Here is a 43,275-nt window from a genome sequence, read left to right as displayed (position 1 = left end):
CTGACGATCGTTTCAATGCCAATTATTGGTTGTCTACGATTCTGATTGATCCTGAGAAGACCGGTACTAATTATGACGAAGTTCGTGTACAACTTGATGCCAAAGGTATTGAGACTCGTCCTTTGTGGAAACCTATGCACCTTCAGCCTGTCTATGCGAATAATCCTCGCTATGTGAATGGTGTTTCAGAACGTTTATTCAATATGGGTTTGTGTATTCCTGCCGGTCCTTGGGTGACGGATGAAGACGTTGCCTGCATTGTAGAACAAATAAAAGCGTGTTGTGCGAAATCTAGTTTCATAACAGTTCTCAAATAAAATATTTAATTTCTTGACGATTCCGTAATTTGTGGTATCTTTGTAACAGAAAGGAGAATTTATATATGACGCAGTTAATAGTGACAATAGAAGATGCAAGCTTGTTGCCAGATTTGAAGAAAGCAATAAAAATGTTGCGGGGAGTGGGGAATATTTCTGTTAAGAAAGCGGAGACTTCTCTCAATGAGACTACTTTACGCGCAATGCGGGATGTGAAAGAAGGACGTACCATAAAGTGCAAAAGTTTTGAGGAGTATTTGGAGAAAGTGAAATGAAATATGAATTAGAATTTACCCGCCAATATCTGAAAGATTTAAAGTTGGCTAGGAAAAGAGGGCTTGATGAAAGTAAACTTAATGAGGTTATATTAAAATTAATAACAGGTAAAGAATTGCCTGCAAAAAATCGAGATCATGTATTAAGTGGTAATTATAATGGCTTTCGCGAATGTCATGTAACCCCTGATTGGTTGTTGATTTACAGCTTGAATTCTTCATTAAAAATAGTGACTTTAGTGCGTACCGGGTCACATTCTGATTTATTTTGATTATCTATCTTTGCTGATTTTTAGCTACTTATAACTTTTCTCAGAAAAACTGCTCTCATCACTCTTTTTCCTTCTTTTATTAGAGATTTAATCCTCACCTTTGCATCATTGTTGATCAACAAAGTGAATTAAAAAACAGAATTTAAATCTCTAAATGAAAAAGTATGAGTGCAATTTTTAGGACGGTAGAGAGACCGTCGGACCCTCGGGTTGAGAATTCTCCCAAAAAGTTTTTTCCGCAGTTAATAACGTTAGGACAGAGTGTAGACCTGAACTTCATAGCTCAGAAGATGCAGGATCGTTCTTCACTTTCTATCGGTGATATCCGAAGCACGATGCAGAACTTCGTGGAAAAACTGAAGGAGCAGTTGCTGGAAGGCAAAACAGTGAATATTACAGGATTGGGAGTGTTTATGTTGGCTGCCAAGTCGAAAGGAGAAGAGAAAGCCGAAGACGTGACTGCCAAGAGTGTGGATAGTGTCCGTATTTGCTTTCAGGCTAATAAAGAGCTGAAAATCAACAAGACAGCTACCCGTGCCGGTGAAAAACTGGATTTGGTAAGTCTGGATGATTATCTGAAAGGTTTATCGAATGTTCCTTCGGGAGGTGGTTCAGGCAGCGGCTCGGGTGGTGACTCGGGCGACGATGGACTGGAGGATAATCCTCTTGGATAATTGGATGAATTGAATATTTAGGAATTAAAAAAAATCGCTATGAAGAAAACGAGTTGGAATGTAATATTAAAAGTGATAATTGCCATAGCCAGTGCCGTTGCAGGTGTGATTGGCGGACAGGCAATGACGATCTAAAATATAGGTTGATGTGATGTAAAGAGCTATTCCCGTTTTTTCGGGAATAGCTCTTTTTTTGTTTGGCAGAATTGGGGAAGTTTTGATTTATAAGCATTATCTTTGCCATCCCCTTTTCTGAAAAATATCAGTAGAAAAGGCTGCAGATAATTTATAATTCATAGTATTCTAAAAAATGGCAGAACAGAAAAGAACTCCCCGGAGCAATTCCAAAAACAAAGTGCAGCCCGTGACCGATTATGGGCGTATTCAACCGCAAGCACCGGAATTGGAAGAAGCTGTATTGGGAGCATTGATGATAGAGAAAGACGCTTATTCACTGGTAAGCGAAATTCTACGTCCGGAGTCTTTTTACGAACACCGGCACCAGTTGATTTATTCCGCTATCACCGACCTGGCTGTGAATCAGAAGCCGGTGGATATTCTTACCGTGAAAGAACAGCTTGCCAAACGCGGCGATCTGGAAGAGGTGGGTGGTCCTTTCTACATCACCCAGTTAAGCAGTAAAGTAGCATCTTCGGCGCATATTGAATATCATGCCCGTATCATTGCCCAGAAAGCGTTGGCTCGTGAACTGATTACCTTTACCAGTAATGTACAGAGTAAAGCCTTTGACGAAACTCTGGACGTAGACGACTTGATGCAGGAGGCTGAGGGAAGACTGTTTGAGATTTCCCAGCAGAATATGAAAAAGGATTATACACAGATTAATCCTGTAATTGCTGAGGCTTATCAATTGATTCAGACTGCGGCTGCCCGTACTGACGGTTTAAGTGGTTTGGAAAGCGGTTTTACCAAGCTCGATAAAATGACTTCCGGTTGGCAAAGATCTGACCTTATCATTATAGCTGCCCGTCCGGCCATGGGTAAAACGGCGTTCGTGCTCTCTATGGCAAAGAATATTGCAGTAAACTATCGTAATCCGGTAGCCGTGTTTTCACTTGAAATGAGCAACGTGCAGTTGGTGAACCGTTTGATTTCCAATGCATGTGAAATTCCGAGTGAGAAAATAAAGAGTGGGCAGTTGGCAGATTATGAGTGGCAACAATTGGATTATAAACTGCGTGACCTTCTGGATGCTCCGTTGTATGTAGATGATACGCCTTCTTTGTCTGTGTTTGAACTTCGTACAAAGGCACGTCGTCTGGTGCGCGAGCATGGGGTGAGAATTATTATTATTGACTACCTTCAGTTGATGAATGCGAGCGGTATGTCATTTGGTAGTCGTCAGGAAGAGGTAAGTACCATTTCGCGTTCGTTGAAGGGGTTGGCAAAGGAGTTGAACATTCCTATTATAGCCTTGTCGCAGTTGAACCGTGGTGTAGAAAATCGTGAAGGTGAAGAGGGAAAACGTCCGCAGTTGAGCGACTTGCGTGAATCGGGAGCCATTGAGCAGGATGCCGATATGGTATGTTTCATTCACCGTCCGGAATATTATAAGATTTATACTTCGCAGGATGGTACTGATTTGCGTGGTATGGCGGAGATTATTATTGCCAAACATCGTAATGGTGCGGTAGGCGATGTGCGTCTGCGCTTTATTGGACAGTTCACTCGTTTCCAAAATCCGGAAGATGATATGGTGATTCCGCAACCGGTGGATGGTAGTGGAGGTTTGTTAGTCTCAAAAATGAATATGGAAAGTGATGGCACTGTGCCGCCACCGGCTGATTTTGTGCCTCAAACAGATAATCCGTTTGGTGGAGTGGGGACGGATGGACCGTTACCGTTCTAAATATTTAAATAAGCTCTTAAACTTTCAATAAGTTGTTTTGTTGATATGATGACTATTAATTGAGTAAAAATTATATCTTTGCAAAAAAAACTAAGGCTGATGGTATCTGCAAATCAATATATAAATATGTTTTCTGCTCATCTTTTCTGGGATGTGCGTAGGGAGGATATGGATCTTGATAAACATTTTGAGTATATAATCAAAAGAGTGTTGGAGTATGGTTTGCTGAAGGATTGGAGGTTGATTCGAGAATATTACGGATTGGCTAAGATTGTTGAAGTAACCAAGGAAATGAGAGACTTGGAACCTCGTGCTTTAGCTTATATTTCTGCTATATCTAAAACGCCTAAAGAACAGTTCAGATGTTACACTTATCGACAATTGAACCCTCAACACTGGAACTTTTAAAAAAGTTACAGCAACTTCCAGAACTTCGTGAAACACGATTAGTAGGTGGCACAGCACTTGCTTTACAATTGGGGCACCGGAAATCTATCGACTTAGATTTTTTTGGTACAGTAAGCTGTAGTACTCAAGAATTAGTTGATGCTATAAAGGATGTGGCAACTCTTACTATCTTGAAAGAATCTTCTCATATACATATTTATTTAATAGACGGCATAAAAGTGGATGTTGTGAACTATAAATATCTGTGGCTTGATAAGGTGGTCCTAAAACAGGGAATCCGCATGGCGAGTTTTAGGGATATTGCTGCAATGAAGATAACAGCTGTTGTAGGGCGGGGAACTAAGAAAGATTTTATTGATATTGCATTCTTATTGCGTCGTTTTTCTCTGGATGAAATCTTAAGTTTTTATTCAGAGAAATACAATGATGGCTCGATATTCATGGCGATGAAAAGCCTTGTTTACTTTGATGATGCAGAAAACGATCCAATGCCTGATATGTTTGTGAATCAGTCTTGGGAGCAAGTAAAAGAATATATCCTATCAAAGATTTCTTGATATATTATTCCCCCCAACCCAAAAAATCTTATTACCTTTGCGGGTCACTTTTGGAAACAATAAAAAATTAATGATATGAATATCTCTTATAATTGGTTGAAAGAGTATGTCGATTTCGATTTGACACCCGAAGAAGTTGCGGCTGCATTAACTTCTATTGGCTTGGAAACAGGTGGTGTAGAAGAAGTGCAAACAATTAAAGGCGGACTGGAAGGTCTCGTAATCGGTGAAGTGCTGACATGCGTTCCTCATCCGAATTCAGACCACATGCACGTGACTACTGTAAACCTGGGACAGGGTGAGCCTGTACAGATTGTATGCGGTGCGCCGAATGTGGCTGCCGGTCAGAAAGTGGTAGTTGCCACATTGGGTGCGAAACTCTATGACGGGGATGAATGTTTTACGATTAAGAAGTCTAAGCTCCGAGGTGTGGAGTCTATCGGCATGATTTGTGCTGAAGATGAAATTGGTATCGGTACGGACCATGCAGGCATCATCGTATTGCCGGCTGATGCTGTTCCAGGTACTCTTGCCAAGGATTACTATAACATCAAGAGCGACTACGTACTGGAAGTGGATATCACTCCGAATCGTGCCGACGCTTGTTCGCACTATGGCGTGGCCCGTGATTTGTATGCTTATCTGGTGCAGAATAACAAACCGACTTCTTTGAAGAAACCGTTGGTAGATGCTTTTGCAGTTGAAAACCATGATTTGGATATCAAGGTTACAGTAGAAAACAGCGAAGCATGTCCTCGCTATGCCGGCGTAACGGTGAAAGGCGTAACGGTGAAAGAAAGTCCGGAATGGTTGCAGAATAAGCTTCGTATCATCGGATTGCGTCCTATTAATAATGTGGTAGACATCACGAACTATATCGTTCATGCATTCGGCCAACCGCTGCACTGCTTTGATGCAGATAAAATAAAAGGTGGTGAAGTCATCGTGAAGACAATGCCCGAGGGAACTCCGTTCGTCACACTGGATGGTGTGGAACGTAAATTGTCCGACCGCGACCTGATGATTTGTGATAAGGAAAAACCGATGTGTATTGCCGGTGTATTCGGTGGTTTGGATTCCGGTTCTACGGAAATGACTAAAGATGTCTTCCTGGAAAGCGCTTATTTCCACCCGACATGGGTACGTAAGACTGCCCGTCGTCATGGATTGAATACAGATGCTTCTTTCCGATTCGAAAGAGGTATTGATCCCAATATCACTATTTACTGCCTGAAACTGGCTGCCATGATGGTGAAAGAGTTGGCTGGCGGCACTATATCTTCTGATATTAAGGATGTATGTGTAGCTCCTGCTCAGGACTTCATTGTAGAACTGGCTTATGAAAAAGTAAATTCATTGGTAGGTAAAGTGATTCCGGTAGAAACAATCAAGAGCATTGTTTCCAGTCTGGAAATGAAAATAACCAATGAGACGGTGGAAGGATTGACACTGGCAGTGCCGCCTTATCGTGTAGACGTACAGCGCGATTGCGATGTCATTGAAGATATTCTTCGCATTTACGGATATAATAATGTGGAAATTCCGTCCACATTGAAGTCCAGTTTGACAACGAAGGGAGAACATGATAAGTCGAACAAGTTGCAGAACCTTGTAGCTGAACAGTTGGTGGGTTGTGGATTCAATGAAATTCTGAACAATTCATTGACTCGTGCCGCTTATTATGACGGAATGGAAACTTATCCTTCCCGGAATTTGGTGATGTTGCTGAACCCGTTGAGTACGGACCTGAATGCTATGCGCCAGACTTTACTGTTCGGTGGTTTGGAAAGCATCTCTCACAATGCCAACCGCAAGAATGCCGACCTGAAGTTCTTCGAATTCGGAAATTGCTACTATTTCAATGAGGAAAAGAAGAATCCGGAAAAGTCATTGGCTGCTTATACCGAGAATTATCATCTCGGCTTGTGGGTAACAGGAAAGAAAGTATCCAATTCGTGGGCGCACTCTGATGAAGAAAGTTCTGTGTATGAACTGAAAGCTTACGTAGAGAATATTTTCCTCCGTTTAGGATTGAATATGAGGAATCTGGTGGTAGGCAATCTGACGGATGATATTTATGCCACCGCTTTGTCTGTACAAACTAAAGGTGGAAAGCGCCTTGCAACATTCGGTGTTGTAACGAAGAAGATTCTAAAAGCTTTCGATATTGACAATGAAGTATATTATGCTGACCTGAATTGGAAGGAGCTGATGAAAGCTATTCGCTCTGTGAAGATCAGCTATACGGAAATTTCTAAGTTCCCGGCTGTGAAGCGTGATCTTGCCTTGCTGATTGACAAGAAGGTACAATTCGCCGAAATCGAAAAGATTGCTTACGAGACGGAGAAGAAGTTGCTGAAAGAAGTTTCCCTCTTCGACGTTTATGAAGGCAAGAATCTGGAAGCAGGTAAGAAATCGTATGCTGTGAGCTTCTTGTTGCAGGATGAAACACAGACGTTGAACGACAAAATGATTGATAAAATCATGTCGAAACTCGTGAAGAACCTGGAAGATAAGCTGGATGCAAAGCTACGCTAATTAATAATTAAATAATTAAAATATAAAACCAATGGGAAGAGCATTTGAATATAGAAAAGCTGCCAAATTGAAAAGATGGGGTCATATGGCAAAGACCTTTACAAGACTGGGTAAACAAATTGCTATTGCTGTGAAGGCCGGTGGCCCGGAGCCGGAAAATAATCCGACTTTACGTTCGGTGATTGCTACCTGCAAGCGTGAGAACATGCCAAAGGATAACATTGACCGCGCTATCAAGAACGCGATGGGTAAGGATCAGAGCGACTATAAAGGAATGACTTATGAAGGATACGGCCCCCATGGTATTGCTGTATTTGTAGATACATTGACCGATAACACCACTCGTACAGTTGCCGATGTTCGTTCCGTATTCAATAAGTTTGGCGGCAACCTGGGCACTATGGGCTCATTAGCTTTCCTGTTCGACCATAAATGCATGTTTACTTTCAAGAAGAAGGATGGCATAGATATGGAAGAACTTATCCTCGATTTGATTGATTATGATGTAGATGATGAGTTTGAAGAGGATGAAGAAGAAGGTACAATCACTATTTATGGTGATCCGAAGAGTTATGCAGCTATCCAGAAGCATTTGGAAGAGTTTGGCTTTGAGGATGTCGGCGGTGAGTTCACCTATATTCCGAACGATACGAAGGAGGTGACTCCCGAGCAACGTGAAACTCTCGATAAGATGATAGAACGCCTCGAAGAATTTGATGACGTGCAAACGGTTTATACCAACATGAAGCCGGAGGAGAGTGAAGAGTAATGAAGTATACTTATAAGACTCAAGGTACGTGTAGCTCTCATATCGAATTGGAAATAGAAGATAATATAATAACGGATATTGCATTTTGGGGAGGTTGTAACGGTAATTTGCAAGGTGTTTCCCGGTTGGTGAAGGGAATGCCGGTGAGTGATGTTATCTCTCGCCTGGAAGGTATCCGTTGCGGAAGACGCTCTACTTCTTGTCCGGATCAGTTATGTCGGGCACTGCATGAAATGGGATTCTAACTAAATCCCTGTACTTTCAGAAAACATAGGTTCGCCCTCGGTATTTCAAAATACCGGGGGCTTCTTTTTTGAACTGAAAGTATGTATCGCTTGTTATTATTTCGTAATTTTACGCCATTAAAAGAACGAACAATGAAAAATATTCTGAAAGACTTGAAACGTAAAGACCACAAGAGGTATCTGGGTGGTCTGGACGTATTTAAATATATCGGACCGGGACTTCTGGTGACGGTTGGTTTTATTGATCCGGGAAACTGGGCTTCTAATTTTGCAGCAGGTTCGGAATTTGGTTATTCCCTGTTATGGGTGGTGACTTTGTCAACGATTATGCTGATTGTATTGCAACACAATGTGGCTCACTTGGGTATTGTGACCGGTTTGTGTTTATCGGAAGCAGCCACAAAGTATACTCCTAAGTGGGTGTCCCGTCCAATTCTGGGTACTGCGGTGCTGGCGTCCATTTCGACTTCGCTTGCTGAGATTCTGGGAGGGGCCATTGCATTGGAAATGCTTTTTGACATTCCGATAATCTGGGGAGCCATATTGACAACGGTTTTTGTGGTGATTATGCTTTTCACAAACTCGTATAAGAAGATTGAACGCTCCATTATTGCGTTTGTTTCTGTTATTGGGCTTTCCTTTATTTATGAGCTGTTTCTGGTGAAGATTGACTGGCCATTGGCTGTGGAAGGATGGGTGACACCTGCATTTCCGAGAGGAAGTATGCTGATAATTATGAGTGTGCTGGGAGCGGTTGTGATGCCTCATAACCTGTTTTTGCATTCGGAGGTGATTCAGAGTCACGAATATAATAAACAGGATGATTCTTCTATACGGAAAGTTTTGAAATATGAATTATTTGATACGCTCTTTTCTATGATTGTGGGCTGGGCTATCAATAGTGCCATGATATTGCTGGCTGCTGCCACTTTTTTTAAGAGTGGCATCCAGGTTGAAGAACTGCAACAGGCGAAATCGTTGTTGGAACCCTTACTTGGAAGCAGTGCGGCTGTAGTGTTTGCCTTGGCATTGCTGATGGCTGGTATATCTTCTACTATAACCAGCGGTATGGCAGCAGGTTCTATCTTCGCCGGTATTTTCGGAGAGTCTTATCATATTAAGGATAGTCACTCGCAGGTGGGTGTGCTGCTTTCATTGGGCATCGCATTGTTACTGATATTTTTTATCGGAGATCCTTTTAAAGGGTTGCTGATTTCGCAGATGGTGCTGAGTATACAGTTGCCGTTTACCGTCTTTCTGCAAGTGGGACTGACATCTTCCCGTAAAGTGATGGGACAATACGTCAACAGTAAGTGGAGCAGTTTTGTGCTTTATGCTATTGCCGGTATTGTAACGGTGTTGAATATAATGTTATTGATATCTGAATTGTCGTAGAGTATAATACAAAAAAATAAATAATATGAAGATTATTACATACAACGTAAACGGACTACGTGCCGCTGTTAGTAAAGGTTTACCGGAATGGTTGGAACAGGAACAAGCTGACGTAGTGTGCATTCAGGAAACGAAATTGCAACCGGACCAGTATCCGGGAGAAGCCTTGAAAGGGTATAAGCATTATCTGTACTCCGCGCAGAAAAAAGGCTATAGCGGGGTTGCCATTCTTAGCAAGCAGGAACCGGATCATGTAGAATACGGCATGGGTATGGAGGAATATGATAATGAGGGTCGTTTCATCCGCGCCGATTATGGTGATATATCTGTTGTTAGCGTTTATCATCCGTCAGGAACCAGTGGAGACGAACGTCAGGCATTTAAGATGGTATGGCTGGAAAAGTTTCAGGAATATGTGACGGAACTGCGAAAGTCGCGCCCGAAATTGATTCTTTGTGGTGATTATAATATCTGTCATGAAGCAATAGATATTCATGACCCTATCCGTAACGCTACCAATAGTGGCTTTTTGCCGGAAGAGCGGGAATGGATGACGCGCTTTCTGAATGCGGGCTTTATAGACACTTTCCGTGTGTTGCATCCCGAACAGCAGGAATATACTTGGTGGAGCTACCGCTTCAACTCACGTGCTAAGAATAAAGGATGGCGTATTGATTATTGTATGGTGACCGAGCCGGTGCGTCCGATGCTGAAAGAGGCGCGTATACTGAATGATGCCGTACATTCCGATCATTGTCCCATGTTGTTGGAAATAGAAGGATAAAGAGGGGAGAGGAGCAATGTTTGAAGAAAGAATTGAGAAAGCAGTAGAAAACTTTAAGAGTGGCTTTAATTGTTCCCAGTCCGTTGTGCTCGCTTTTGCCGATATGTATGGGTTTACAGAGGAACAAGCAGCTCGTATGGCAGCCTCTTTCGGCGGTGGCATAGGCAGGATGAGACAGACGTGTGGCGCTGCATGCGGCATGTTTTTGCTTGCCGGGTTAGAGACTGGTGCCACAGACCCTAAAGACCGGGAAGGAAAAGGCGCCAATTATGCTTTGGTGCAGGAGCTGGCTGATGAATTCAGGAAGCGGAACGGTTCTACCATCTGTGCCGAATTATTAGGCTTGAAGAAACCCGAAGGAGTTTCAACCCCCGAAGAACGTACAGAACAATATTATGCTAAACGCCCCTGTGCCAGGATGGTAGAGGAAGCTGCACGTATATGGGCTGAGTATCTTGAAAACAGACGGTCTATTTGACCCGAACAGACCATCTGTTGAGGGCAAACGGACCATCTGTTTGGGCTAAACAGACCGTCTGTTTCAATAGAATGGATTATAACTTTTGGTCTTACTCGCTGAAAAAATGCTCTTTTTATGACATATAATGCAAAAAAACGGATAATAACGTGTTATATAACATAAAAATAACTATCTTTGCCCCTGAAATAAAATCTGAACCTCCTCAATGAGAGAATTTAGATGAAGCATGTATAACTAAAAACAAAAGAAAATGTTGAAAGAAAAAGCTGGTGAAACTGCAGGAAAAATTTGGAATGCACTGAATGAGACTGAAGGTTTAACTGCTAAACAAATCAAGAAAGCAACTAAGTTGGTAGACAAAGATTTGTTCTTAGGCCTTGGCTGGTTGTTAAGAGAAGAAAAAATCTCTACTCAGGAAGTAGAAGGCGAACTGTTTGTTAAGTTGGTTTAAGAGAGAGTGACATTTATCTTATAAAAAGAAGCGTTGATACATGAAAATGTTATCAACGCTTCTTTTTATATCCCGTTCCATACTCTTGGAACAATTCAGGGGGCCAGCCTTTCCTGTTTCCAACTGCCGTCTTTCAGAGGGATATATTGAATACGGTCGTGTAAGCGGTTTTCCCGTCCCTGCCAGAATTCGAACCGGGTAGGGGTTACGGCAAAGCCTCCCCAGTTGTCAGGACGTTTGATTTCGTGTCCTGCCAGTTTGAAAACCTCTTTTACGAAAGCCCGCATAATTTCCATGCGGCTATTTATCACCCGGCTTTGCGGAGATATTCTTGCACCTATCTTACTCTTATAGGGCCTGTTTGCAAAGTAGGTATCCGATACCTTGCCGGAGCATTTTTCAGCCCTTCCCTCAATGTGCACCTGCCTCTCGAGTTTGTGCCACACAAAAGAGAGGGAGATATATGGATTTCCAGCCAATTGCCGGCCTTTGCGGCTTTCATAATTCGTAAAGAATATGAATTTATCATTATCTAATCCTTTCAGCAGGACAGTGCGTGTGGAAGGATGCCCTTCTGCCGAAACAGTTGCCACTATCATAGCAGTGGGCTCGTCTTCTTTACTATTGATGGCTTCATTGAGCCATTCTTCGAATTGCCTGAAAGGATTGTCATTGATGACACATTGCGTCAACTTGCCTTTCGTATATTCTTTTCTGATTTCGGATATTCTGATTTCCATCATTTTGCTTTGCTGTTGTATCTTAGTGATGTAAGTTGAATTATTTATTTTTGTATAGGGTAAATGGGATTTCCGGACTCATCCACCTCCGTCCAGTCCTTGATGCTTACATTGGGAAATGATACGGAATTTCCGTCGATAATGGCGCTGAAAACGTATGAGAATCCACCTGCCAGTTTGCCGGGAATAGGGATGGCGGCTGTGTAGGTTCGTGGAGTGGTTTCACCGTCAGCCAGTACTTTTAAGGTCATTGACATGGGGCTGGTTGCACGTGTTGGCAGGACAATGACTTGTGCAAGAAACCCGTTTTTGCCCATGTTGAGTGGAGTGGTGTCATAGGTGGTGGTAGCTTCAATGATACCGGTACGCAGGTCAAGACTGGCACCCGGAGTTGGCGGAAGAATAGTTGCCGAAACCAAGCTGTCGAGTTTTAACCCTTCGCCTGCCGACAAATCAATGACTACTTGGGAAGCCACGTGTTGAAATACGATGGGCATTTGAATTTGTGAAGCCATTATATCTTGTTGCAGGCTTTCCCACCACAGGTAATCTACGCCATTCTTTAAAGGAGCGGATACGCCATTGGTAATGTCAGGGGGATAAGTTGATGAATTTTTGGAGAATGCATACATATTATATGTACCGTTGCTAAGGAACATTTTATACCCGTCCAGCCCTGTCAACAGGCCTGCGGAAGATGTGGTGTACAAACCTTCGGCAAGCGGCTCCTTGAAATTACTGTCTGCTGTTTTAAAGGCATAAACCTGACTGGCTAACCCTTTGGGCATGGGCGACATGGATCTGGTCACTTTCCGACTTTCGAGTGAAGCGGAAAATGTGATGAGTGCCTCAGAATCGTTTGAGGATTCTCCATGCCCCGATTCTCCATTTTCGGGAGTTGAACCATAAATAATGATTTCGTTTTTAGAACATCCGGCAAGCAATAAAAGAGTGCATGCAAACATAATATACTTTCTCATTTCAGTTAAGTGGTTTAGGTTATTGTCCATACATAACAGCACAACGATGGAATAGTTTTCATATTTTTCATTATCTTTGCGCACGAAAAATTAGAGTGAATACAATTAGATAATCGATTTAGGATAAACATAGATGAAGAATATACGTAACTTTTGCATTATCGCCCACATTGACCATGGTAAGTCTACTTTAGCCGACCGTTTGCTTGAATTTACCAATACTATACAAGTGACCGGAGGACAAATGCTTGATGATATGGATCTGGAAAAGGAGAGAGGTATCACCATTAAGAGCCATGCCATCCAGATGGAATACACATACAATGGTGAAAAATATGTTCTGAATCTGATAGATACTCCGGGACACGTGGACTTCTCTTATGAAGTATCCCGTTCCATTGCTGCCTGTGAGGGTGCGTTGCTGATTGTAGATGCTTCGCAAGGTGTACAGGCTCAAACCATTTCCAACCTTTACATGGCAATTGAGCATGACTTGGAAATCATTCCGGTTATCAACAAATGTGATATGGCGAGTGCCAATCCTGATGAAGTGGAGGATGAAATTGTAGAATTGCTTGGCTGTAAACGTAGCGAAATTATCCGTGCGTCTGGTAAGACGGGTATGGGTGTGGAAGAAATTCTGGCAGCGGTTGTCGAGCGTATTCCCCATCCCGAAGGTGACGAAGAAGCTCCGTTGCAGGCTTTGATTTTTGACTCCGTATTCAACTCTTTCCGTGGCATCATTGCTTACTTCAAGATAGTGAATGGTGTGATTCGTAAAGGAGATAAAGTGAAGTTCTTCAATACCGGTAAAGAGTATGATGCCGATGAAGTTGGGGTACTCAAGATGGAAATGGTACAACGCCAGGAACTACGTACAGGAGACGTGGGATATATTATTTCCGGTATTAAAACTTCTAAAGAAGTGAAAGTGGGAGATACCATTACCCACATTGCCCGTCCGTGCAAAGAGGCTATTGCCGGTTTCGAGGAAGTGAAGCCAATGGTCTTTGCCGGCGTGTATCCCATTGAAGCGGAAGACTTTGAAGACTTGCGCTCTTCTTTGGAAAAACTGCAATTGAACGATGCTTCGCTGACTTTCCAGCCGGAATCTTCGTTGGCACTGGGCTTTGGTTTCCGTTGCGGCTTCCTCGGATTGCTGCATATGGAGATTGTGCAGGAACGACTTGACCGTGAATTCGACATGAACGTGATAACTACCGTACCGAACGTTTCTTATAATATCTACGACAAACAAGGACATATGACAGAGGTGCATAACCCCGGAAGCATGCCCGACCCTACAATGATAGATCGTATTGAGGAGCCTTATATTCGTGCTTCTGTTATCACAACCACCGATTATATAGGTCCCATTATGACATTGTGTCTGGGAAAACGCGGCGAACTGGTGAAGCAGGAATACATTTCAGGCAATCGTGTGGAGATTTACTATGATATGCCTTTGGGAGAAATCGTTATCGACTTTTACGACAAACTGAAAAGTATCTCGAAAGGATACGCCTCTTTTGATTACCATGCCAGCGGTTTCCGTCCATCCAAGTTGATAAAACTGGATATCTTGTTGAATGGCGAACCGGTGGATGCGCTTTCTACACTGACACATTTCGACAATGCTTACGACTTGGGACATCGCATGTGCGAGAAGCTGAAAGACTTGATTCCGAGACAGCAGTTTGACATTGCTATTCAGGCTGCCATCGGAGCAAAAATCATCTCTCGTGAAACCATTAAGGCGGTGCGTAAGGATGTAACGGCTAAGTGCTACGGTGGTGACGTGAGCCGTAAGCGTAAGTTGCTGGAGAAGCAGAAGAGAGGAAAGAAGCGTATGAAGCAAATTGGTAATGTTGAAGTGCCGCAGAAAGCGTTCCTTGCGGTATTGAAATTAGATTAATATAAAAAAGCCTAAAAGCTGATTCATATTAGCCGGGGGATTGTTCTCTTTCTGTAGGACTGTCTTGGCAATCCCCCTTTATGTTGACAAATTCTAACTAATAATAAATGAGAAAAGTTCTATCGTTCTCGGCCTTCCTGGTGGTTGGCCTTTTTGTGGCTCAATATCTTCCTGCGTGGTCAGGCAATGATTATGGTACGGTGAAAACAGTATCCAATGTGCTGTTATACATCTGTTTGGGATTCATTATGATTAATGTGGGGCGTGAGTTTGAGGTGGATAAATCCCGTTGGCAAACTTATGCGAAAGATTATTTTGTGGCAATGGCTACGGCAGCCATGCCCTGGTTCCTGATTGCTATTTACTATATCTTTATTTTGCTTCCTCCCGAATATTGGAATAGTTGGGAAGCATGGAAAGAAAATCTGTTGCTGAGTCGTTTTGCTGCTCCTACTTCCGCAGGTATATTGTTTACGATGTTAGCCGCTATCGGGTTGAAATCCAGTTGGATTTATAAAAAGATTCAGGTGCTGGCCATCTTTGACGACCTGGATACCATTCTGTTGATGATTCCCCTGCAAATTATGATGATCGGACCACGCTGGCAGTTGCTGGTAATTATCTTTATTGTTTTTTTGCTGTTATCTTTCGGTTGGAAGAAGCTGAGTAAATACAATATGAGGCAAGATTGGAAAGCTATTCTTTTTTATTCCGTTCTGGTGTTTGCCGCCACTCAATCCCTATATCTTATTACTAAGAATTTATACGGCGAAGAAGCCAGTATTCATATTGAAGTGTTGCTTCCGGCATTTGTCTTGGGCATGGTTATGAAACATAAAGAAATCGATACCGCTTGGGAACGGAAAGCTTCAACGGGAATCTCCTTTATCTTCATGTTTCTGGTAGGTATGAGTATGCCTCCACTTCAAGGAATCAGTCTTTCAGGAGATGCGGCAGGAATGGTTTCTGTCACCGGATCTCAGGAAATGATGCCTTGGGTGCTGATTATCATACATGTCATCATGGTGTCGTTGCTTTCCAATGTAGGTAAGTTATTTCCGGTATTCTTCTATCGCGACCGTAAATTGAGTGAACGTCTGGCACTTTCCATTGGTATGTTTACCCGTGGTGAGGTAGGGGCGGGAGTTATCTTTATTGCATTGGGGTACAATTTGGGTGGCCCGGCATTAGTAATTTCCGTACTTACTATTGTGCTTAATTTAATATTAACAGGTATATTTGTACTTTGGGTTAAAAAACTGGCGTTAATGAGCTATAAGGAATAGCTCATTAACAAAGTTGGAATCCCTTTTTGGGAAGCTAATACTTAAATCAAACATATAATGATTATTCTACGTACTGTGAAAAATATCTCATCACTGAATGTGGTGGCGAGCGTTCTACTGTTTCTGACGGCTATTCTGGCTGCCGTTGTGGCCAATTCCTCGTTAGCTCCAGTATATCAGAGTTTCCTGGTGCAGGAACTGCATTTGCGTATAGGTGATTTTAATTTGCTTTCGCACGGTGGTCATAATCTGACGATGATTGAGTTTATCAATGACTGCCTGATGACGATTTTCTTTCTGGCTGTAGGGTTAGAGATTAAGCGTGAATTATTAGTGGGAGAGTTGTCTTCTTTCCGAAAGGCGATTCTGCCGTTTATTGCGGCGTGCGGAGGTATGATACTTCCGGTTATCGTTTATTCATTGCTGGTAGCTTCCGGCACTCCCGAAACACGAGGTATGGCTATCCCTATGGCTACAGATATTGCTTTTTCTTTGGGGGTACTCAGTCTGCTGGGTAAGCGGGTGCCATTGAGCCTGAAAATATTTCTGACAGCTTTTGCCGTAGTAGATGATATTGGCGGTATTTTGGTGATTGCTATTTTCTATAGTAATGAGGTTGCTTACGGTTACTTGATTGTGGCGGCCATACTTTATACATTCCTATATTATATGGGTAAATTTGGCATGACGCAAAAGATTTTCTTCCTTTTCTTTGGCGTAATCATTTGGTATCTGTTCCTGCAATCCGGCATTCATAGCACTATATCCGGTGTGATACTGGCATTCGTCATACCTGCCCGTCCGCGACTGGATGCGGGTAAATACATAAGGCGTATCCGTGCTATTGTCAGTTCCTTTCCTGTGCTACAGTCCGATACCATCGTGCTGACTAATGAGCAGATTGCTACGTTGAAACAGGTGGAGAGGGCTTCGGACCGTGTAATCAGTCCATTGCAATCTTTAGAAGATAACCTGCATGGAACGGTGAATTTTGTTATTCTTCCCCTATTTGCTTTTGCCAATGCAGGAGTAGTGCTTAGTGGTGGGGAGGATGTCATAGGAAATGTAGGGCTTGCCGTTGGGCTGGGGCTGCTCTTAGGCAAGTTCCTGGGCATTTACCTGTTTACCTGGTTGACTATTAAAAGCGGACTTGCCCGTATGCCCGAAGGCATGAACTGGAAAAACATTGCCGGGGTATCGCTGTTGGTGGTTATCGGCTTTACCGTATCTTTATTTATAGCCAATCTTTCTTTCTCCGGCAGTTATCCTGAATTGCTGAATCAGGCCAAATTCGGGGTGTTGTGTGGCACAGCTATTGCCGGAATATTGGGGTATATTGTACTGAATCGGGTACTGCCGAAGAAGAAAAAGGCATAAATATAATAAGGTATATTGATTATCTACTGGTAATATTAGTTAAACTACTGCTTGTTTTAGTTGAATAACTAGTTGTGTTAGTTGTTTGTTCAAAACTTATTTCTATCTTTGCATTGTTCACACCGATAAATAGAAAAAGACTATGAAACGATTGACTGCAAAGGAAGAAGAAATCATGCGGATATTTTGGGAACACGGGCCGATGTTTGTCCGTGAGTTACTGGCTTTTTATGAAGAGCCGAAACCGCATTATAACACAGTATCCACTTTAGTACGCGGATTGGAGGAAAAAGGATTTGTGAAGTACAGGCCTTATGGTAATACCTATCAATATTACGCAGCCGTATCCGATAAAGACTATAAGCGCTCTGCACTGAATGATGTGGTGGCGCAGTATTACAATAATTCCTATACCAATGTTGTGTCTACATTTATTGAAGAAGAAGGCATGTCGGTAGATGAGCTTAAAGCCCTGATAGCTCGTATAGAGGGTAAGAAAGCAAACGGATAAAGATACTCACCTGATAAGCGAATGTATCATGGGAACTATATTATTCCATATATTTGAGTCGACTTTGTGCCTGACCATCCTGTATTTTCTATTCAGGCTGTTCTTCAGGAAAGACACTCTCTTCTGTACGAATCGGCTGTTGCTGCTAATAGGAACAGTGGTTTGCACATTGTTACCGTTGATGCAAATAGATGTTTCTCGATATACTCCTTTGCAGTTGCCTGTGACTATTGTCAGGAATCTGCTGACAGAGAAAGAAGCTGGTGTTGATGATAAAGGAGAAGAGGTCAGTAAGGAATATCCGTTTGAGGGAATAGGCGCTTTCTTCGTAGACGCAGAGGAAGAAAATTCGATAGAAGAATCTTGTGGCGGTGTAATGTCTGCCATTCCTGTCACTTTGCTCCTGGGTGGCTGTTATCTTTTTGGGGCATTCGTTGTATTTAGTTTTCTTTTGCTTTCCACTATCCGTATGTGTCGGCTCATACACCGTTTTCCTGCTCACGAGTATGGAGAGTACAGACTGGTCGTTTGTCCGGAAAAGATTATCTCTTTCAGTTGGGGAAATACGATTGTCCTTTCACAGGAAGACTATGAAAGGAATCCCGGAGAAATATTATTGCACGAACAGATGCATTTGCAGCATCGGCATACACTGGATTTACTTTGGATGGAATGTCTCGTCATACTCCATTGGTTTAATCCTGCTGCATGGTTGCTGATGCACGAACTCCGGGAAGTACACGAATATGAAGCGGACAACAGCGTCATTAATCATGGCATCGATGCAACTCAATATCAACTTTTGCTGGTGAAGAAATCCGTAGGCACAAGGCTCTACTCTATGGCCTGCGGTTTCAATCACAGTAAACTTAAAAACCGTATCACAATGATGTTAAAAAGAAGAACAAACAATTGGGCACGTTTGAAGCTATTGCTTTTCGTGCCGGTGGCTGCCGGAACGCTCTATGCGTTTGCGCGGCCGGAAGTGAAGAAAACAGTGGAACAGGGGATGGCTCCTGTGGAGGTGAAACAAGATCCGATTTCCCAAAGTGAACTGGTGCAATTAGAAGCCTTTTTCAAGCGGAAAGCTGAAGATGCGGCTGGCGAAAAGAAGGCATACCAAACTGATAAAAAGTCGGGAACCATTCATTCTTTCTTTGTAAATATGAACAATAAGATGATGTTGAATCAGAAATTGATAAAAGAATATGATGTGGAAACCTTATCGACCCAGCTTGCCGACTTGTTGAGAGCGGAATATCAGAAATATGTGAAGGGAGATCTGAATTATTCAACGTATTTACTTGTCAGGTATGATCGTGGTTCATCATCAGATGTCATTACTTCTTATCTTCGGACAATAAAAGACTCTTATCTGCAAGTGCGTGGTGAAATATCCGAGCAGTTGGGTGGAGTTTCGGAAGCCCGTTTGGATAGTGTATTTCCTATATTAGTTCATTTTGGAGAATCTAAAGTTTATAGTTCCAAATATAAAACGACTACGGATATTTCCTTGCCAATTCAGATATCTTTGTTTTCCGGCGGAAGTGCCGGTCCGGTTCTGAAGAATCCTTCTCTTCGGGAAGTGGAGCAGAGTCTTAAAGAATATAAAGCTACTACAGGGATTGATCATTTAGCGGTAAGTCTTAAGTTGGACAAGGATGTCGCTATGGGAGTAGTGGAAGATGTGAAGGAAGTTATCCGGAATACTTTATATGGCGAATAACGAATTATGATAAAAATATGTGGGTGTGTCGAAACCCACATATTTTTATTTGATTCTAATTTCACAATTATCCAGGCTTTCAATAATTGCCAAAGATTCTACATGAATGCCTTGTTCACGCAATTCATCCCCTCCGTGCTGAAAAGCTTTTTCTATGATGAATCCCATGCCCACTAGTTCGGCACCAGCTTGCTTCACGAGTTCCATTATGCCTTTGGCAGCATTTCCATTGGCAAGGAAGTCGTCTATAAAGAGTACCCGGTCGCTCGGGCGAAGAAAATCTTCACTGACACATACTTCATACGAACGCTGTTTGGTGAACGAATAGACAGAGGTAACCAGCATATTTTCCATGGTGCTGGGCTTTTTCTTTTTGGCAAACACTACAGGAAGCTCCAATAAGTATCCTACCATAATGGCAGGAGCGATGCCACTGGCTTCCACTGTAATAATCTTGTTGATTGGGGTGGAAGCAAACCGTCTGACAAATTCAACACCGATGGATTTCATTAGGATAGGGTCCATCTGATGATTAATGAAGTTGTCTACTTTCAATATACCTCCCGGATAACATTTTCCGTCCTTCAGAATACGGTCTTTTAGGATTTTCATGTTTTATATATTTGATTTTGAATACTTATTTTATCTGTTCGGTTTCTTCTTCCTCTTCCTCAGGTTCTTCTCCTCTGGGTAACAATCTTGCTGAAATTCGTTTTTTAGGAGTGAGGCTCATGCCCCTCAGCATTTCCGCTTGTCTCACTACGCTTCCATTTCCATCGGAAAGTTGGTTGAAAGCCCTGTCATAGTCTTTTTGTAATCCGGTTAACCTGTCTCCGATGCTCAGGAAGGTATCGGTGAAGCCTACAATCTTTTCATACAGTGCTGTGCCCCGCTTGATGATTGCCTGTACATTCTTTACCTGGTTTTCCCGTTTCCAGAGATCAAGGGAAAGACGCAGGGCACTGATAAGATTGGTAGGATTCATCAGTACCACTTTTTTGTTGTAGGCATATTCCCAAAGATTGGTGTCACTCTGTATAGCCAGCAGGTAGGCACCTTCGGTGGGGATGAACATCATGACAAAGTCCGGTGCTTTACTGTCATAGTGAGAGTAATCCTTTTGGCTCAACTCGTCTATATGTGTACGGACAGACTGTAGATGGGCTTTCAGCCAGCGGGTCTTTTCATCCTTGTGCTCGGCAGAAGTATAGGCACTGTAGGCTGTGAGGGAGACTTTGGAGTCTATAATCATTTCCCGGTCATCGGGATATTTTACCAAGATATCCGGTTGCATTTTCTGCCCGCTTTCTTCACTGGTGATGACTTCGCCCCGTTCATCTTTCAGGAATTCCTGACGGAAATAATGTTCACCTTCAATTAGGCCGGATGACTGGAGCAGACGCTCCAGAATCATTTCACCCCAGTTGCCCTGCATTTTTGAATCACCTTTCAATGCACGGGTCAGGTTGTTGGCATCCTCGCTGAGGCGGTTGTTCAGTTCTACTAATTCTTTGATACGCTCGCCCAGTGAGAAACGCTCTTTGGCTTCGTTACTGTACACCTGTTCCACCTTCTCCCGAAATTCTTTCAGGTTGTCGCCCAGTGGGCGGAGCAGGTTGTTCAGATGTTCGGCATTCAGCTTGGTGAAGTCTTCTGTCTTGCTTTGGAAGATACGGTTGGATAGATTTTCGAATTCCATATTCATGCGTTTATGCATGGCTTCCGCTTCTTCCATGTTTCGTTTCAGCAACTCCACTTCTTTTTCCCGTCCCGTGAGTTCGGCTTTCAGGGCAGTACTTTTGCGTTCTGCTATCAGATAGCCTACACCGGCACCTACTGTCAGTCCGATAATTAGAAAAACGATCTCCATGCTTATTCCGTCAATATTTCGTTTCCGGTTTCAGTAATCAGAATCATGCTTTCCCATTGTGCCGAAGGCAGTCCGTCGTCGGTGCACACTGTCCATCCGTCAGCTTCGTCGATGAAAACTTCGTAAGTTCCCATGTTTATCATCGGTTCGATGGTGAACGTCATTCCCGGAACGATGAGCATACCTGTACCGCGTTTACCAAAGTGTTCCACATCCGGTTCTTCATGGAATTTGATGCCGACGCCATGCCCGCAAAGGTCACGCACTACGCTATAGCCGTTCTTTTCTGCATGTTCCTGAATGGCTGCACCTACATCCCCCAGTCGTACCCACGGTTGTGCGGTCTGCACACCTATGTCACGACATTCCTTTGCCACTTGCACCAGGCGTTGCATTTCCGGTTTCACATCTCCAATCATGTACATTCTTGAAGCATCCGAGAAATATCCCTTGTATATGGTTGAAACGTCCACGTTCACAATATCCCCGTTGCGCAGGAACTCTTTTGTGCTTGGAATGCCATGACAGACCACGTCGTTGATGCTTGTACATACACTTTTCGGAAATCCTTCGTACAGAAAAGGAGCAGGTATTGCGTCATGGTCTGTCGTAAACTCATATACCATGTGGTCAATCTCTGCCGTAGACATGCCTTCGCGTATGTTTGCCGAAATGTACTCCAGCAATGCGGTGTTGATTTTAGCACTTTCACGGATACCTGCCAATTGTTCTTCCGTGCGTAATAAATGGCGTGACGGCAGTTTATAACCTTCTTTTTTATAGTGTTGAATCTTCTTTTCTACTTCGTCGGAATAATTTTTAGGAGCAAACCGGACTCCTTTTACGAACTTTTTCATTGTTTCTTTGATTTATAATTGCTACAAAAGTACATAATAATATGGTGTGCTGGCACTTGTGGGAACAGAAAAATGATAATTTAGCGCGGAGCGCTAAATTAAGTTACGAGCTACGAGCTACCAGTAACGAGTTGCTGCGCTGTACTCGTGGGTGAATAATTATTCGCGCCGGCTATCACACCGAAAGGCACTTGTCACTCGTAGCTTGTAGCTTGTCACTTATCGCGCAAAGCGCGATAAATTATCATTTACAACATTCTTATTGTCCTAATCTCACTCCTCGAATTATCAACCCTCTTCACCTGTATCTGCGTTTTTATTCGTTCCCGCAATCCCTCTACATGGCTGATGATTCCCACCTTCTTTCCACCCATCTGGTGCAATTTCTCCAGTGTATCCATCACTGTATTCAGATAATCGCTACTCAGCGTACCGAAACCTTCATCAATAAATAACGTATCTACCGACAGACTTTGCCGGCTGAGTGAAGAAAGTCCGAGAGCCAGCGATAAGGAAACCAAAAAACTTTCCCCGCCGGACAACGTACAAGCCGGACGTGCTGCACCTCCCTGATAAAAGTCGCGCAGCAGAATGGTGAGCGAACCTGCCTGACATTCCAGTTCATAACGATCCGTCAGACGTTGCAGATAGAAATTAGCTCCGCTGAGTAGCTCTTTCAATACGAAACTCTGGGCTATATTCCGGAAATTCTTTCCTTTCTCATCACCGAAGTGATGGCAGAGGCGGTCCCATTTCAGGTAGACTTCCCGTAACTCATCCGCACGTTTCTTTTCATCCTTTATCCGGGCGATGTTCTTCATATTTTCTTCCAGTTGTATTTTCAGCCGTAGAGCGGTCTGGGTTCCTGCCGCAATCTTTTCATCTGAAATGATGATGAGGCTGTTCAGATTTTCAAAAGTCTCCTCTTCCTCTATTTCAGGTTTCTTGCTTAGGTGTTCTTCCAATTGCCCGGTTGTCAGTTTGAAGGCCGTCTGTGCAGCAACTTCTTCCTCTTTAAGCTTTTGTAGCCCGCTGCGCAGATGCTCTATCTGTTCGCCGGAATAAGTGGAGAGGGCAATGATACGCGCTTCGTCAATATCCGGATGTGAGGCATAGAAAGTTGCCAGATTGGCTTGTAACTCCTCTATATTTTTGCGGGCAGACAGAAGGTTTTGTTTCAGTCCGCCCACCTGAGAGTTCAATGTATTCCAGGCTAGCCCCAGATTCTTGATTTCCATTTTTTCCTCTATCGGAAGATTCTTCCATTCGGAAAAGGCATCGCAGATTATTTTCCGTGTAGCCGATATACTGTCCAGTTCTTTATCAATTAAGGAGAGGGTAGCCTTCAATTCCGCCTGCCTTTCCTGCGCCAGTTTGTAATGTCCTGCTGACTTTTGCAAACGTTCGATAAACGCAGTAGGGGAGTTGCTCCATTCTGTTTGCCACTCTTTCCAGAGAATCAAGGGAGTGACGCGTTCCAGAGTAGTGTGGATAATATTCTTTTCACTTTCTCTCAGCGAATGTTTGTTGGCGATGTCATTTTTCAGTTTAGTAAGACTTTTATCGGCGGTGTCGAACGCTTTTCGGGCAGTTTCCACAGCCTTTTGATATTCGTCTTTCCGGTGCTGCAATCGGGAGATATTGTTGGCGAGGGTTTGCACTTCATTCAGCTTGACATTGACATTTTCAAGGTCTTGCTTGTTTTCCAGAATTAATTTTTCCAATACCTCTCCGGTATTGTCAGAGGTATTCGGAATACGGCATTGACTGCATTTCTCCTGTGCCTCTGTTCGGGCAATGTCGTATCCTTTCTGAGCTTTCTCCGTTGCCAGACGACTGTTTGCCATCATTTCCTCATATGTTCTACCCTCTGTCCGATTAGCGTTCAAAGCCTGTTCCGCCTCTTTATATTCTTTCTCTTTTACCTCCAGTGACTGCCGGATAGGAGCAAGCACAGACTGAAAGTCTTCATCCTTGCAGAGTGATTTTATCTCCTGCCCGCATACCGGACAAGTATCTCCTACAGAGAGACGGGCACGGGCTTCTTTGGCCCATTCCTCTACTGCCTCTTTTTGTTTGTCGTAAAGTGTCTTGATGTCGTCATATGCTTTCTTCCTGATGTTGAATCCGGCTTTGAGTGCCACATATCGGCTCTTACAGGTTTGCAATTTCTTGTCCAATGACTTCTCATTTTCCTGTGCCATATCCAACGCTGCCTGTTTTTCTTGCAATACCACCAGGGAATTGCGGGCTTTCTGCAAATTCTCTCTGGTGGTTTCCAAAACGTTTTTCTTTTCCTGCAAGGCATTCCGATTCATGGATTCAAGCTGTACATTCAGTTGGTCTATCTCCTGTTGTTTGGTTTGGTTTTCCTTGTCTTTCAGGTTGAAGTCGTTTTCCTTGTCCATGCGTTCCTGTTCCAGAATTGGTTGCTGTCGGGTTAGTTCCGTTATTTGCTTTTCATAGACCGCAATGCGCGAGTGGGCAGAAAGTATGGCATTGAGGTCGGCAATGATAGACTGGCTTTGCTCGAACATAGGGAGGAGCGGAGCATGAGTTTGCAGATACTCCCCGGCAAGCACCAGCTTGTCCTGTTGCTCCTTCATATTCTCTTGTAGCCAGATGCAACCACTACTGAGGCGGATAAAGTCCGCTTTCAAATTTTCAGTTTGCTGGATATTACTTTCCTGTTGGTGTTGCTGCTGTTTTAAGGCAGAGGACCAGTTGCGGGCATCTGCTGTATTATTCCAAGCCTTAATCAGTAACTCTTTTTGCCGGAAATCATCTGATTGTAGTAGCTCTTTTTTTGCTTCCCAGGCTTTCTGCTGGTTTTCCTGGCTGAAGACGAGTTCTGTATGCCTCTTCAGCCAGTCACGTTTCAGGACGGCTGTATTCTTTTGCCGGGTAGTTTCATTGATTTCTGTGTTTAATGCAGCCATAGCTCCATCAATTTCAGCTATTTCTTCATCACTCAGGATATGGATACCTTCCAGTTTACGGCTCTGATTTTCATAATCCATGCGCTTCTCTTTGGTGATGGCATAAATTCCGGCGCCTATTTCAGAATAGATTCCGGTGCCAGTCAGTTTCTCCAAAATATCCGATTTCTCACTTTCCTTGCTTTGCAAAAACTTGGTGAAATCTCCTTGTGCCAGTAGGGTGGTGCGGCAGAACTGCTCGAACGTCAGTCCCACAGCAATTTGTATTTCAGTTTTTATTTCATTTTTCTTGGTGAGCTGAATGCCTGTTTTCCGGTTCTCTAAAGTCCACTTGGTATCCTGGATGGCACCGGATGCTTTCCGGTGTGCACGTGCCACGTACCATTTGGCAGTGTAGGGTATCTCGTTCGAACCCGTAAATTCCAGTTCGGTCCATGCCTCATTGGTGTTCCGGCGCATCAGTTGGCGGCTGTCGTTGATTGCCACCTCCTCTTTTTTGGAAGAAAAGACTTGTCCCACATCCCTGTACTTCTCATTCTCAGCACGCTCCATACGAGGTGTTTCATTATAGAGTGACAAGCAGATAGCATCGAGCAATGTTGTTTTTCCGGCACCTGTTTCGCCACAGATGAGAAACAGGGATTCTTCGCTTAGCGGTCCGTTCTCAAAGTCAATGACGGCATTTTCTATGGATGCCAGGTTCTTTATAGTCAGTTTCTGAAGTTTCATGATTCGTCACAGATTATACGGATTAACGCAGATTATTTTTTTCCCTCACTCTTTGCACGGCAGCATTCATCAGCTCGCAGAGTTCCTCGTCCATCTCTTCTCCTTCCGCTTCCTGATAATAGAGTTTCGCAATTTCCAGTGGAGACATCTCCTGTATTTCCTGAATGGAGATATGCCTTGCTTTGTTATCCGAAGCCTGTTTCTCCCGGTTGGACTTAATGTAGCAGTATTTGCACTTTTTCCCTTTTACTGCGCCCGATGCCCGTTCGTTGCAATCGGGTGCCAGATAATCTTTTATCAGGACGTTCAGGCGAATATAAGCAGGCTTATCGTCCGGATACTCTTCCAGTAGTTTTATGGCTTCCTCAAAAGTCACCGCCTCTTTGGGTAACGTGACGAGCGGCATGGGATTTTCTATTTCTACCGTTCTTATTTCCGGGACTTCGTGTCTCCGTACTTCTACTATAGAAACAGAATGCGGATATGTTTCGTCGAAATTCACGGGCAAGGGAGTACCGCAATACCGTGCATGGCAGCCGTTTCCTTTGATATCCTGCGGACAATGAATGTGCCCGAGCGCCAGATAATCATACCCTTCGCCCATTGAACCGATGGGAACATATTCTATTCCGCCGGTAGTTTCGTCATGACCGCTCCGGTCGCTGCCTTCTATAGAGAGGTGTGCCATTAATACGACAGGCAGTCCATCCGTATTTATTTTCTCTACTTCGTCCTGCAATGCCTGGAAGAAGCGTGCCTGCCGTTCTTCGCGGGGTGTCTCTGTGTCCAGCATCGGGAAGTTCTGCGGATATACATGGGGGATGGCAATAATGTATCCTTTCAGTTGCCCTTCTTTATCCCTCACTTCCACAATATGTTTTTCCAGATTCACCTCTTCCCGGTTTCGTTCGATGTTACCCACTACTTTCACTCCGAAGTGATTCCACAGATTGCTGTCTATCTCCAATTTGGAGCTACTGTCGTGATTTCCGGCTGTCACCACGATTGCCATATCCGGGCAAGCCCGGTGAATTTCGAGCATACCGTCCGTATACATCTTTTGTGTGGTTGCCGATGGGGTGGAGTAGTGGTAGATGTCCCCACTCACTACCATTGCGTCCGGTTTCTCTTCCGCTACGATGCGGGTGAGTTGTTCCAAAAATGCTTGTTGCTCCAGGCTGCGGTCATAGTTATATAATGTATGTCCCAAATGCCAGTCGCTGGTATGAAGTATTTTCATGTTTATACAGTTTTCTGCTTTCAAAAGTACGCAGAATATGGGAGATTACCTAAAAAAACTTTTTTCATAAAACTGTGAATTCACTGATTTTTAATTAGTTTTGCAATATAAATCATCTGTGAGACAGCCTTTTTAGTCAATGTTCGGTAAAGAAAGGGTACGCTTACGGAGTAAACTATGCCTTAAATGAGATATTTGTATAAAATAACCAAGATATTTATTATATTGATAATCTTTTTATTAAATGCCGTTAATGTTTTTAGCGAAGGCTCTTCGGCATTTAAACCGGGAAGTGAAAATACAATACTGATTATCAATGCATACAGTGGCTCTTCCCGTTGGAGTAATGACTTCATCATTCCCATTTACAACTCCTATCAGCATAAAAATTCTCCTTTTGTGGTAGATGTGGAGCACATGAATACTCAAATGATGCAAATGCAGGATACAGATGAACTGTTGCAATATGAGAAAAGGCTCTTTGAAAGATATGCCGACAGTCCTCCGAAACTCCTGATTCTTTTGGGTAGCGCTTCATGGGGCTTACTGAAGGACAGTATTGAAAGAAAATGGAAAGATGTTCCTGTCATACTCTGCACGGAAACAAATTATGCAGGTCCGCAAGCTGCTTATCGTGAAAAAAGGGCAATTCCGGAGGAAGAAAGAGTGCTATTGAAGGACTATAAAGGAGATTTGTCATTGACGGTTGTCTATGCACCGACGTACATTAAGGAAACCATCTCGTTGATGCAGGACCTGATGCCCCAGATGGACGAGTTGGTTTTCCTGTCGGATATGCGTTATATAAGTGCTCAGTTACGTTCGGAGATAAAGGATGTCATGAGAGATGACTTCCCCGAATTGAAACTGAAAGACTATGTGGCCGGTGAAATAACCACCGATGCGCTGGCTGATTCCTTAAATCATACGGGAGAGCATACAGGTGTACTTTTCTTCTCATGGGCCCAGCAGGATATGCAGAATGGCAATGTCGTATTAACTAACAACATTTCCAGAATTCTCAGCTATTACTCTTCTTCCCCCATATTTTCGTTGGATAACACCGGATTGCAACGGAACGGATTGGTAGGTGGTTATTTTATTGACGAGAAAACGGTCGGCAGGAAGATAATTGAGATTGTCAATAATGTTTTGTCCGGCGGATATGGAAAAGGGGTTCAGATACTCAGTTCCGGCACTCCTATTCCCATGTTCAATTATCAGGATCTTGTGGAAGCCGGACTGTCACCTAAGTTGTGTCCTTCCAATACCGTGTTCTACATGATGCCACCCACTTTCTGGGAACAGCATAAGTATAGTGTCATATTTGCAATTGTAACTGTTGTTATTTTGTTCATGTGGATGTGGATGTGGTGGATGTATAAGGTAAGGAAAAAGCAGGCCGAGCAGATTAAGCTGATGACAAGCTATCATAGTTTGTTCGAGAATATGCCTATTGTATACCTGAAACATCAGTTGATTTTTGACCAGGCGGGCAAAGTGGTGGATTATCTTACGGTGGAAGCTAATCCCCGTTTTGAGAAATATTTCAAATCATCGGGTCCGGTTATCGGTAAGAAGGGAAGTGAAATTGACCCCAAGGGTACCGAAAGAATGGTTCATCTTTATAGTATGGTTGCTTCCACTCAAAAAGAACTTTCTTTTCAACACTACAACGAAGCTGGCGGTAATTATTTCAATGTGATTCTGACGCCCTCCAAACATAAAGGGTACATCGATGTATTCTGCGTTGACAATACTGAACTGGCTGAAACACAACAGATGTTACGCTCTGCCAATCATAAATTATCAATGTCTCTTGATGTGGCAAACATTGTTCCCTGGAAGTGGGATTTGGAAAAAGGTACTATGCTTTGTGACGTCAATCGTCCGGTGGAACTTAGCCATGACGACGGCGTGGTCAATGAAGAACAGCTTTCCGTGCCCGATTATCAATATTTTGCTAAAATCTGCAAACAGGATAGAGACCGGGTGAAGAAAGCATATAAAGAACTGATGGAAGGCAATGTTTCCAAGATTAAGGAAGAATACCGTGTAGTGGTTCGTAAGAATGGAGTTGCACGCTATGAATGGGTTGAGGCTCAGGCTGCGGTGGACAAAAGAGACGAAAATAACAAGCCGATTACTTTGATTGGTTCTTCGCTTGTGATAACCGGACGAAAGAAAATGGAGCAGGATTTAATTACAGCCAAGGAAAAGGCGGAAGAATCCAACCGCTTGAAATCAGCTTTCCTGGCTAACATGAGTCATGAGATACGTACTCCTCTTAATGCGATTGTTGGTTTTTCCAGCATTCTGGCAGATGCGGAAGAACAGGAGGAGAAGGAAGAATACATCAATATCATCGAGAACAATAATACGTTGCTACTGCAACTCGTAGGCGACATTCTGGATCTCTCTAAAATAGAGGCGGGGACACTTGAATTCATTTTCTCGGATTTGGACCTGAATGCTCTCTTTAAAGAAATGGAAGCCTCTGCGCAACTCCGTCAGAAGAATGCAGCCGTCCCCATCCGCTATATACCGGAAATGCCGGACTGCTCCGTCAGCATTGAGAAAAACAGGCTGACGCAGGTGGTTACGAATATGCTGAATAATGCAATGAAGTTCACCTCTGATGGCAGCATTACTTTCGGCTATCATCTCAAGGATACCGACTTCCTGTACTTCTATGTTACGGATACGGGATGCGGAATAGCAGATGATAAGAAAGACAGCGTGTTCGGGCGTTTTGTGAAACTTGACTCTTTTGCTCAGGGCACAGGTCTGGGACTTTCTATTTGCCAGAGTATTGTTGAGCATATGGGAGGTGAGATAGGCGTGGAATCTGAGGTAGATAAGGGGTCTACTTTCTGGTTCACTCTTCCTTATCGTCCTGTGACGTTGAAATCGGTGAAAGAACTGAAAGAGCACCGGATGCAAAAGGTAGAGAATAAACTGACTGTTTTAATTGCTGAAGATAATAACAGCAATTTCCAGTTGTTCGAGTCTATCCTGAAGAACGAGTACAACATTCTCCATGCATGGGATGGGGAAGAGGCTGTAGAGTTATTCAAGAAGTGTAACCCTCATTTGATATTGATGGATATCAATATGCCTAAGAAGAGTGGATATGAAGCTACCCAGATGATACGTGAAATATCACCGACTGTCCCGATTATGGCAGTGACGGCTTATGTTTATGCCGAAGACGAACAGCGTATCCTGAACAGTGGTTTCGATGCATATACTTCCAAGCCTATCAATGCGCAGAAATTGCAAAGGGATATCATAGACTTGCTGAAGAGGCAGTTGATCTTTATGTAATGACAATAAAAAAGGAGCTGTACTATTTAACCCTGTCTTCAGGGTGCAGTACAGCTCCTTTTTTTATAGAGGTTTTATTTCTGGTTGCTTATTCTGTGATACAGATTGCCACACGATTTTCATCATTTTTAGAGAAAGGTTGTACTTTGTCTCCCTTAAAATCAACCATAATTCTGTCGGCAGCAATACCTTTTGCTTTCAATGCTTTCTCAACAGCTAAAGCACGTTCTTTGGAAAGTCGTGTGTTGATGGCTGCCGTACCGGTTGCGGCGTCTGCATATCCACAAATAGAGACTTTTACTTCTGCATTCTTTTGCAGGAATGCAACTAATTCGGCGATTTTGCTTTCCTCAGAGGAACGTATAACAGCAGAATTAATCTTAAAGAAGATATTTTCAGTCAGGGGCTTCACTTCTTCTTTTTTCTCTTCTACCGGTGCAGGAACATAAGCCGGTTCTTCTTTCACTTCTACTACAGTTTCCACTACCGGTTCCGGAGTGTAAGTAACCATCGGTTTCGCCTTTTTGCTACTCTTTCCAAACTTGAACGTGAAACCAGCCAGTGCATTAAGCTGCCAGTCAGCATTGTCAGCCTTCTTGGAGTTGAACTTGTCCGACAGAACATTTGCATTTACTTCAAGATTGAAAGATACATGCTTGCTCAGGCGTAGGTTGGCACCCAAACCGCCACGGCCGGCTACAAAGACTTTTTTGCCGCTCCAAAGATATTGCATGTCATAACCTGCATTGTTCAATGCGACTGCATCGTCATTATTAAATCCACCGGCAACGCCTACTCCCAAAAACATATAAGCATTGAAGAAACGCTTCGGATTATAGTGGCAGAATAAGTTGCTTAAGTCGAGTGTGGCATCTACATTTCCTTGCAGATAGTTGAATTTGTATGAGTCGGGAAGTACCGCCCATTTTCCTTTTGCCTGCCAGCCACTTACACCAGCACGTATTCCCCACAGAGGGGTAAACTTATATCCGGCAGAAAGAGCTGCTGTGGGAGATATCAGGTCTTTGAAACTTGCCTCACCAATAGTTTCTGCTGCACCAGCTTGTACCTGCATATACCAATGAGGCTTAAACGTTGTGTTACTTTCTTCTGTGCCTTGCGCGGAAGATTGAGTATTTTGTGCCGATACGGCTAAAGTGCTAAGGCCTAAGACCATAAGCATCAGATTTCTTTTTAATTGCATATTCATCTTGTTTTTAAATTTTTTAGTTCGCGAAATTAAGCATTATTTGTTAGATTTATACTAAATAACAAAAAATAGAGGATTTTGTTTGCGCTACAACTGAAGCAATCTCTCTATTTTTTGTCTGACCAGCTTTTAGTTTTGCAGTAACTTCAGAATGTATTTTCCCGGCATAGCCCCTCATAGTTATGCACCTGTTTGTCGAGTGCATACATTTTTTCTTTCGTTACATGGTTTGATTGGTGCCCCAACATTTGTTTCTTTATTTTAATGAATTTACAAGTTTATAAATGATTAATAATCAATTGTCTGTGATGGCTACACCCTTTGCTTTGGATAGCTACACCCTTTTATGCTTAAGGCTACACCATCCGGTTGAAAGGGTGTAGCCCTTCCACATTTAGGTTGACGGGACAAAGTGATGCTCTTTCTTTGGAGTGAGCTATTAATGATTTATTCTTACATCATATCCGTATGGATCTATGTTTACGGTATCTTCTTTTTGGTATCACTGCCCACACCTTATCAATTTATATACATTTGTCCTCCAATTTAAAGCAAACGTAAATATAGAATAGAGGGGATGGGCTTTATTGCAGTTCATACTGTTGAAATGTGGACACCGACTCGTAAAAGAAATCCCTATTGTATTTTCCGGTGTCAATTATCCCAATTGGAAGCTAATCGAACAATTTACGAATGTGACTGGGGGCTATGATTGAGTTGTATTCAGATCCGGGTAAGGGGAGCCGCTTTGCAATGATTTTGCCAATTATGCAATAAAATCATTTCTCGATCCATTCCACTATTTTCTCTGATAGCGGATCAGTCGTCGAACCATAAGAAGCTACCCATTTCCCGTTTTCATCTATCAGGAATTTATGGAAATTCCAGCCAACTTTTGCATCTTGGACACCGTTCTCACTTTTCTTGGTGAGCCAACTGTATAGGGGGGCAATGTCTTTTCCTTTAACGGAAATCTTTTCCATCATCGGAAAGGTAACTCCATAATTCAAGGTGCAGAATTCTTTGATTTCTTCATTGCTTCCCGGTTCCTGATGCATGAAGTTATTGGCAGGAAAACCAATTACTACAAAATTATCTTTCCCATATCTGGTATATAATTCTTCGAGTTTGGCGTACTGCGGAGTGAATCCACATTTGGAAGCGACATTAACCACCAGCACTTTTTTACCTTTAAAGGTAGAAAGTGATATCTCTTTTCCATCAATAGTCTTGACTGTGAAGTCATAGAAACTCTTCTGCTGTGCTTGGGCAGCTATTGCCATCATTGCCATACATATGCTTATTATAATTGTTTTCATCTTCATATTCTGTTTGTATATAAAAACAAAATACAGTCTTAAATAGTTTATCATTGGAATGAAAAAAAGACTACCTTTGCACCCCGGTAAAAAGGTTAGTTTTTAGGTAAAATAAGTATGAAGAAGAGTCTTATCGCATTAGCATTTGGCACCCTGGGATTGGGAATTGCGGAGTTTGTCATGATGGGTATTCTGCCCGATGTTGCTAAGGATTTGGGGATTAGCATTCCTGTTGCAGGACATTTTATTTCCGCATATGCTTTAGGGGTTTGTGTGGGGGCACCTGCTTTAATTTTAGCCCGTAAGCATCCGTTGAAACACATTTTGTTGGTGTTGGTGACACTGATTATGGTGGGAAATATCTGTGCGGCAATGGCACCTAACTATTGGGTGTTGTTATTGGCACGCTTCGTTTCCGGACTTCCCCACGGTGCATACTTCGGGGTGGCATCTATTGTTGCGGAAAAACTGGCTGATAAAGGAAAAGGTTCCGAGGCTGTGTCGATAATGATAGCGGGAATGACTATTGCCAATCTTTTCGGTGTTCCGTTGGGTACATCATTGAGTAATTCTATTTCCTGGCGTGTTACTTTCTTATTGGTGGGTTGTTGGGGAGTGATTATCCTTTATTATATCTGGCGCTGGGTGCCTCATGTGGAGGGGTTGAAAGATACAGGGTTCAAAGGGCAATTCCGGTTTCTGAAAACGCCTGCTCCCTGGCTTATTCTGGGTGCAACGGCATTAGGGAACGGAGGTGTTTTTTGTTGGTACAGCTATATCAATCCGTTGCTGACGGATGTGTCCGGGTTCAGTGCTGATAGTATTACCGGGTTGATGGTATTGGCAGGTTTTGGTATGGTGGTAGGAAACTTGGTTAGTGGTCGTCTTTCTGATCGTTATACTCCCGGAAAAGTAGGAACTACCGTGCAGGCTATGATTTGTGTTTTATTGTTGTTGATATTCTTCTTGTCACCTTATCCGTGGTTATCTGCATTGCTGATGTGTTTATGCACAGCAGGCCTGTTCGCTGTTTCCAGTCCGGAACAGGTCTTGATTATCCGTGTAGCCAAAGGCGGGGAGATGCTGGGGGCAGCTTGTGTGCAAGTGGCGTTCAATCTGGGTAACGCAATCGGAGCTTATGTGGGTGGAGTGGCTGTTAGTGGTGGCTACCGCTATCCTGCATTGGCAGGAGTGCCTTTTGCCTTGCTGGGTTTCATTTTGTTTCTGGTCTTCTATAAGAAATATCAGGCAAAATATTAAGACATTTCAATATCTTTTCGTATTTTTGTCCGCAGGTATTAACTAAACTTGGAAATTATGAAAACTTTGAATGTTGGAAAAATACTACTGCTATGTACTTTTGTTATTGGTTTGATGTCTTGTGGAGATGATGTCTATTATACTATGGAGAATAGCGATAAGAAACTATGTGACCGAACATGGGTGGATGAATCAGAGACGAATGAGGGATCACCATGCACTTATCAACTGAAATTCTTCAAAGATAATAATAAGGGTCAGGAGCTCACAATAACGTATGATGAGAGTGGAAAAACAACAGTTGATAGAGAATTTTCCTGGCGCTGGGCTGATAATAGTAAAGAAGCATTGAGAATGACTTTTCCTGATGGAAAAGTAAAGTACTTTGAGAATGTGTGGGTACGCGATCATTATCTTAGCGGTAAATTGGATGGTAAGATTATAATGATGACAGATGCCAGTTATGCGAAGAACTAATATTAAAATATAACGGAAATGAAGAAATATCTATATTTTATATTTGCATGTGTGTTGACTTTAAGTCTGGCATCATGTGACGACGATGACCAATATAGTATAGAATCGGTAATAATTGGTCGTGCATGGACGGGAGATGTTGGTATGAATGCTGACAATGGTGCCCCCCTTTTCAGTACATTTACTTTTGGAGGTGATGGATTCGGTGAAGAATATCAGTATTATTCATATGATGGAGCTCGTTATATGAATTACCGCTTTCAATGGTGGTGGGAAGATGATTTTAGTAATAATCTTGTATTAGATTATGGCAGGGCAGGAATTTCTTATATGGACAATGTCAGAGTGACAGGAAATCAGTTGCGAGGTACATTTCATGTGTCGGATGATAGTCCGGGATTCAATTTTGTATTAGAAATGGAATAAAAATATATAATAAAAGCGGGTCACTTTATAAAGTGACCCGCTTTTATTATGTTCGTTTAATCTTTTCTCTTTAGAAACAATCTTTTGAAATCTGACGGATAAGGTGTCTCAAACTGCATTAACTCTCCCGTCACCGGATGATAGAAACAGAGTTTGAAAGCATGTAGCGCCAAGCGCCCGATAGGATTCACTTCTTCCAGGCCATAACGTCCATCACCAATAATAGGATGTCCCAAATCTTGCATATGCACACGAATTTGGTTCTTGCGTCCTGTTTCCAGGTTCAACTCTACCAAAGAATAACCGTTGGCACGTTTAATGGTGCGGTAGTGCGTAATGGATTTTTGTCCTCCGTCATCCGTCGGACTGGAATAGACATAAAGCATACGGTCCGTAAGCCAGGATACCACACAGCCGGCGTTCTTTTCCATTTCTCCGTTAACCACAGCTACATAACGACGGTCGGTCACAATGTCATGCCAGTTATCACGCAAAGTAAACTGCGTCTTTTCGTCTTTGGCAAACATCATCAACCCCGAAGTATCGCGGTCGAGGCGGTGGGCGATATAGACACTACTGCCACGTCCGTTCGAACGCTGTACGTATTCATTTAAGATATGGTAGGCAGTGCGTTCTTTCTGGCGTTCGGTGCTGACTGATAACAATCCCTGCATCTTTTCCACCACAATGATATACGCATCCTCATATACAATCTTCAGCAGCTTATTATGAAACTCCTTTTTGCCTTTATCGCGGCTGATTTGTACTTTCATACCCGGTTTAAGCGGGAAGTTGTATTGAGTGGTTATCACACTGTCTACAAATACCACTCGCTTGCTGAGCAGTGATTTTAGTTTGGTGCGGCTGGCGTCCGGCATCTTGGCTGCCAGAAACTCCATAAGCTCAATTGGTTCTTTAACTGTGTAGTCCGTGTATTGAGTGCGGGCTCGTGCTACTATTTTTCCTCTTGCCACGTTGATGGTGATTAATGGTTAGTGATTAGTGATTAATTCTCAGTCTTCATTTCTTAGTTCCAGCAGTACTACGTTTTCCACATGGTGAGTGTGTGGGAACATATCTACCGGTTGCACGGCTTTCACTTTATATTTCACGTCAAGCAATTGCAAGTCGCGTGCCTGGGTGGCAGGGTTACAGCTTACATATACAATGCGTTTCGGTTCAGCGAATAAGATTACATCTACTACATCCTGGTGCATACCTGCCCGTGGGGGATCAGTGATGATAACATCCGGACGACCATATTCGTTAATGAAATCCTGCGTCAGCATATCCTTCATATCACCGGCAAAGAATAGCGTATTTTCAATTCCGTTGATTTCTGCATTTACCTTTGCATCTTCAATAGCTTCGGGCACATATTCGATGCCGATGACCTGGCGGGTTTGTTTGGAAACGAAGTTAGCGATGGTTCCTGTGCCCGTATAAAGGTCGTATACCAGTTCCTTTCCGGTCAGTCCGGCAAAATCACGCGCTATCTTATAGAGATTATATGCCTGCTCTGAATTGGTTTGGTAGAATGATTTAGGTCCCACCTTAAAACGCAATCCTTCCATTTCCTCGAAGATGTGGTCTTTACCTTTGAAGGTATATACATCCAGGTCGGTGACAGTATCGTTCCGCTTATTATTAATAATGTATAGAAGAGAAGTGATTTCAGGGAATGTATCTGCTACATATTGCAGGAGTTGCTTGAATAGTGGCATTTCTCCGTCTTCTTCTATTTTTGCAATGAGGATAACCATCAGCTCTCCGGTGGTGGATGTGCGGACAATCATATTACGCAACATACCTTCCTGAGTGCGCAGGTTGATGAATGGATAGTTGTGCTCGTAAGCGTAATCACGCACGGCATTGCGGATGCGATTGGAAATATCATCCTGTAGCCAGCACTTTTCTATGGCCAATACTTTATCGAAAGCGTTGGGAATATGGAAACCTACGGCATTCATCTGGTCATATACCACATTCTGTTTTATTTCTTCTTCCGTCAGCCAACGTTTGTTTGAAAAAGTATACTCCAGTTTATTTCTATAAAACTGCGTTTTCTCTGAACCGAGAATAGGGGAAATCTCTGGAAGTTCTATTTTCCCGATGCGAGTCAGGTTGTCCGTCACCTGCTTTTGTTTGTACTTGATTTGTTCGGAATAGGGGAGAACTTGCCATTTACAACCACCACATACACCATAGTGTTGGCAGAATGGAACAGCTCTTTCACGAGAATATTCGTGGAACTTCACCGCTACGGCTTCTGCATAATGATGCTTTTTTCTCTTAATTTGCAGGTCTACTACATCTCCGGGAACGACATAAGGTACGAAAATAACCAAATCATTGACCTTTGCGATGGCTTTTCCTTCGGCAGCCACATCCGTTATTGTCACTTTCTCCAGTAGGGGAAGCTCTTTTCTATTTCTTGCCACTTTTACACCAGTCTAATAAATTATTCTGCAAAAATAGACATTTTTTCGGGATTTCTCTCTATGAAGTGAAATATTAAAGATTGCAATGTCGAAATTGCATTTTGATAGAAAGTTTTTTCTCAAAAAGTTTTCTAGTATGCGAAATATACTTAGATTTGCGAACAGAAAAAAATCACAATCGAGAAACTTAAATTTATATTATGGACAAAAAAAGAGTTTATACCTTTGGTAACGGTCAGGCAGAAGGAAAGGCCGACATGAAGAATCTTTTGGGGGGCAAAGGTGCCAACCTTGCCGAAATGAACCTTATCGGGGTTCCGGTTCCTCCCGGTTTTACAATCACGACTGAGGTTTGTACCGAATATAATGAGATGGGGCAGGAAAAAGTTGTTGCCCTGTTGAAAAGCGAAGTTGAAAATGCTATTGCAAACGTAGAAACGTTGATGCGTTCTAAATTCGGTGATATAGAAAATCCATTATTGGTATCCGTTCGTTCAGGCGCCCGTGCTTCCATGCCGGGTATGATGGATACGATCCTTAATCTGGGTTTGAATGATGAAGTAGTAGAAGGTTTGACGCGTAAAACAGGCAATGCCCGTTTTGCATGGGACTCTTACCGTCGTTTCGTACAAATGTATGGTGACGTGGTGTTGGGCATGAAGCCGACGAATAAAGAAGACATCGACCCGTTTGAGGCTATCATTGAAGAAGTGAAGCATGCGAAGGGTGTGAAGCTGGATAATGAACTGACAGTGGAAGACTTGAAAGAACTGGTGACGAAATTCAAAGCTGCTGTTAAGAAACAAACCGGAAAAGACTTCCCGACTTGTGCTTATGAGCAATTATGGGGCGCAGTTTGTGCAGTGTTCAACTCTTGGATGAATGAACGTGCTATCCTGTATCGCAAAATGGAGAGTATACCTGATGAATGGGGTACTGCTGTTACTGTGCAGGCAATGGTATTTGGTAATATGGGTGAAACTTCGGCTACAGGTGTTTGCTTTAGCCGTGACGCTGCCACTGGCGAAGATTTGTTCAATGGTGAATATCTGATTAACGCACAGGGTGAAGACGTGGTAGCCGGTATCCGTACGCCGCAACAGATTACAAAGATCGGTTCACAGCGCTGGGCGGAATTGGCAGGTGTCAGTGAAGAAGAACGTGCTGCCAAATATCCGTCAATGGAAGAGGCTATGCCGGAAATCTATAAGGAGTTGGATGCTATCCAGACCAAACTGGAAAATCATTATAAAGATATGCAGGACATGGAGTTCACCGTTCAGGATGGCAAACTCTGGTTCCTCCAAACACGTAATGGTAAACGTACCGGTGCGGCGATGGTGAAGATTGCAATGGATCTGCTTCATCAAGGTATGATTGATGAAAAGACTGCATTGATGCGTTGTGAGCCCAACAAGCTGGATGAATTGCTTCACCCGGTATTTGATAAGTCCGCTTTGAAGCAAGCCAAAGCTCTGACTCGCGGTCTTCCTGCATCTCCGGGGGCTGCTACGGGACAAATCGTGTTCTTTGCAGACGATGCTGCCGAATGGCATGCTGCCGGCAAGCGTATCGTAATGGTACGTATTGAAACTTCTCCCGAAGACTTGGCTGGTATGGCAGTTGCAGAAGGTATTCTTACTGCCCGTGGTGGTATGACTTCTCACGCAGCCGTTGTTGCCCGTGGCATGGGTAAATGTTGTGTATCCGGTGCCGGCGCATTGAATATTGATTATAAAGCCCGCACTGTGGAAATAGATGGCGTTCTGTTGAAAGAAGGCGATTACATTTCATTGAATGGTAGTACAGGTGTGGTTTATAAGGGGCAGGTAGAAACGAAAGCTGCCGAACTTTCCGGAGATTTTGCAGAATTGATGGAACTGGCTGATAAATATACGAAACTTCAGGTTCGCACTAATGCGGATACTCCCCATGATGCTGGAGTAGCACGTAATTTCGGTGCTGTAGGTATCGGACTTTGTCGTACGGAGCACATGTTCTTCGAAGGTGAAAAAATTAAAGCTATGCGTGAGATGATTCTTGCAGAAGATGCAGAAGGACGCCGCAAAGCTCTGGCTAAGATTTTGCCTTACCAGCAAGCTGACTTTAAGGGTATCTTCAAGGCTATGGAAGGTTGTCCGGTGACTGTGCGTTTGCTCGATCCTCCTTTGCATGAGTTTGTTCCCCACGATTTGAAGGGACAACAGGAAATGGCGGATGCAATGGGAGTTAGTCTGCATTACATCCAGCAACGTGTAGAGTCGCTTTGCGAACACAATCCGATGTTGGGACACCGTGGATGTCGTTTGGGCAATACGTATCCTGAAATCACGCAGATGCAGACGCGCGCCATTCTGGGTGCTGCTTTGGAACTGAAGAAAGAAGGTGTGGAGACACATCCCGAAATCATGGTTCCGCTGACCGGTATTTTGTATGAGTTCAAAGAACAAGAAAAGGTGATTCGTGAAGAAGCTGCTACACTCTTTGAAGAGTTGGGCGATAGTATCGATTTCAAGGTAGGTACAATGATTGAAATTCCTCGCGCTGCATTGACTGCTGATCGCATTGCTTCTTCTGCCGAGTTCTTCTCATTCGGTACGAATGATTTGACGCAGATGACATTCGGTTATTCACGCGATGATATTGCTTCATTCCTTCCGGTTTATCTGGAAAAGAAAATCTTGAAGGTAGACCCGTTCCAGGTTCTTGACCAGAATGGTGTAGGTCAGTTGGTGCGCATGGCTACTGAAAAAGGCCGTGCCATCCGTCCGGATTTGAAGTGTGGTATTTGTGGTGAACATGGTGGTGAACCTTCATCAGTGAAATTCTGCCATAAGGTAGGTTTGAACTATGTAAGCTGTTCTCCGTTCAGAGTTCCTATCGCACGACTGGCAGCGGCTCAGGCAGCGATTGAAGATTTGAAATAATATTTCTAAAATCTGATATTTATAGGCTGTAAACCTCTTTTGAATAGGTTTGCAGCCTATCTTTTTTTGAAAAACATGCATTCAATAATCATTTATTTGTTTTTTCTTTAGTATATTTGTCCCCACTTAGAACAATCATATTACCTAATCTTTTTAATAACCAACTTTATGAAGCCGGATCTTGCCATATATTATAGATTTTGGGTTACAGAATTTATCTCTAAAAATGAGATTATATTGCTCTGTTTTGGGGTGATAATTTTGTTGCTTTTGGTTATTATGATTACTATATCCATGAGTAAGAACAAACGTCTGAAGACTCTGCAGCAGTTAAATGACGTGGCAGAAGAAAGTAATCAGTTGAAGAATGCCTTCATTGCCAATATGACACATGAGATACGTACTCCACTTAATGCTATCGTAGGATTTACGAATATACTTGCAGAGACTGATAATCTGAGCCGGGAAGAACGGATGATTTTTTTGAAAGAGATTAATGATAATAAGAACTTTCTTGTTCAGATGATAAATGACTTATTGGACTTTTCGAAGATAGAAGCCAATACGATAGAGTACAATGACGGAGATGTGGATGTGAATGCTCTGATTGAGGAAATATGTGCAGTTGAGAATGCACATCCCAGACCATCGGGAATCCTGCTGGAGTTTGTAGAGAAACTGCCTCAATGTCGTTTGATGATAGACCGGGTACGTTTTGCGCAGGTGGTTAATAATTTGGTAAAGAATGCCTTGAAGTTCACCGAACAAGGTAGTGTGCGAATTGGTTATCGTCGTTTGAGCAATGATAATTTCTATTTTTATGTGGCTGATACAGGTTGTGGTATTGATGAAGAAAGTCGTAGGGCTATTTTTGAGCGCTTTGTGAAGATGAACTATAATATTCGTGGTACGGGTTTGGGACTCTCAATCACAAAATCCATTGTAGAACATTATGGTGGTGGTATCGGTGTAGAATCGAAAAAAGGAGAGGGGTCTACATTCTATTTCACCTTGCCTGCCGGAATAGAATACAAGGAATACGGAAAATTCTAAGTTGACAGACTTCGTTTTTAATCCGCCATTTCCTTTAGTTTTTTAAAATGACGGATAACGCCCAGATAATCCCGGTCTGTGCAGACATTGAATTTGTTCCATAAGTCGCCCAATACTACTGCACCTCCAAATCCGAAATCTTTTATTTCCAGAATGTTATCGGGGGTGATTCCACCTAAAGCCATTACTTTTGTATCAATTATCCTTTCTTTTCCTGCTGCGCGTAGCTCTTCGGGGGTATAGCCGGAAAGAGTCCCCTGCTTAGTGATGCAGTCATAAACCGGACTCATGAACACATAATCATAAAAGTGCTTTTTGCTTTTCACTTCCTCTACCGAGTGGCAAGTGCAACTGACGTGTCCTGAATAGTCATGCGGTTCATTCGGATTGCGTGAGTTCAAATGGATACCCATGAGGTCGAACTCCTCTTTCAGATAGAAATGTTCGTGAGTAACGATGCGCTTGTGATATTTTTCGGGAATTAGCGTCAAAAGGCGCTCAGAATACATGGCAGGTGTTTCCGGCTTCCTCAGGTGCAGAATATCCAGCCCTTCTTCAAAAAGTGCTGTGATAATCTTGTCTTCTTCCACAAAAAATGTGGGGGCTGTGACTACAATAAGCTTCATTTCTAATTGTTAAACGTTTATGTTTAGCAAAGTTAATGATAAATGCTTTCAGTGGGTAAGGTTTTTCTTTAAAAGATGTTAGATTGGATACACAAAGCGTACCTTCGGGAATAACCATCCACAAAGGTACGCTTAAAAAGAGTTTATGATGTTGTTGTTATTTCATTCGGCTGCCTACTACGTCCCAATCGATGATGCCCCAAAGAGCATTGATATGATCGGCGCGACGGTTTTGGTAGTCAAGATAATACGCATGTTCCCAAACATCGAAGCCCAACAACGGGGTGAGGCCGGAACGTACCGGGTTACTTCCGTTAGGTTCTTTAGTAATGTGTAGTTTTCCATTCTTGTCTACTGACAACCAGGACCAACCTGATCCGAATAATCCTACAGAAGCGGCTGCAAACTCTTTCTTGAAGTTGTCAAAACTTCCAAAATCGCGTTTGATGGCTTCTGCCAATTTTCCTGTGGGCTCACTGTGAGCAGGTTTCGGGGAAAACTGTAAGAAGTAGAGGGTGTGATTCAGAACTTGTCCGGCATTATTGAAGATAGCTCCATCCGGTGCAGTGGCCACAATAGTCACTAAATCTTTATTCTCATACTCCGTACCCGGAACCAGGTTATTGAGGTTGTTTACGTATGTTTGCAAATGCTTACCATAGTGGTAATCTATTGTTTGCTGACTGATTACAGGTTCCAATGCATTGTTTGCATATGGAAGTTTTGGCATTTCGTGAGTCATAATTATAAGCATTAATGATGTTAATAACGTATTCATAATTTGTCTTGAATTATGGTTTTGTTATTATAACGTTTTCCATCCTATAAATGTTCTTCCATTTCCATTAATTTTTTTAGAAGCTGCTTTATTGCGATGTTTCGGTTTGCAGAGGTTTCTTATATTTTCATATTTTAATTGTAAGAATATCTTTTTTATTCCTTATCTGAACGGATTTGAATCAGTTACGAGCTACAGGCTACAAGCTACAAGTGCCTTTCGGAA

The 43,275-nt window shown here is 42.9% G+C and carries 39 protein-coding genes; 26 read left to right on the top strand and 13 right to left on the bottom strand.

Features of this window, described 5'->3' with window-relative positions; genetic code table 11:
• The 15 genes from QZ135_RS15920 to QZ135_RS15850 all read left to right on the top strand — a co-directional run.
• Nucleotides 1–317: DegT/DnrJ/EryC1/StrS family aminotransferase (locus tag QZ135_RS15920; protein ID WP_294611367.1), on the top strand; the 317-nt coding region annotated here is incomplete at its 5' end.
• A gap of 65 nt (nucleotides 318–382) precedes the next feature.
• Nucleotides 383–592, top strand: a complete 210-nt coding sequence (locus QZ135_RS15915) for a hypothetical protein (protein ID WP_118223559.1) — start codon at nucleotides 383–385, stop codon at nucleotides 590–592.
• Entirely contained in the window at nucleotides 589–864 is a 276-nt protein-coding gene (locus QZ135_RS15910) for a type II toxin-antitoxin system YafQ family toxin (protein WP_294611364.1), read from the top strand. Before QZ135_RS15915 ends, QZ135_RS15910 begins: the two co-directional genes overlap by 4 nt.
• A 164-nt stretch (nucleotides 865–1,028) precedes the next feature.
• A complete protein-coding gene (locus QZ135_RS15905) occupies nucleotides 1,029–1,538 on the top strand; it encodes an HU family DNA-binding protein (RefSeq protein WP_294611361.1) in 510 nt (169 codons plus the stop codon).
• 39 nt (nucleotides 1,539–1,577) lie between these two features.
• Entirely contained in the window at nucleotides 1,578–1,673 is a 96-nt protein-coding gene (locus tag QZ135_RS15900; RefSeq protein WP_009128363.1) for a smalltalk protein, read from the top strand.
• A 175-nt stretch (nucleotides 1,674–1,848) separates the two neighbouring features.
• Nucleotides 1,849–3,408 carry a replicative DNA helicase gene (gene dnaB, locus QZ135_RS15895; protein WP_294611358.1) on the top strand — a complete coding sequence of 520 codons (1,560 nt, stop codon included), beginning with the start codon at nucleotides 1,849–1,851 and terminating at the stop codon, nucleotides 3,406–3,408.
• Nucleotides 3,409–3,507: 99 nt separating this feature from the next.
• Nucleotides 3,508–3,816, top strand: coding sequence for a hypothetical protein (locus QZ135_RS15890; protein ID WP_294611355.1), 309 nt, complete (start codon nucleotides 3,508–3,510; stop codon nucleotides 3,814–3,816).
• Entirely contained in the window at nucleotides 3,771–4,373 is a 603-nt protein-coding gene (locus tag QZ135_RS15885) for a nucleotidyl transferase AbiEii/AbiGii toxin family protein (RefSeq protein ID WP_294611352.1), read from the top strand. The genes QZ135_RS15890 and QZ135_RS15885 overlap by 46 nt, the downstream gene beginning before the upstream one ends.
• A 75-nt stretch (nucleotides 4,374–4,448) precedes the next feature.
• Entirely contained in the window at nucleotides 4,449–6,911 is a 2,463-nt protein-coding gene (gene pheT, locus QZ135_RS15880; RefSeq protein ID WP_294611349.1) for a phenylalanine--tRNA ligase subunit beta, read from the top strand.
• 31 nt (nucleotides 6,912–6,942) lie between these two features.
• On the top strand, nucleotides 6,943–7,680 hold the full coding sequence (locus tag QZ135_RS15875) for a YebC/PmpR family DNA-binding transcriptional regulator (RefSeq protein WP_294611346.1): 738 nt from the start codon (nucleotides 6,943–6,945) through the stop codon (nucleotides 7,678–7,680).
• Nucleotides 7,680–7,925 (top strand): TIGR03905 family TSCPD domain-containing protein, encoded by a 246-nt coding sequence (locus QZ135_RS15870; RefSeq protein WP_294611343.1) that lies wholly within the window; start codon nucleotides 7,680–7,682, stop codon nucleotides 7,923–7,925. The genes QZ135_RS15875 and QZ135_RS15870 overlap by 1 nt, the downstream gene beginning before the upstream one ends.
• A 132-nt stretch (nucleotides 7,926–8,057) precedes the next feature.
• Nucleotides 8,058–9,320, top strand: coding sequence for an Nramp family divalent metal transporter (locus QZ135_RS15865; protein ID WP_294611340.1), 1,263 nt, complete (start codon nucleotides 8,058–8,060; stop codon nucleotides 9,318–9,320).
• Nucleotides 9,321–9,345: 25 nt separating this feature from the next.
• Entirely contained in the window at nucleotides 9,346–10,104 is a 759-nt protein-coding gene (locus QZ135_RS15860; RefSeq protein ID WP_294611336.1) for an exodeoxyribonuclease III, read from the top strand.
• 16 nt (nucleotides 10,105–10,120) lie between these two features.
• Entirely contained in the window at nucleotides 10,121–10,582 is a 462-nt protein-coding gene (locus tag QZ135_RS15855; RefSeq protein WP_294611333.1) for a C-GCAxxG-C-C family protein, read from the top strand.
• A 253-nt stretch (nucleotides 10,583–10,835) separates the two neighbouring features.
• Nucleotides 10,836–11,036 carry a winged helix-turn-helix domain-containing protein gene (locus QZ135_RS15850; protein WP_009128350.1) on the top strand — a complete coding sequence of 67 codons (201 nt, stop codon included), beginning with the start codon at nucleotides 10,836–10,838 and terminating at the stop codon, nucleotides 11,034–11,036.
• Between the two features lie 95 nt (nucleotides 11,037–11,131).
• On the opposite strand, the gene pdxH is transcribed toward QZ135_RS15850, so the two are convergent.
• Nucleotides 11,132–11,776: a pyridoxamine 5'-phosphate oxidase gene (gene pdxH / locus QZ135_RS15845; RefSeq protein WP_294611373.1), complete on the bottom strand. Its 645-nt coding sequence runs from the start codon at nucleotides 11,774–11,776 to the stop codon at nucleotides 11,132–11,134.
• Nucleotides 11,777–11,820: 44 nt separating this feature from the next.
• On the bottom strand, nucleotides 11,821–12,756 hold the full coding sequence (locus QZ135_RS15840) for a fimbrillin family protein (RefSeq protein WP_294611329.1): 936 nt from the start codon (nucleotides 12,754–12,756) through the stop codon (nucleotides 11,821–11,823).
• A 133-nt stretch (nucleotides 12,757–12,889) separates the two neighbouring features.
• Between QZ135_RS15840 and lepA the strand changes: the two genes are divergently transcribed.
• From lepA to QZ135_RS15815, 5 genes are all read left to right on the top strand, one after another.
• A complete protein-coding gene (lepA, locus tag QZ135_RS15835) occupies nucleotides 12,890–14,671 on the top strand; it encodes a translation elongation factor 4 (RefSeq protein ID WP_294611325.1) in 1,782 nt (593 codons plus the stop codon).
• Between the two features lie 107 nt (nucleotides 14,672–14,778).
• Nucleotides 14,779–15,957 (top strand): sodium:proton antiporter, encoded by a 1,179-nt coding sequence (locus QZ135_RS15830; RefSeq protein WP_294611322.1) that lies wholly within the window; start codon nucleotides 14,779–14,781, stop codon nucleotides 15,955–15,957.
• Between the two features lie 57 nt (nucleotides 15,958–16,014).
• On the top strand, nucleotides 16,015–17,334 hold the full coding sequence (gene nhaA / locus QZ135_RS15825) for a Na+/H+ antiporter NhaA (protein WP_294611319.1): 1,320 nt from the start codon (nucleotides 16,015–16,017) through the stop codon (nucleotides 17,332–17,334).
• Between the two features lie 142 nt (nucleotides 17,335–17,476).
• Nucleotides 17,477–17,845, top strand: a complete 369-nt coding sequence (locus QZ135_RS15820) for a BlaI/MecI/CopY family transcriptional regulator (RefSeq protein WP_009128342.1) — start codon at nucleotides 17,477–17,479, stop codon at nucleotides 17,843–17,845.
• A 28-nt stretch (nucleotides 17,846–17,873) separates the two neighbouring features.
• The gene (locus tag QZ135_RS15815; protein WP_294611315.1) at nucleotides 17,874–19,571 is read left to right on the top strand and encodes a M56 family metallopeptidase; all 1,698 of its coding nucleotides are present in this window, start codon (nucleotides 17,874–17,876) and stop codon (nucleotides 19,569–19,571) included.
• A 45-nt stretch (nucleotides 19,572–19,616) separates the two neighbouring features.
• Here QZ135_RS15815 and xpt read toward each other — a convergent pair whose 3' ends face one another.
• From xpt to QZ135_RS15790, 5 genes are all read right to left on the bottom strand, one after another.
• Nucleotides 19,617–20,183 (bottom strand): xanthine phosphoribosyltransferase, encoded by a 567-nt coding sequence (gene xpt, locus QZ135_RS15810; RefSeq protein ID WP_294611312.1) that lies wholly within the window; start codon nucleotides 20,181–20,183, stop codon nucleotides 19,617–19,619.
• Between the two features lie 25 nt (nucleotides 20,184–20,208).
• Complete coding sequence (gene rmuC, locus QZ135_RS15805; RefSeq protein WP_294611309.1) at nucleotides 20,209–21,441, bottom strand: DNA recombination protein RmuC; 1,233 nt, start codon at nucleotides 21,439–21,441, stop codon at nucleotides 20,209–20,211.
• A 2-nt stretch (nucleotides 21,442–21,443) separates the two neighbouring features.
• Entirely contained in the window at nucleotides 21,444–22,298 is an 855-nt protein-coding gene (gene map / locus QZ135_RS15800; RefSeq protein ID WP_294611306.1) for a type I methionyl aminopeptidase, read from the bottom strand.
• A 248-nt stretch (nucleotides 22,299–22,546) separates the two neighbouring features.
• On the bottom strand, nucleotides 22,547–25,966 hold the full coding sequence (locus QZ135_RS15795) for an AAA family ATPase (RefSeq protein WP_294611303.1): 3,420 nt from the start codon (nucleotides 25,964–25,966) through the stop codon (nucleotides 22,547–22,549).
• 22 nt (nucleotides 25,967–25,988) lie between these two features.
• Nucleotides 25,989–27,206: an exonuclease SbcCD subunit D gene (locus QZ135_RS15790; RefSeq protein ID WP_294611300.1), complete on the bottom strand. Its 1,218-nt coding sequence runs from the start codon at nucleotides 27,204–27,206 to the stop codon at nucleotides 25,989–25,991.
• A 186-nt stretch (nucleotides 27,207–27,392) separates the two neighbouring features.
• On the opposite strand from QZ135_RS15790, the gene QZ135_RS15785 reads away from it, so the two are divergent.
• Nucleotides 27,393–30,533 (top strand): ATP-binding protein, encoded by a 3,141-nt coding sequence (locus QZ135_RS15785; protein ID WP_294611297.1) that lies wholly within the window; start codon nucleotides 27,393–27,395, stop codon nucleotides 30,531–30,533.
• An 88-nt stretch (nucleotides 30,534–30,621) separates the two neighbouring features.
• Here QZ135_RS15785 and QZ135_RS15780 read toward each other — a convergent pair whose 3' ends face one another.
• Together QZ135_RS15780 and QZ135_RS15775 are read right to left on the bottom strand one after the other, a co-directional pair.
• Nucleotides 30,622–31,737, bottom strand: coding sequence for an OmpA family protein (locus QZ135_RS15780; RefSeq protein WP_294611294.1), 1,116 nt, complete (start codon nucleotides 31,735–31,737; stop codon nucleotides 30,622–30,624).
• Nucleotides 31,738–32,522: 785 nt separating this feature from the next.
• Nucleotides 32,523–33,062 carry a glutathione peroxidase gene (locus tag QZ135_RS15775; protein WP_294611291.1) on the bottom strand — a complete coding sequence of 180 codons (540 nt, stop codon included), beginning with the start codon at nucleotides 33,060–33,062 and terminating at the stop codon, nucleotides 32,523–32,525.
• A 117-nt stretch (nucleotides 33,063–33,179) separates the two neighbouring features.
• Here QZ135_RS15775 and araJ point away from each other — a divergent pair, with 117 nt between their 5' ends.
• The 3 genes from araJ to QZ135_RS15760 are packed head-to-tail and all read left to right on the top strand — an operon-like array spanning nucleotide 33,180 to nucleotide 35,225.
• Nucleotides 33,180–34,322, top strand: coding sequence for an MFS transporter AraJ (araJ, locus tag QZ135_RS15770; RefSeq protein WP_294611289.1), 1,143 nt, complete (start codon nucleotides 33,180–33,182; stop codon nucleotides 34,320–34,322).
• Nucleotides 34,323–34,379: 57 nt separating this feature from the next.
• A complete protein-coding gene (locus tag QZ135_RS15765) occupies nucleotides 34,380–34,799 on the top strand; it encodes a hypothetical protein (RefSeq protein WP_294611286.1) in 420 nt (139 codons plus the stop codon).
• Between the two features lie 18 nt (nucleotides 34,800–34,817).
• Nucleotides 34,818–35,225 carry a hypothetical protein gene (locus QZ135_RS15760; protein WP_294611284.1) on the top strand — a complete coding sequence of 136 codons (408 nt, stop codon included), beginning with the start codon at nucleotides 34,818–34,820 and terminating at the stop codon, nucleotides 35,223–35,225.
• 56 nt (nucleotides 35,226–35,281) lie between these two features.
• On the opposite strand, the gene QZ135_RS15755 is transcribed toward QZ135_RS15760, so the two are convergent.
• The gene (locus QZ135_RS15755; protein ID WP_294611282.1) at nucleotides 35,282–36,199 is read right to left on the bottom strand and encodes an RluA family pseudouridine synthase; all 918 of its coding nucleotides are present in this window, start codon (nucleotides 36,197–36,199) and stop codon (nucleotides 35,282–35,284) included.
• A gap of 39 nt (nucleotides 36,200–36,238) precedes the next feature.
• On the bottom strand, nucleotides 36,239–37,666 hold the full coding sequence (gene rlmD, locus QZ135_RS15750) for a 23S rRNA (uracil(1939)-C(5))-methyltransferase RlmD (RefSeq protein WP_294611278.1): 1,428 nt from the start codon (nucleotides 37,664–37,666) through the stop codon (nucleotides 36,239–36,241).
• Between the two features lie 200 nt (nucleotides 37,667–37,866).
• Between rlmD and ppdK the strand changes: the two genes are divergently transcribed.
• Both ppdK and QZ135_RS15740 read left to right on the top strand, forming a co-directional pair.
• Entirely contained in the window at nucleotides 37,867–40,593 is a 2,727-nt protein-coding gene (gene ppdK / locus QZ135_RS15745) for a pyruvate, phosphate dikinase (RefSeq protein ID WP_294611275.1), read from the top strand.
• A 168-nt stretch (nucleotides 40,594–40,761) separates the two neighbouring features.
• A complete protein-coding gene (locus QZ135_RS15740) occupies nucleotides 40,762–41,646 on the top strand; it encodes an ATP-binding protein (RefSeq protein ID WP_308758102.1) in 885 nt (294 codons plus the stop codon).
• 17 nt (nucleotides 41,647–41,663) lie between these two features.
• Here QZ135_RS15740 and QZ135_RS15735 read toward each other — a convergent pair whose 3' ends face one another.
• Together QZ135_RS15735 and QZ135_RS15730 are read right to left on the bottom strand one after the other, a co-directional pair.
• Nucleotides 41,664–42,272 carry a thiamine phosphate synthase gene (locus QZ135_RS15735; protein ID WP_294611267.1) on the bottom strand — a complete coding sequence of 203 codons (609 nt, stop codon included), beginning with the start codon at nucleotides 42,270–42,272 and terminating at the stop codon, nucleotides 41,664–41,666.
• A gap of 157 nt (nucleotides 42,273–42,429) precedes the next feature.
• A complete protein-coding gene (locus QZ135_RS15730; protein ID WP_294611370.1) occupies nucleotides 42,430–43,026 on the bottom strand; it encodes a superoxide dismutase in 597 nt (198 codons plus the stop codon).
• Nucleotides 43,027–43,275: the final 249 nt, after the last annotated feature.

This window comes from uncultured Bacteroides sp. (assembly GCF_905207245.1).
Taxonomy (GTDB): domain Bacteria; phylum Bacteroidota; class Bacteroidia; order Bacteroidales; family Bacteroidaceae; genus Bacteroides.
The sequence above is the reverse complement of the archived record's forward strand: the minus strand, read 5'-3'. Positions and strand labels throughout refer to the sequence as shown.

What these genes read in the sequence shown, in the direction of transcription:
- QZ135_RS15840 (WP_294611329.1), bottom strand. Translation starts at nt 12,756, where the DNA reads ATGAGAAAGTATATTATGTTTGCATGCACTCTTTTATTGCTTGCCGGA.
- xpt (WP_294611312.1), bottom strand. Translation starts at nt 20,183, where the DNA reads ATGAAAATCCTAAAAGACCGTATTCTGAAGGACGGAAAATGTTATCCG.
- QZ135_RS15885 (WP_294611352.1), top strand. Translation starts at nt 3,771, where the DNA reads ATGTTACACTTATCGACAATTGAACCCTCAACACTGGAACTTTTAAAA.
- QZ135_RS15850 (WP_009128350.1), top strand. Translation starts at nt 10,836, where the DNA reads ATGTTGAAAGAAAAAGCTGGTGAAACTGCAGGAAAAATTTGGAATGCA.
- rmuC (WP_294611309.1), bottom strand. Translation starts at nt 21,441, where the DNA reads ATGGAGATCGTTTTTCTAATTATCGGACTGACAGTAGGTGCCGGTGTA.
- QZ135_RS15780 (WP_294611294.1), bottom strand. Translation starts at nt 31,737, where the DNA reads ATGCAATTAAAAAGAAATCTGATGCTTATGGTCTTAGGCCTTAGCACT.
- QZ135_RS15830 (WP_294611322.1), top strand. Translation starts at nt 14,779, where the DNA reads ATGAGAAAAGTTCTATCGTTCTCGGCCTTCCTGGTGGTTGGCCTTTTT.
- nhaA (WP_294611319.1), top strand. Translation starts at nt 16,015, where the DNA reads ATGATTATTCTACGTACTGTGAAAAATATCTCATCACTGAATGTGGTG.
- QZ135_RS15785 (WP_294611297.1), top strand. Translation starts at nt 27,393, where the DNA reads ATGAGATATTTGTATAAAATAACCAAGATATTTATTATATTGATAATC.
- araJ (WP_294611289.1), top strand. Translation starts at nt 33,180, where the DNA reads ATGAAGAAGAGTCTTATCGCATTAGCATTTGGCACCCTGGGATTGGGA.
- QZ135_RS15910 (WP_294611364.1), top strand. Translation starts at nt 589, where the DNA reads ATGAAATATGAATTAGAATTTACCCGCCAATATCTGAAAGATTTAAAG.
- QZ135_RS15890 (WP_294611355.1), top strand. Translation starts at nt 3,508, where the DNA reads ATGGTATCTGCAAATCAATATATAAATATGTTTTCTGCTCATCTTTTC.
- QZ135_RS15855 (WP_294611333.1), top strand. Translation starts at nt 10,121, where the DNA reads ATGTTTGAAGAAAGAATTGAGAAAGCAGTAGAAAACTTTAAGAGTGGC.
- QZ135_RS15900 (WP_009128363.1), top strand. Translation starts at nt 1,578, where the DNA reads ATGAAGAAAACGAGTTGGAATGTAATATTAAAAGTGATAATTGCCATA.
- QZ135_RS15865 (WP_294611340.1), top strand. Translation starts at nt 8,058, where the DNA reads ATGAAAAATATTCTGAAAGACTTGAAACGTAAAGACCACAAGAGGTAT.
- dnaB (WP_294611358.1), top strand. Translation starts at nt 1,849, where the DNA reads ATGGCAGAACAGAAAAGAACTCCCCGGAGCAATTCCAAAAACAAAGTG.
- pdxH (WP_294611373.1), bottom strand. Translation starts at nt 11,776, where the DNA reads ATGGAAATCAGAATATCCGAAATCAGAAAAGAATATACGAAAGGCAAG.
- QZ135_RS15765 (WP_294611286.1), top strand. Translation starts at nt 34,380, where the DNA reads ATGAAAACTTTGAATGTTGGAAAAATACTACTGCTATGTACTTTTGTT.
- QZ135_RS15790 (WP_294611300.1), bottom strand. Translation starts at nt 27,206, where the DNA reads ATGAAAATACTTCATACCAGCGACTGGCATTTGGGACATACATTATAT.
- lepA (WP_294611325.1), top strand. Translation starts at nt 12,890, where the DNA reads ATGAAGAATATACGTAACTTTTGCATTATCGCCCACATTGACCATGGT.
- QZ135_RS15775 (WP_294611291.1), bottom strand. Translation starts at nt 33,062, where the DNA reads ATGAAAACAATTATAATAAGCATATGTATGGCAATGATGGCAATAGCT.
- QZ135_RS15860 (WP_294611336.1), top strand. Translation starts at nt 9,346, where the DNA reads ATGAAGATTATTACATACAACGTAAACGGACTACGTGCCGCTGTTAGT.
- QZ135_RS15815 (WP_294611315.1), top strand. Translation starts at nt 17,874, where the DNA reads ATGGGAACTATATTATTCCATATATTTGAGTCGACTTTGTGCCTGACC.
- QZ135_RS15760 (WP_294611284.1), top strand. Translation starts at nt 34,818, where the DNA reads ATGAAGAAATATCTATATTTTATATTTGCATGTGTGTTGACTTTAAGT.
- QZ135_RS15915 (WP_118223559.1), top strand. Translation starts at nt 383, where the DNA reads ATGACGCAGTTAATAGTGACAATAGAAGATGCAAGCTTGTTGCCAGAT.
- QZ135_RS15870 (WP_294611343.1), top strand. Translation starts at nt 7,680, where the DNA reads ATGAAGTATACTTATAAGACTCAAGGTACGTGTAGCTCTCATATCGAA.
- QZ135_RS15875 (WP_294611346.1), top strand. Translation starts at nt 6,943, where the DNA reads ATGGGAAGAGCATTTGAATATAGAAAAGCTGCCAAATTGAAAAGATGG.
- ppdK (WP_294611275.1), top strand. Translation starts at nt 37,867, where the DNA reads ATGGACAAAAAAAGAGTTTATACCTTTGGTAACGGTCAGGCAGAAGGA.
- QZ135_RS15905 (WP_294611361.1), top strand. Translation starts at nt 1,029, where the DNA reads ATGAGTGCAATTTTTAGGACGGTAGAGAGACCGTCGGACCCTCGGGTT.
- QZ135_RS15730 (WP_294611370.1), bottom strand. Translation starts at nt 43,026, where the DNA reads ATGCTTATAATTATGACTCACGAAATGCCAAAACTTCCATATGCAAAC.
- QZ135_RS15795 (WP_294611303.1), bottom strand. Translation starts at nt 25,966, where the DNA reads ATGAAACTTCAGAAACTGACTATAAAGAACCTGGCATCCATAGAAAAT.
- map (WP_294611306.1), bottom strand. Translation starts at nt 22,298, where the DNA reads ATGAAAAAGTTCGTAAAAGGAGTCCGGTTTGCTCCTAAAAATTATTCC.
- QZ135_RS15820 (WP_009128342.1), top strand. Translation starts at nt 17,477, where the DNA reads ATGAAACGATTGACTGCAAAGGAAGAAGAAATCATGCGGATATTTTGG.
- pheT (WP_294611349.1), top strand. Translation starts at nt 4,449, where the DNA reads ATGAATATCTCTTATAATTGGTTGAAAGAGTATGTCGATTTCGATTTG.
- QZ135_RS15735 (WP_294611267.1), bottom strand. Translation starts at nt 42,272, where the DNA reads ATGAAGCTTATTGTAGTCACAGCCCCCACATTTTTTGTGGAAGAAGAC.
- QZ135_RS15740 (WP_308758102.1), top strand. Translation starts at nt 40,762, where the DNA reads ATGAAGCCGGATCTTGCCATATATTATAGATTTTGGGTTACAGAATTT.